General features: G+C 66.8%; 44 protein-coding genes and 3 tRNA genes (2 of these 47 cut by a window edge). 20 read left to right on the forward strand and 27 right to left on the reverse strand.

Features of this window, described 5'->3' with window-relative positions; genetic code table 11:
• From AC1RTA_RS02405 to AC1RTA_RS02415, 3 genes are all read right to left on the reverse strand, one after another.
• Positions 1-1,448, reverse strand: the 5' portion of a protein-coding gene (locus tag AC1RTA_RS02405; protein ID WP_492783860.1) for a TonB-dependent siderophore receptor. Its footprint begins 973 nt before the window's first position; the window shows 1,448 of its 2,421 coding nt (coding positions 1-1,448); the start codon lies at positions 1,446-1,448; its stop codon lies off the left edge, out of view.
• Positions 1,449-1,549: 101 nt separating this feature from the next.
• Positions 1,550-2,485 carry a FecR family protein gene (locus AC1RTA_RS02410; RefSeq protein WP_492783861.1) on the reverse strand — a complete coding sequence of 312 codons (936 nt, stop codon included), beginning with the start codon at positions 2,483-2,485 and terminating at the stop codon, positions 1,550-1,552.
• Positions 2,472-2,987: a sigma-70 family RNA polymerase sigma factor gene (locus tag AC1RTA_RS02415; RefSeq protein WP_130458297.1), complete on the reverse strand. Its 516-nt coding sequence runs from the start codon at positions 2,985-2,987 to the stop codon at positions 2,472-2,474. Before AC1RTA_RS02415 ends, AC1RTA_RS02410 begins: the two co-directional genes overlap by 14 nt.
• 264 nt (positions 2,988-3,251) lie before the next feature.
• Here AC1RTA_RS02415 and AC1RTA_RS02420 point away from each other — a divergent pair, with 264 nt between their 5' ends.
• Positions 3,252-5,300, forward strand: coding sequence for a sensor histidine kinase (locus AC1RTA_RS02420; protein ID WP_130458296.1), 2,049 nt, complete (start codon positions 3,252-3,254; stop codon positions 5,298-5,300).
• Positions 5,301-5,445: 145 nt separating this feature from the next.
• On the opposite strand, the gene AC1RTA_RS02425 is transcribed toward AC1RTA_RS02420, so the two are convergent.
• Positions 5,446-5,862: a YkgJ family cysteine cluster protein gene (locus AC1RTA_RS02425; protein WP_014237223.1), complete on the reverse strand. Its 417-nt coding sequence runs from the start codon at positions 5,860-5,862 to the stop codon at positions 5,446-5,448.
• Between the two features lie 283 nt (positions 5,863-6,145).
• On the opposite strand from AC1RTA_RS02425, the gene AC1RTA_RS02430 reads away from it, so the two are divergent.
• Positions 6,146-6,721, forward strand: coding sequence for a hypothetical protein (locus AC1RTA_RS02430; protein WP_492783862.1), 576 nt, complete (start codon positions 6,146-6,148; stop codon positions 6,719-6,721).
• A gap of 133 nt (positions 6,722-6,854) precedes the next feature.
• Here the strand turns inward: AC1RTA_RS02430 and clpB are convergent, their stop codons facing one another.
• The 5 genes from clpB to AC1RTA_RS02455 all read right to left on the reverse strand — a co-directional run bounded on the left by clpB (position 6,855) and on the right by AC1RTA_RS02455 (position 15,962).
• Positions 6,855-9,440, reverse strand: a complete 2,586-nt coding sequence (gene clpB, locus AC1RTA_RS02435; RefSeq protein WP_492783863.1) for an ATP-dependent chaperone ClpB — start codon at positions 9,438-9,440, stop codon at positions 6,855-6,857.
• A gap of 69 nt (positions 9,441-9,509) precedes the next feature.
• Complete coding sequence (locus AC1RTA_RS02440) at positions 9,510-11,465, reverse strand: putative bifunctional diguanylate cyclase/phosphodiesterase (RefSeq protein ID WP_492783864.1); 1,956 nt, start codon at positions 11,463-11,465, stop codon at positions 9,510-9,512.
• Positions 11,462-12,697 (reverse strand): methyl-accepting chemotaxis protein, encoded by a 1,236-nt coding sequence (locus tag AC1RTA_RS02445; RefSeq protein ID WP_492783865.1) that lies wholly within the window; start codon positions 12,695-12,697, stop codon positions 11,462-11,464. The genes AC1RTA_RS02440 and AC1RTA_RS02445 overlap by 4 nt, the downstream gene beginning before the upstream one ends.
• A gap of 270 nt (positions 12,698-12,967) precedes the next feature.
• Entirely contained in the window at positions 12,968-13,615 is a 648-nt protein-coding gene (locus tag AC1RTA_RS02450) for a response regulator (protein ID WP_492783866.1), read from the reverse strand.
• Complete coding sequence (locus tag AC1RTA_RS02455; RefSeq protein ID WP_492783867.1) at positions 13,596-15,962, reverse strand: PAS domain S-box protein; 2,367 nt, start codon at positions 15,960-15,962, stop codon at positions 13,596-13,598. The genes AC1RTA_RS02450 and AC1RTA_RS02455 overlap by 20 nt, the downstream gene beginning before the upstream one ends.
• Before the next feature lie 580 nt (positions 15,963-16,542).
• Here AC1RTA_RS02455 and AC1RTA_RS02460 point away from each other — a divergent pair.
• Entirely contained in the window at positions 16,543-18,183 is a 1,641-nt protein-coding gene (locus AC1RTA_RS02460) for a methyl-accepting chemotaxis protein (protein ID WP_014237216.1), read from the forward strand.
• Between the two features lie 203 nt (positions 18,184-18,386).
• Here AC1RTA_RS02460 and AC1RTA_RS02465 read toward each other — a convergent pair whose 3' ends face one another.
• The 7 genes from AC1RTA_RS02465 to yoaA all read right to left on the reverse strand — a co-directional run bounded on the left by AC1RTA_RS02465 (position 18,387) and on the right by yoaA (position 25,383).
• Positions 18,387-19,277 (reverse strand): hypothetical protein, encoded by an 891-nt coding sequence (locus AC1RTA_RS02465; RefSeq protein WP_492783868.1) that lies wholly within the window; start codon positions 19,275-19,277, stop codon positions 18,387-18,389.
• 268 nt (positions 19,278-19,545) lie between these two features.
• The gene (moaE, locus tag AC1RTA_RS02470; protein WP_492783869.1) at positions 19,546-20,007 is read right to left on the reverse strand and encodes a molybdopterin synthase catalytic subunit MoaE; all 462 of its coding nucleotides are present in this window, start codon (positions 20,005-20,007) and stop codon (positions 19,546-19,548) included.
• Between the two features lie 27 nt (positions 20,008-20,034).
• Positions 20,035-20,286 carry a molybdopterin converting factor subunit 1 gene (gene moaD / locus AC1RTA_RS02475; protein WP_014237213.1) on the reverse strand — a complete coding sequence of 84 codons (252 nt, stop codon included), beginning with the start codon at positions 20,284-20,286 and terminating at the stop codon, positions 20,035-20,037.
• Between the two features lie 9 nt (positions 20,287-20,295).
• The gene (locus tag AC1RTA_RS02480; protein WP_492783870.1) at positions 20,296-21,522 is read right to left on the reverse strand and encodes a molybdopterin molybdotransferase MoeA; all 1,227 of its coding nucleotides are present in this window, start codon (positions 21,520-21,522) and stop codon (positions 20,296-20,298) included.
• A gap of 30 nt (positions 21,523-21,552) precedes the next feature.
• Positions 21,553-22,074 carry a molybdopterin-guanine dinucleotide biosynthesis protein B gene (gene mobB, locus AC1RTA_RS02485; RefSeq protein ID WP_492783871.1) on the reverse strand — a complete coding sequence of 174 codons (522 nt, stop codon included), beginning with the start codon at positions 22,072-22,074 and terminating at the stop codon, positions 21,553-21,555.
• Positions 22,074-23,426 (reverse strand): hypothetical protein, encoded by a 1,353-nt coding sequence (locus AC1RTA_RS02490; protein ID WP_492783872.1) that lies wholly within the window; start codon positions 23,424-23,426, stop codon positions 22,074-22,076. Before AC1RTA_RS02490 ends, mobB begins: the two co-directional genes overlap by 1 nt.
• Before the next feature lie 4 nt (positions 23,427-23,430).
• Positions 23,431-25,383: a DNA repair helicase YoaA gene (gene yoaA / locus AC1RTA_RS02495; protein ID WP_130458284.1), complete on the reverse strand. Its 1,953-nt coding sequence runs from the start codon at positions 25,381-25,383 to the stop codon at positions 23,431-23,433.
• A 201-nt stretch (positions 25,384-25,584) separates the two neighbouring features.
• Between yoaA and AC1RTA_RS02500 the strand changes: the two genes are divergently transcribed.
• The 3 genes from AC1RTA_RS02500 (at position 25,585) to AC1RTA_RS02510 (ending at position 29,973) form a co-directional block, all read left to right on the forward strand.
• On the forward strand, positions 25,585-28,464 hold the full coding sequence (locus AC1RTA_RS02500; protein ID WP_492783873.1) for a bifunctional diguanylate cyclase/phosphodiesterase: 2,880 nt from the start codon (positions 25,585-25,587) through the stop codon (positions 28,462-28,464).
• 221 nt (positions 28,465-28,685) lie between these two features.
• Positions 28,686-29,588 carry a recombination-associated protein RdgC gene (locus AC1RTA_RS02505; RefSeq protein WP_492783874.1) on the forward strand — a complete coding sequence of 301 codons (903 nt, stop codon included), beginning with the start codon at positions 28,686-28,688 and terminating at the stop codon, positions 29,586-29,588.
• Positions 29,589-29,649: 61 nt separating this feature from the next.
• Complete coding sequence (locus AC1RTA_RS02510; RefSeq protein ID WP_014237206.1) at positions 29,650-29,973, forward strand: integration host factor subunit beta; 324 nt, start codon at positions 29,650-29,652, stop codon at positions 29,971-29,973.
• Positions 29,974-30,083: 110 nt separating this feature from the next.
• Here the strand turns inward: AC1RTA_RS02510 and AC1RTA_RS02515 are convergent, their stop codons facing one another.
• A complete protein-coding gene (locus AC1RTA_RS02515; RefSeq protein WP_152089416.1) occupies positions 30,084-30,776 on the reverse strand; it encodes a Bax inhibitor-1/YccA family protein in 693 nt (230 codons plus the stop codon).
• 213 nt (positions 30,777-30,989) lie between these two features.
• Between AC1RTA_RS02515 and AC1RTA_RS02520 the strand changes: the two genes are divergently transcribed.
• Positions 30,990-31,077, forward strand: a tRNA-Ser gene (locus AC1RTA_RS02520).
• 188 nt (positions 31,078-31,265) lie between these two features.
• Here AC1RTA_RS02520 and AC1RTA_RS02525 read toward each other — a convergent pair.
• The 7 genes from AC1RTA_RS02525 to queD form a co-directional block, all read right to left on the reverse strand.
• Positions 31,266-31,832: a DUF4189 domain-containing protein gene (locus AC1RTA_RS02525; RefSeq protein ID WP_492783875.1), complete on the reverse strand. Its 567-nt coding sequence runs from the start codon at positions 31,830-31,832 to the stop codon at positions 31,266-31,268.
• 203 nt (positions 31,833-32,035) lie between these two features.
• Complete coding sequence (locus tag AC1RTA_RS02530; protein WP_492783876.1) at positions 32,036-32,893, reverse strand: DUF2894 domain-containing protein; 858 nt, start codon at positions 32,891-32,893, stop codon at positions 32,036-32,038.
• Positions 32,886-33,530 carry an OmpA family protein gene (locus AC1RTA_RS02535; RefSeq protein ID WP_014237202.1) on the reverse strand — a complete coding sequence of 215 codons (645 nt, stop codon included), beginning with the start codon at positions 33,528-33,530 and terminating at the stop codon, positions 32,886-32,888. Before AC1RTA_RS02535 ends, AC1RTA_RS02530 begins: the two co-directional genes overlap by 8 nt.
• Positions 33,530-35,620 carry a hypothetical protein gene (locus AC1RTA_RS02540; RefSeq protein WP_492783877.1) on the reverse strand — a complete coding sequence of 697 codons (2,091 nt, stop codon included), beginning with the start codon at positions 35,618-35,620 and terminating at the stop codon, positions 33,530-33,532. The genes AC1RTA_RS02535 and AC1RTA_RS02540 overlap by 1 nt, the downstream gene beginning before the upstream one ends.
• A complete protein-coding gene (locus tag AC1RTA_RS02545; protein WP_492783878.1) occupies positions 35,617-36,378 on the reverse strand; it encodes a DUF3348 domain-containing protein in 762 nt (253 codons plus the stop codon). The genes AC1RTA_RS02540 and AC1RTA_RS02545 overlap by 4 nt, the downstream gene beginning before the upstream one ends.
• 103 nt (positions 36,379-36,481) lie before the next feature.
• Positions 36,482-37,150: an alpha/beta hydrolase gene (locus AC1RTA_RS02550; RefSeq protein WP_492783879.1), complete on the reverse strand. Its 669-nt coding sequence runs from the start codon at positions 37,148-37,150 to the stop codon at positions 36,482-36,484.
• Positions 37,151-37,185: 35 nt separating this feature from the next.
• On the reverse strand, positions 37,186-37,632 hold the full coding sequence (gene queD / locus AC1RTA_RS02555) for a 6-carboxytetrahydropterin synthase QueD (RefSeq protein ID WP_014237198.1): 447 nt from the start codon (positions 37,630-37,632) through the stop codon (positions 37,186-37,188).
• Positions 37,633-37,764: 132 nt separating this feature from the next.
• Here queD and AC1RTA_RS02560 point away from each other — a divergent pair, with 132 nt between their 5' ends.
• Positions 37,765-38,616, forward strand: a complete 852-nt coding sequence (locus AC1RTA_RS02560) for a radical SAM protein (RefSeq protein ID WP_492783880.1) — start codon at positions 37,765-37,767, stop codon at positions 38,614-38,616.
• 77 nt (positions 38,617-38,693) lie between these two features.
• Here AC1RTA_RS02560 and AC1RTA_RS02565 read toward each other — a convergent pair whose 3' ends face one another.
• A complete protein-coding gene (locus AC1RTA_RS02565; RefSeq protein WP_014237196.1) occupies positions 38,694-38,999 on the reverse strand; it encodes a helix-turn-helix domain-containing protein in 306 nt (101 codons plus the stop codon).
• A 273-nt stretch (positions 39,000-39,272) separates the two neighbouring features.
• Between AC1RTA_RS02565 and AC1RTA_RS02570 the strand changes: the two genes are divergently transcribed.
• From AC1RTA_RS02570 to AC1RTA_RS02590, 5 genes are all read left to right on the forward strand, one after another.
• Positions 39,273-40,496 carry an aspartate kinase gene (locus AC1RTA_RS02570; protein WP_014237195.1) on the forward strand — a complete coding sequence of 408 codons (1,224 nt, stop codon included), beginning with the start codon at positions 39,273-39,275 and terminating at the stop codon, positions 40,494-40,496.
• 82 nt (positions 40,497-40,578) lie between these two features.
• Positions 40,579-40,672: transfer RNA gene (locus tag AC1RTA_RS02575), tRNA-Ser, on the forward strand.
• A gap of 105 nt (positions 40,673-40,777) precedes the next feature.
• Positions 40,778-40,854, forward strand: a tRNA-Arg gene (locus tag AC1RTA_RS02580).
• A gap of 356 nt (positions 40,855-41,210) precedes the next feature.
• Positions 41,211-43,460 (forward strand): TonB-dependent receptor plug domain-containing protein, encoded by a 2,250-nt coding sequence (locus AC1RTA_RS02585; RefSeq protein WP_492783881.1) that lies wholly within the window; start codon positions 41,211-41,213, stop codon positions 43,458-43,460.
• Positions 43,461-43,759: 299 nt separating this feature from the next.
• Complete coding sequence (locus AC1RTA_RS02590) at positions 43,760-44,044, forward strand: HU family DNA-binding protein (RefSeq protein WP_014237193.1); 285 nt, start codon at positions 43,760-43,762, stop codon at positions 44,042-44,044.
• An 84-nt stretch (positions 44,045-44,128) separates the two neighbouring features.
• Here AC1RTA_RS02590 and AC1RTA_RS02595 read toward each other — a convergent pair whose 3' ends face one another.
• The gene (locus AC1RTA_RS02595) at positions 44,129-47,350 is read right to left on the reverse strand and encodes a DUF748 domain-containing protein (RefSeq protein WP_492783882.1); all 3,222 of its coding nucleotides are present in this window, start codon (positions 47,348-47,350) and stop codon (positions 44,129-44,131) included.
• A gap of 143 nt (positions 47,351-47,493) precedes the next feature.
• On the opposite strand from AC1RTA_RS02595, the gene AC1RTA_RS02600 reads away from it, so the two are divergent.
• From AC1RTA_RS02600 to AC1RTA_RS02610, 3 genes are all read left to right on the forward strand, one after another.
• On the forward strand, positions 47,494-48,282 hold the full coding sequence (locus AC1RTA_RS02600; protein ID WP_492783883.1) for a ferredoxin--NADP reductase: 789 nt from the start codon (positions 47,494-47,496) through the stop codon (positions 48,280-48,282).
• A gap of 65 nt (positions 48,283-48,347) precedes the next feature.
• A complete protein-coding gene (locus AC1RTA_RS02605) occupies positions 48,348-49,415 on the forward strand; it encodes an FG-GAP repeat domain-containing protein (protein ID WP_492783884.1) in 1,068 nt (355 codons plus the stop codon).
• A gap of 41 nt (positions 49,416-49,456) precedes the next feature.
• Positions 49,457-51,076, forward strand: a complete 1,620-nt coding sequence (locus AC1RTA_RS02610) for a methyl-accepting chemotaxis protein (RefSeq protein ID WP_014238092.1) — start codon at positions 49,457-49,459, stop codon at positions 51,074-51,076.
• A gap of 89 nt (positions 51,077-51,165) precedes the next feature.
• Here the strand turns inward: AC1RTA_RS02610 and AC1RTA_RS02615 are convergent, their stop codons facing one another.
• Positions 51,166-52,563, reverse strand: coding sequence for a protein kinase domain-containing protein (locus AC1RTA_RS02615; protein WP_014238093.1), 1,398 nt, complete (start codon positions 52,561-52,563; stop codon positions 51,166-51,168).
• Positions 52,564-52,708: 145 nt separating this feature from the next.
• Between AC1RTA_RS02615 and grpE the strand changes: the two genes are divergently transcribed.
• The 4 genes from grpE to AC1RTA_RS02635 all read left to right on the forward strand — a co-directional run.
• Positions 52,709-53,266 carry a nucleotide exchange factor GrpE gene (grpE, locus tag AC1RTA_RS02620; protein WP_014238094.1) on the forward strand — a complete coding sequence of 186 codons (558 nt, stop codon included), beginning with the start codon at positions 52,709-52,711 and terminating at the stop codon, positions 53,264-53,266.
• A gap of 142 nt (positions 53,267-53,408) precedes the next feature.
• Positions 53,409-55,340 (forward strand): molecular chaperone DnaK, encoded by a 1,932-nt coding sequence (gene dnaK / locus AC1RTA_RS02625; RefSeq protein ID WP_492783401.1) that lies wholly within the window; start codon positions 53,409-53,411, stop codon positions 55,338-55,340.
• A 98-nt stretch (positions 55,341-55,438) separates the two neighbouring features.
• Complete coding sequence (gene dnaJ, locus AC1RTA_RS02630) at positions 55,439-56,578, forward strand: molecular chaperone DnaJ (protein WP_014238096.1); 1,140 nt, start codon at positions 55,439-55,441, stop codon at positions 56,576-56,578.
• 139 nt (positions 56,579-56,717) lie between these two features.
• Positions 56,718-57,671 carry the 5' portion of an ABC transporter substrate-binding protein gene (locus AC1RTA_RS02635; RefSeq protein ID WP_014238097.1) on the forward strand. The gene runs 192 nt beyond the window's last position, so only the first 954 of its 1,146 coding nucleotides appear in the window; its start codon is at positions 56,718-56,720; the stop codon falls past the right edge of the window.

Genomic DNA, 57,671 nt, shown 5'->3' on the forward strand with positions numbered 1-57,671 from the left:
CCGCTTTCCTGCAGCAGGCCGGAGGTGCTAACCACCACATCGTGGCCCACGTCGCCGGTCTTGAAGCGGCCCTTGAGGCCGATCTCGGAAGCGACGGAATCGCTGAAGCCGTACTGTCCAGTGAGCACCCCGGTGAAATTGCCGTTGGCCTGGATGTTGCGGGCATGGGTGCCGTTGATGAAACCCCAGTAGTCGTAATGCTGGGTGCCCAGGGAGCCGTAGACGGAAAGCTGGTCGTTGATCTCGTAGTCGGCCCGCAGCATCAGGCCCATGTTCTCCAGGGTGCCGTAGGCGCCGGGGAACAGGTTCTGCTTGGCATCGGGCGCACTGAGGGGGGACGGCAGGGAATCGGCGAACCAGTAGGCGGAGGCCGGCGTGCCGCCCTTCATTTCCTCCTTGCTGTAGTAGAAGTCGCCGGACAGCACCAGGGCCTCGCCCCGGTAATCGGCGCCGACGGAGAGGAAATCCCGCTTCTTTTGCTGGCCGTCGGTGGTGGTATCCCCTTCCCGGTGGGCTGCATTGACCCGCAGGCCGATCTGCTTGGTGGGGCCGAAGCGGCGGCCCAGGTCCAGATGGGTGCCGATCTGGGAATCGGAGGTGTAGTCCACGGTCACCCGGGTCAGGGGATCGTCCGCCGCCCGCTTGGTCACCAGGTTCACCACGCCGCCCACACCGCCGCCGGGAGGCATGCCGGTGAACATGGCGCCGGGGCCCTTCAGCACTTCCACCCGCTCCAGGAACTCCACCGGCACGTGGCCCTGGGGCGTCATGCCGAAGAGGCCGTTCACCGACAGGTCGCCGGCGAAAACGTCGAAGCCCCGCAGGCGGAAGTTCTCGTAGAGGTGGCCGGCGGAAACGGTGTAACGGGCGGAGGGCTCGTTGGCCAGCACGTCGGCCACGGTGCGGGCCTGCTGGTTTTCCACCACGTCGGCGGTATAGGCGGTGATGTTGAAGGGCGTGTCCATCACGTCCCGGTTGCCCAGCATGCCCAGGCGGGCGCCCCGGGCCACCTGGCCACCGGCGTAGGGGGTCGGCAGGGAAAGGTAGTCGCCGCTGGCGGTGACCTTCACTTCCGGCAGGGCGGCCTCGCTGCGGGCCGGCAGGCGGCGCAGGGTGTAGGTGCCGTCGCTGCCGGGCACGGCTTCCAGGCCGCTGCCGGCGAGGAGTTTGACCAGGGCCGCATCGGGAGCGAACCAGCCGTCCAGGGCCGGGGCGGTCTTGCCGGCCACCAGGTTGGCATCCACCCCCAGCAGCAGGCCGGTCTTGGCCGCCAGCTGGGACAGGGCCTGGCCCAGGGGCTGGGCCGGCTGTTGCAGGTGGATGCCGGCCTTGCCGGCGGCCGAATCGGCCCACAGGGGCCCGGCACAGCAGAGGGCGAGGGCCAGGGCGGTGAGACGGAAGGCGGGCCGGGCCTGTCGGCGGCCGGGGCGCTGGGCTGGTTGGGACATGCAGACTCCTGAAAAGACGGTCGAAAAAAGTGACTTTCACTTTCCATGACCGGCGAGAAACGGAATCGGGCAGCCCCTGGGCAAAATATTTTGAAAAATTTTCAGGTACGGACCCGGATCAGCCAGCGGGAGTGGCGCTCCACCCGCAGGGGCAGCGCCTCGGCCAGCAGGCGCAGGGCCTTGTCCACATCGTCCGCCGGCAGGGCGCCGGTAAAGCGCAGGCGGGCCAGATCGTCGCCGCTGGCGTGCAGGTGGCCGGGGAAATAGCGGTTGAGCTGGGCCAGGACCTCGTCCAGGGGAGCGTTGTCGAAGATCAGGCGGTGCCGCTCCCAGCTGTCGGCCGCCGGTGCCGCCGCCAGGGGCTCGGCCGTGCCGCCCGGCCCCAGGCGCAGGGCCTGGCCCGGACCGAGGGTGACGCTGGAGCCGCCCCGGGCGGCCCGCACGGCGACGGAGGATTCGATGACGCTGACCAGGGTGCCGTCGCCGCTGCGATCCACCACATAGCGGGTGCCCAGGGCCTGGGCCGTACCCTCCTCGCTCACCACCCGGAAGGGGCGGCCCGCCGGGTCGTGGGCCACCTGGGCCAGGACCCGACCGGCCAGGAGGCGCACCCGGCGCTCCGTGCCGGAAAAATCCAGATCCACGGCGGAACCGCTGTCCAGGGTCAGGCGGGAGCCGTCCGTCAGGGTCAGCTGCCGCACCTCGCCGATGCCGCTGCGCTCGTCCGCCAGCCAGTGCTGGCCGTGCCCCAGGAACAGCAGACAGAGGCCGAGCAGGGAGGCGGCCCCCAGCAGCAGCGGCCGGCGGGCCGGGGCGGCCCGGGGCAGGGGCTGTTCCAGGGCATCCCACATCAGGCGGATCTGGCGGAAGGTCTCCTGGTGGCGGGGGTCGGCCCGCAGCCAGGCCTGGAAGTCCCGCTGCGCCTCGCCGCCAGCATCGCCCTCCCCCGTCTCCTCCAGTTCGTCGGCCAGGCGCACCACCCAGGCGGCCGCGGCCTCCCGGATGGCGGCCAGTTCCTCCCGCTCACAGGTGGCCATAGAGCCTCCCGTGGCAATGGGCCAGGGCCTTGGCCAGATACTGCTTGACGCTGCTTTCGGAGACCTGCAGCTCGGCGGCGATATCGGCGTAGGACAGGCCTTCCAGCCGGGCCAGGAGGAAGGCGCGGCGCGGCTTCTCCTCCAGTTCCTCGGAGAGCATGAGCAGCACCTGGCGCAGCAGCTGGCGCATGGCGACGATGTGTTCGGGACTGGGTTCGCTGTCCGGCTCCAGGAGCAGGACCAGGGCCTGCAGGGTTTCCCGCTCCACCCGGGAGCGCTGGTGCAGGTTGATCAGCAGGCGGTTGGCCGTCACCAGCAGGTAGGCGCGGGGCTCCCGCAGGGCCGGCATTTCCGGCAGGGCCAGCAGCTTGAGGAAGGTGTCCTGGGCCAGGTCGGCGGCGTGGTCGCGGCAGCCCGTCTTCTTTCTCAGCCAGCCAAATAGCCAGCCGTGGTGGGACCGGTAGAGATGGTCGAGGGACTCGGTCGAAGAAGCGACGTGCATGCAGGAACTCCGCGGGAAAGCCAGGTGGACGGAAAACGTGGCTGGCGCGGAGTAAGGCACTCACTGCTGGCTAGATGCGAATTATTCTCAAATATGTAGCAAGATGCAAGCGCCGCCCGGGGGGCCGACTCCCGCCGCCATCGGGGCCGGGGCATCGGCAGCACCTGGCACCGCCCCTCCCCGCCTCTTGTTCGGAAGGCATCCAGGCCCCAGAATAAACCGACGTCATCAGCCACCGCGTCACTCACCGGGACCCCACCAGCCATGAATGCTCCAGCCAAGATTCCCGCCGTCGAGGCCCCGGGCGCCGACATGCCGCGCTGGCTGCCCCATGCCCTGGTGGCCCTGATCATCGCCACCCTGGTGGTGTCCCTGGCCGCCATGGCCATCTGGGAGGAGCGCATCCGCTATCGGGAGCGGGCCGAGGTGGCGACCCAGAACGTCTCCCACATGCTGGACCTGCACCTGAGCAGCGTCTTCGACAAGATCGACGTGGTGCTGCAATCGACGGTGGCCCAGTACCAGGAGCAGCTGGCCGGGGGCAAGGTGCGGCCCCTGGAACTGAAGCTCTATCTGGAACGGCAGCAGGCCCTGGTGCCCGAGATCATCAGCCTGCGCATCATCGACCGGGACGGCGTGGTGCGCTACGGTGCCGGCATTCCCGGCGGCGGCCCGGTCAACCTGGGGGACCGGGAGTACTTCCTGCGGGCCCGGGACGGCAGCGCCAGCGAACTGATCATTGCCGGTCCCCTCATGGGGCGCATTGCCAAGCAATGGGTGGTCACCCTCTCCCGCCGCATCGAGGCCCCGGACGGCACCTTCGCCGGCGTGGTCTATGCCGCCATCCCCACCGTGCATTTCGAGCGCATCCTCGCCTCCGTCAGCCTCGGCCCCCAGGGCGCGGCTTCCATCCGCACCGCCGACCTGGCTCTGGTGCACCGCTATCCGAGCACCCGCAACGCCGTCGGCAGCCGGGAGGTTTCCCAGGAACTGCTGGACATGCTGCGCCGGCACCCGACGGACGGCCAGTACCTGGCCCGCACCAGCCTGGACGGCGTCGAACGCAACAATGCCTACCGCCGCCTGGAGTCCTACCCCTTCTACGTCATCGTCGGCATGGCCAGCCGGGACTACCTGGGCGGCTGGCAGGAGCACAGCCTGATCCTGGGCGGCCTGGCGGCCCTGGCCGTGCTGGCCATCGGCCTGGCCGCCTGGCTCATGTACCGCTCCGCCGAGCGCCTGCGGGCCGACCTGGCGGTGCGCAAACGCATCGGCACCGAGCTGGAGACCCTGCTGGAGGAACGCACCCGTCTGGCCACGGAACTGGCGGAGCGGGCCGACGAGGCGGAGGCGGCGAACCGGGCCAAGAGCACCTTCCTGGCCAAGATGAGCCACGAACTGCGCACTCCCCTCAACCACATCATGGGCTTCACCACCATCCTGCAGCGGGAAGTCCAGGGCCCCCGGGGCCAGGACCATCTGCACAAGGTGGAACAGGCCTCCCAGCGCCTCCTGGAACTGATCAACTCCATCCTCGACGTCTCCAGCATCGAGAGCGGCAAGATCACCCTGGCCCTGCGCGACTTCGGCCTGGCCGAGCTGCTGGAGGAGGCCCGCCAGGGCCTGGCCGAAGCGGCGGCGGCCAAGGGCATCGGCGTCCAGGTGGTGAGCGACCCGGCCCTGCCGGCCCGCCTGCACGGCGACCCGGAGCGCATCCGCCAGGTGCTCAACGGCCTGCTCGACAACGCCATCAAGTTCTCCGAACAGGGGCCGGTGATCCTGCGGGCCCACCGGGTTCCCAGCGACGACGGCAACGTGCGGGTGCGCTTCGAGGTCAGCGACCAGGGCATCGGCGTCGCCCCCGAACTGCGGGACAACCTCTTCCAGATCTTCAACCAAGGCGACAATTCCAGCACCCGCCGCTACGGCGGCGCCGGCCTCGGCCTGGCCCTGTGCAAGCGCCTGGTGGCCCTGATGCTGGGCGAGATCGGCTGCACCTCCGCCCCGGGCGACGGCAGCACCTTCTGGTTCACCCTGCCCCTGGGGGCGGTGGACGAGAACCCGGGGGTTCTCGGCGCCGGCGACTGGCAGCGGGTGCGCCACGTGCTGGCCGAACTCGAAGCCCTCCTTGCCGCCGACAACTTCCAGGCCCAGACCCTGTGGAAGCGCTACACCCCCCTGCTCCACGCCGCCCTCGGCCCCGGCGCCCGGGCCTGCGACGAGGCCATCGACAGCATCGACTTCGACACGGCCCTGCGCTGCCTGCGGGAGGCCCGCCGCGCCGTGCCCGAGCTGCGGGACCCGGCCCACTGAAATACCGCCGGGCCGGTTGCCCTCCGGCACCCTGCCCCAGGATCAAGCAAACACGCCCATCTCCGGCATGGGTCGGCCACAATGGCCGCCCCATCTGCCTCCCCGGGCATGCCCCGGGGGAAAATCCGGCGCAAAAAAAAGCGGGCTAGGCAGCCCGCTGTGTGTCGTCCCCCGCCGGACCCGGCGCTTCCCCGGGAATGGGCAGGCTGAAGAGGCGCTTCAGGCGCACGCATTCCGGATTGAGGCTGCCGTCCTCCAGCAGGGCCGGAAACTCCCGGCACACCGAAGGCCGGTTGTCGTAGATGCCGCAGCGATTGTCCGCCTGCAGGGCGATGCAGCGCCCCTCCCCCGACTCCGTGCCCTTCATGCAGGCGCGGAAAGGCGTCAGGGACGACGTCAGGGCTTCCGGCACATAGCCGCCGGGCTGGGTATCCAGCTCCCCGTGGTAGAAGGAAACACGAAAGAACTTGCAGCAACAGCCGCAGCCGACGCAGGGATGGTCGTTCCCCGCCATGTCGTAGAAAACCCGGTCGTCCTCGGTGCGAATGCTGATCTGGGGCATGTCGTTCTCCCGGCCCGCCCGGGCCGGCACAAGCAAAAAATGGATGGAAATGGCCCCCGCCGCACCACCTCCGTTGCCCACCGTGGGTTGGCAACCGGACAAGAGGGCCGGGGACGGGCAGTTTAAAAAAACTCGGCGCCCTTGATAAGTCCCCCGACATGTCCGCTCCGTTGAACATCACCAATGCCCAGCCCAGCAGGCAGCGGGTCAGTACAATGGCGGCCAGCCGCAATACTGACGATCAACCGCACACGCAGCCAAACTTCACGCCGAAGGACTAGCCATGCATTACCAACGCCTTGCCACCGCCATCATCATTGCCGCCTGTCTGGGAACCTCGGCATGCCAGAAAGCCGCCGACAGCGAAGGAGGCAGTGCCTCTTCCCAGGCCAGCCCCAAAACCATCAAGGCCTTCCAGGATCATGTCGCCAAGTTCTCCATGACGCTCTTCCGGGCTGAGGCCGATGGTGTCTTCAACGGCAAGACCGGACTCACCGATCTCCAGCCCCTGGTCGATGGAGTTTACTTTAGCGGTGGCGTCCCGCTCCCCGTTCCCTCCGGCATCCAGACCGCACCCGCTCCCTGGCAGTATCTGCGCAGCGAATTCAGTGTGGTCATTGCCGGCCCCCAGGGCGAAGAACTGGGTTCGGCAGCAGCCGACGACCTGCTCCTGCTGACCAATATCCGTCCCGAAGTATGCGACGCTCTCAACGCCGGCCTGGGACAGGACAAAGGCAGTACTGGCCGCCTGGAAAAAAAACGCATCACTGCCGCCGTCGGCAGCAAAATCGAGCAGAACGAAGGCTGCGTCGCCACCCCGGACGGATTCGCCTACTTCGTCGTCACCAACCGGCACTGATCCGATACGGCGAACCGGGAGCGTCCCTCATCTAGCGGGTGAAGGGCTCGGATCACACCCTCAAAGAAAAGCGGCGGGCCTGATGTACTCAGGACCCGCCGTTTTGCCCTATTGCCACCGTTAGTGCTGCAACTCAACCCTTGGCAAAGCGCATCACCCCGCCCTCGTCGCAGCTGACCAGGATGGTGTCCTTGGGGCCGAAGTTGCCTTCGAGAATCTGCTTGGCCAGCGGGTTCTCGATGTGCTGCTGGATGGCCCGCTTCAGCGGGCGGGCGCCGAAGATGGGGTCGAAGCCGGCCTTGGCCAGTTCGTCCAGGGCGGAATCGGCCACCTCCAGGCGCATTTCCAGCTGGGCCACCCGCTTTTCCAGATAGCCGAGCTGGATGCGGGCGATGTTGCGGATGTTCTTCTCGTCCAGGCTGTGGAAGACCACGGCCTCGTCGATGCGGTTGATGAACTCGGGGCGGAAGTAGCTCTTCACCTCGCCCATCACCGCCAGCTTGATCAGCTGGTAATCGTCGCCGGCCATCTGCTGGATCATCTGGCTGCCCAGGTTGGAGGTCATGACGATCACGGTGTTCTTGAAGTCCACCGTGCGGCCCTGGCCGTCGGTCATGCGGCCGTCGTCCAGCACCTGCAGCAGCACGTTGAAGACGTCCGGGTGGGCCTTTTCCACCTCGTCCAGCAGGATGACGCTGTAGGGCTTGCGTCGCACCGCTTCGGTCAGGGTGCCGCCTTCCTCGTAGCCGACGTAGCCCGGAGGCGCGCCGATGAGGCGGGCCACGGAGTGCTTCTCCATGAACTCGCTCATGTCGATGCGGATCAGGTGCTCTTCGGAATCGAAGAGGAACTCGGCCAGGGCCTTGCACAGCTCGGTCTTGCCGACGCCGGTGGGGCCGAGGAAGAGGAAGGAGCCGTAGGGCCGGTTGGGGTCGCTCAAACCGGCGCGGGAGCGGCGGATGGCGTCGGACACCAGGCGCACGGCCTCGTCCTGGCCCACCACGCGCTGGTGCAGGCGATCTTCCATTTTCAAGAGCTTGTCCCGCTCGCCCTGCATCATCTTGGAGACGGGGATGCCGGTGGCCCGGCTCACCACTTCAGCGATTTCCTCGGCGCCCACCTGGGTGCGCAGCAGCTTGTTCTGCTGCTGTCCGCCTTCGCTGGCTTTCTCGGCCACCTTGAGCTGGGCTTCGAGTTGGGGCAGTTTGCCGTATTGCAGCTCGGCCACCTTTTCCAACTTGCCTTCGCGCTGCAGCCTGGCGATCTCGGCCTTGATCTTGTCGATCTCTTCCTTGACGTGGGCGGCGCCGTGGACCTGGGCCTTCTCGGCCTTCCACACTTCTTCCAGGTCGGAATATTCCTTCTGCAGCTTGGCGATTTCGTCCTCGATCAGGCCGAAGCGCTTCTTCGAGGCTTCGTCCTTTTCCTTTTTCACCGCTTCCCGCTCGATCTTCAGCTGGATGATGCGGCGGTCCAGCTTGTCCATCACTTCCGGCTTGGAGTCGATTTCCATCTTGATGCGGGCGGCGGCCTCATCGATGAGGTCGATGGCCTTGTCCGGCAGGAAGCGGTCGGTGATGTAGCGGTGGGAGAGTTCTGCCGCGGCGACGATGGCCGGGTCGGTGATGTCCACGCCGTGGTGCAGCTCGTACTTCTCCTGCAGGCCGCGCAGGATGGCGATGGTGGCTTCGACGGAAGGCTCGTCCACCAGCACCTTCTGGAAGCGGCGCTCCAGGGCGGCATCCTTCTCGATGTACTTGCGGTATTCGTCCAGGGTGGTGGCGCCGATGCAGTGCAGCTCGCCCCGGGCCAGGGCGGGCTTCAACATGTTGCCGGCGTCGATGGCGCCCTCGGCCTTGCCGGCCCCAACCATGGTGTGGATTTCGTCGATGAAGAGAATGATGCGGCCTTCATCCTTGGCGATGTCGTTGAGCACGGCCTTGAGGCGCTCCTCGAACTCGCCCCGGTATTTGGCGCCGGCCAGCAGGCCGGCCATATCCAGCACCAGCACCTTCTTGCCCTTGAGGGTCTCGGGCACCTCGTCATTGACGATGCGCTGGGCCAGGCCCTCGACGATGGCGGTCTTGCCCACGCCGGGCTCGCCGATCAGCACCGGGTTGTTCTTGGTACGGCGCTGCAAAATTTGAATGGCGCGACGGATTTCGTCGTCCCGGCCAATGACCGGGTCCAGCTTGCCCTGGGCGGCCCGCTCGGTGAGGTCCACGCAGTATTTCTTCAGGGATTCGCGCTGGCCTTCGGCCTCCTGGCTGTCCACGCCCTGGCCGCCGCGCACGGCGTCGATGGCGGCTTCCAGGGGTTTCTTCTCCAGGCCGTATTGCTTGGCGATGCGGGAGGTTTCACCCTTGTCGCCGGTCAGGGCCACCAGGAACATCTCGGAGGCGATGAACTGGTCGCCCCGCTTCTGGGCTTCCTTGTCGGTGAGGTTGAGCAGGTTGGTCAGGTCGCGGCCGATGGTGACGTCGCCGCCGTGGCCTTCCACCTTGGGCAGGCGGGCGATGGCCTGCTCCAGGGCGGTACGCAGGGGCGGCACGTTGACGCCGGCCCGGGCCAGCAGGGAGGCAGTGCCGCCGTCGTCCTGGTTGAGCAGGGCCAGCAGCAGGTGGGCCGGATCGATGAACTGGTTGTCGGCGCCGATGGCCAGGCTCTGGGCGTCGGCCAGGGCCTGCTGGAATTTGGTGGTGAATTTGTCGAAGCGCATGGGAGCTCCTTTCCGATGGATTGACCTGAAGATGGGGGCACTCCCTTTAATTTCAACTACCTGGCCACCCTAATTGCAGGGCCGCGCTTCATGGCCGGCGGCAGCCCGCAGCCAGCGGGCCTCCAGTTCCTCGGCCGGCAGGGGATGGGAAAACAGATAGCCCTGGCAGGTGCGGCAGCCGTTTTGCAGCAGGATGCCACGCTGCTGGTCGGTCTCCACCCCTTCGGCCAGGATGTCCATATCGAGGTGCTGCCCCAGCTCGATGATGGAGGCAACGATGTTGGAACTGACCGGGTCGTCGGCAATGTCCCGGATGAAGCTGCGGTCCAGCTTCAGGGTGTGCAGGGGGAAGCGCTTGAGGTAGGAAAGGGAGGAATAGCCGGTGCCGAAATCGTCGATGGCAAGCCGGATGCCCATGGCCTCCAGGGCTTCCAGCTTGGCATCCACCTGGGCCGAATTGTCCATGAGCAGGCTTTCGGTGATTTCCAGTTCCAGGTAGCGGGGCGCCAGGCCCGTCTCCGCCAGGATGGCGTTGATGCGCTGCAGCAGGTCGGCCTGGCGGAACTGACGGGAAGAGAGATTCACCGCCACCCGGCGGATCGGCAGGCCCCGCTCCACCCACTGCTGCATCTGGCGGCAGGCCTGGCGCAGCACCCATTCCCCCAGGGGCAGGATCAGGCCGGTTTCTTCCGCCAGGGGAATGAAGCGGGCCGGCGGCACCAGTTCGCCACCGGGAAGGCGCCAGCGCACCAGGGCTTCCACCCCCTCCAGGCTGGCGGTGCGAAGATCCACCTGGGGCTGGTAGTAAAGCAGGAACTCCTCCTTTTCCAGGCCCCGGCGCAGGGCCGCCTCCAGGGCCAGGCGCGCATCCGCCTGCCGGGTCTGGGCTTCGCTGTAGAAACGGAAGGTGTGGCGCCCCGCCGCCTTGGCCTGGTAGAGGGCGGAATCGGCATGCTGGATCAGGGTGGTGGCGTTGTCCCCGTCCGCCGGATAAAGGCAGATGCCGATGCTGGCGCCGACGTAGACCTCGCTCCTGTCGTCGAGACGGAACGGTGCCGCCAGTTGCTCCAGGAGCTTTTCCGCCACCACGGCGGCCCGTTCCGGGGTGGCCGCGGTTTCCAGCAGGAGCAGGAATTCATCGCCGCCCAGGCGGGCCAGGGTGTCGCTCTCCCGCAGGCAGGGCCGCAAGCGCTCGGCCACGGCACAGAGCAGGCGGTCCCCGGTCGGATGGCCGAGGCTGTCATTGACGTCCTTGAAGCGGTCCAGGTCGAGGAAAAGTACGGCACCGCTGCCGCCTTCCCGGGCCGAGAGGCTGAGGGCATGCTCCAGGCGGGCCAGGAACAGGGTGCGGTTGGGCAGGTCGGTCAGGGGATCGTGGTGGGCCAGGTGCAGCAGCTTCTGCTCGGAGCGCCGGATCGGCGACAGGTCGAGAAACACGCCCACATAGCTGACCGGCTGTTGCGCCTCGTCGCGCACCGTACTGATGGTCAGCCATTGGGGATAGGTTTCGCCGTTCTTGCGCCGGTTCCAGATTTCCCCCTGCCAGTGGCCGCTCTCCAGCAGGTCGCGCCACAGCTGGCGATAGAAGGCGTCGTCCTGGCGGCCCGACTTGAGCAGGCGCAGGTTGAAGCCCTGCAGTTCCGCCTCGCCGTAGCCGGTGATCTGGCAGAAGGCCGGATTCACCGCTTCCACCCGGCCCTCCAGGTCGGTCACCACGATGCCCTCCCGGGCGGCGGAGAAGACGGCGGAGGCCAGGTTGAGGCGATGCACGTAATCCCGGCAGGCCGCCAGCTCCCGGGGAGTGCCGCTGCGGTAGAGCAGCAGGTAGAGCACGGCGGCGCTGCTCCCCAGCACCAGCACGGCGGCACCGTCGTCGGAGAGGCCGGCCGCGCCCTGCAGCACGGCCAGCAAGGCGCCGCCGGCGCACAGGTAGAGCAGCACCAGGGGCCAAGCCTGGCGGTGCCCGGGGCGCAGCAGGGGATTGGCGCAGCAGGCCGGCGCCGAGGATTTCGGCGCCGGGCTCAAAAGAGCTCCACCAGGCCGCCGGCCGGCGCCTTGCTGCTGCCGGTGATGCTGGCATAGAGGCCCTGCACCAGCTGGTCCAGGGGTTCCTCCCGGGGGTGGCAGGCCTCCAGGGACTCCAAGGATTCGAGCTGCAGCACCAGGGACTGGACGTAGTCCTCCATGCGCAGCATGCCCTCCTGGATGCGTTCGATCTGCTGCCGGGTGATGTCCTGGAACTGGATGCTGCTCATCACCTGAAGAATGGCCTGGTCCAGCATGGCGGCGCCGTCGCAGATGAGGCGCACCGAATTGGCCTCGCCGCTGATGGCCTGCTGGATGCCCTCGGCCAGCCCTTCCAGCTGGGCGGTGATGGCCTGCAGGGAAGTACGCTCCGCGTCCACGTGGGTGCCGGCCAGCTTGTGCTCGAACTGGGACTGGATGCTCTGGGCCATGGCCGAGATGCCGGCATGGATCTGGGTGGCGGCCTGGTCCACCTCGCCCGACAGCTTGCGCACCTCGGTGGCCACCACGGCGAAGCCGCGCCCCGCCTCCCCGGCCCGGGCCGCCTCGATGGCGGCATTCAGGGCCAGCAGGTTGGTCTGGCCGGAAATGTGCCGGATCACCTCCACCAGGCCGCCCAGGGCCCGGGTTTCGCCGATGACCCGGCTGGTGCGCTGCTGGTCCTCCGCCGATTCGCTGACCCGCTCTTCGATGTACTGCTCGAGACGGGAGATGACGGTGCGGTTGTGGGCCATGCGGGCCTCGGTGTCTTCCGTCAGGCGGGCACTCAGCTCGTCGGCCTGGGACACCATCTGCTTGAGGTCGCCCATGGTGGCGTCCAGGTTCTCGCACTGGACGATGATGTCCCGCGCCGCCCCTTCGGTGATCTGCACCAGCTGGCCCAGCTGCTCCCGCGTCAGCTCGCCGACCCGCCCCACTTCCCGCACCCGTCCGGCCAGTTCGGCGGCGCAGGCCAGGCGCTCCCGGGAGCGCTGCTGCAGATGCTCGGCCGCCACCCGGGAGCCGAGCAGGAAGTCCCGGTAGAACAGGCGGGAGATGGCGTAATGGATGCAGAAGGCAACGACCACGATGCACATCGAACCCAGGGTATCCACCACCCGGTCCGACAGGCCCAGGGAATTTTCGGCAAAGCGGTGAAAGGCTTCATGGCCGCCATAAACGGCGGCCCCCGTGGCGGCGGCGATGGACAAAAAGGCCAGGATGCCGCGCTTGAAGAGGCGTGATGCTTCCAATGATTCCTCCAGGGAGCTGTTGTTGTCCCGCATCCACGGTCGTGGTGATGGTTCCTGGAGTTGCGCGCCGGGATGGGGTGGTTTGCGGCTGCCACGAACATGGCCGGCAGCCCTGCCGGCCGCCACCGATTCCAACCAGGACGAATTTATGACGCTTTGATTCGCCCCGGTATCACCCGGGACCTGATTCCCCTATCACCTTCCTGCCGGAGGTCTGTCGTCGTTGCAACTACAGCCTGCCGGGGAAAGCTCGAGCCGTACGGAATGGCCCTAGAAGGGGGCCGGCGGGCTGGCGATGAGGCGGTTGTTGATGGCGTAGAGGGTCAGTTCGGCATTGTTGCGGATGCCCATCTTGGCCAGGATGCGGGCCCGGTAGGTGCTGATGGTATTGGGGCTGCGGTGCAGGGTTTCGGCGATCTGGGAGACGGAGCGCCCCGCCGCCAGCAGGCACATCACCTGGTACTCCCGGTCGGAGAGGTTCTCGTGGGGCAGGCACTGGCGCCGGCCGCTCACCTCCAGGGCCAGCCACTCCGCCAGGCGGGCGCTGACGTAGGTGCCGCCGGCGGCCAGCTTGCGCACTGCCCGCACCAGTTCCTCCGGTGCGTTTTCCTTGTTGAGAAAGCCGCTGGCACCGTTCTTCAGGGCGCGCATGGCCAGGTGCTCCTCCGAGTGGATGCTGAAAATGAGAATGGGCATGGCCGGCGTGATGCGGTGGATTTCCGGCAGGGCCTCCAGGCCGTTGCGGCCCGGCAGGTTCACATCCAGCACCAGCACGTCGAAGCTGCGCTGTCGCAGCAGCAGCAGGGCCTCGTCGATGGTGCCGGCCTGGGCCGCCACTCGCATGTCGTGTTCCTGGTCGAGGATCTGGCTGATGCCCCGGCTGACGACGGGATGGTCGTCAATGACCAATATTTCCAATATCCGTCTCCCTTGTTATGAGTGGAACGAGAACCCGCACCCGGGTGCCCTCGATTTCCGGGCGGGTGGCGATGTGCACCTCGCCGCCGCATTGGGCCGCCCGCTCCTTGATGCCCAGCAAGCCCAGGGAATGGCCGTGGGCGGGCAGCATCGGCATCCCCCTGCCGTTGTCCCGCACCTCCAGCAGGACCCGGCCGTCGGCCAGGCCCAGGCTCACATCGATGCGGTTGGCCTGGGCATGGCGCGCCACATTGGTCAGCAGTTCCTGGCAGATGCGGAACAGATGGGTGGCCAGGACATCCGGCAGCTCCAGGCGCTCCCGGGGCACCACCACGTTGCAGCGGATGCCCAGGCGGCGGCGGAAATCGTCCACCAGCCACTCGACGCCGGCCCCCAGGCCCAGGGTGTCGAGGATGCCGGGGCGCAAATCCCAGGAGATGGTGCGCACGGCGCGCAGGGTGTCGTCGATGAGGCGGCCGACCTCCTGCAGCCGGGTCTTTTCCTCCGCCTGTCCGCCCAGCAGGCGGGCCCGTAGCCAGGCCATCTCCAGCTTCAGCACGGTCAGGCTCTGCCCCAGCTGGTCGTGGATTTCCAGGGAGATGCGGGAACGCTCCTCCTCCCGCACCCGCTGCAGGCCTTCGTTGAGGGCCCGCAGCTGGTCCCGGGAGCGCATCAGTTCAGCGTCGGCCTGCTTGCGGGCGCTGACGTCGTGGATGTAGCCGTGCCAGATGACGCAACCGTCGTCCTCCAGCCGCGGCACCGCCTTGCTCTCCACCCAGCGCACACCCCCCTGGGGATGATGCACGCGGAACTCGCAGTGCCAGGGGGCCATGGTCCGGGCCGACTCCAGCACCACCGCCAACACCCGTTCCTGGTCGGCGCCGTGGATGCGGCTGAGGACCGGCCCCAGGTCCTCCGTCAGGTCCTCCGGCCGCAGGCCGAAGATGTCCACCGAGCCCTGCATGGCGTAGGGAATGCAGAAAGTGCCGTCGGGCCGCAGCTTGATCGAATAGATGACCCCGGGCACCGAGGCCGCCACCCGGGCCAGCTTGTCCTGCAGCATGAGGCGCTGCCGCAGGCCCTCTTCCGCCTGGCGGCGGGCGGTGATGTCCATGTGGATGGTGACCAGGCCCTGCAGGCCCGAACCCAGGGGCGTCGCCTGCAGCAGGTACCAGCGCTCGCCGGCAGGACCATGGCAGGGATACTCGATGCTGGCCACCGGCAGCCTTTCCTCCAGCACCGCCTGCATGCCGGCCAGGGCTTCCGTCGCCGAAGCCTCGGGAAAGGAGCGGCGGCAGACCTCGAAATAGTTGAGTCCCCCCCCTGCCGCCAGCTCCTCGCCGGCGCCGTTGCCGAGGGCGAACTCGGACCATTTGCGGTTGGTGCGCAGGATGTTGCCCTCCCGGTCCAGCACCGCCACGGCCACGTCGAGGGAATTCATGATGGCGTTGGTGAGAATCTCGTTGCGGCTGGCCAGGGCCTGGCTGCGCCGGTTCTCCGTCACGTCCAGCAGGGTCCACTGCAGGTAGCGCTCGCTGTCTAGAAAGACCAGGTCCACCGAGATCAGCAGGTGGCGCACCTGGCCGTCCGGGCGGCGGATGGAGCGCTCGCTCTGGTAGCCCCGTCCGTCGATGAGGATGGAGGCCAGGGCCACCTCCCGCTGCTGGGGCGAGCCCCACAGATGCAGGGCGAAGGACGTCATGCCGATGACCTCCTGCCGCTCCAGGCCGTAGATATGGAGAAAGGCGGGATTCACGTCCACCAGGGAGCCGTCGGCCACCCGGCAGAGGGCGATGCCCGCCGGGCAGGTGCGGAAGATGGTGGAGAAGCGGGCCTCGCTCTCGCGCAGGGCAATCTCCACCTTCTTGCGCTCGGTCACATCCTGCAGGGTGCCCATGGCCATGGCCCCGCTCCGGCGCCGGCGCTTGCCGCCACGGCCGGGCAGACCCGAGGAGAGGGAGAGATGGCGCAGGCCCCGGTGCGAGTCGCCAACGCGGAATTCCACCGTCCCCGGCGCCGCCGTCGTCGGCGGATGCAGCCAGATGCGGCGGATGCGCTCCCGGTCTTCCGGCACCACGCATTCGAGGAATTCGGCCAGACGCGCCGCCCGGGTCGGCAGGCCCAGCAGCAGGCTGGCGCGGCCGTCGAGGAAGATGCGGTCCTGCTGATGCTCGTAGCACCAGATGCCCAGGTCCGACGATTCGAGGGAGAGGTGCAGCAGCCGCCCCAGGTTGAGGGAGGACAGCAGGCGGGGAATGGTTTCCCGGTCGAGCAGCAGCAGGCTGCAGGACCACCCGATGCCGACCAGAATCAGCGCAGTCAGGAAGTCCGGCCAGATTCCTCCCATGATTCCTTCCTCCAGCATGTCCTAGTCGCTAATGGCGCCCCCCTTGCCGCCCGCCCCGACCGCTCCTCCCGGAGATAGGCTGAGATTCGGCGGCAATGGAACTGAGCCCAGAAAAAGGCCGGTGTATTCTTGTTGTGAACAAACGATGTATTGCGCTACGTCCTGTTCCCCTCCCCCACGCCTTGCTGGGGACCACAGGAGCTTCCATCCGTACGCTGCAACCCATCCGGACCGGATTGAGGCAGAACGTCGAGGCAGCATCGGCCCTGGACCTACCGACCAAACTCACCATTTTAGGGCGCCGGACCTGGCCCACCTATCAGGAGCCGATTCATTTGTGTGTAGCGAAAATCGTTATTGTATATGGCGCTTTTCACTACATCCCCAGCTTTCGCGCCCCTATTCCCACGGCATCCTGTTTTTAGAACATCGGCGTAGGACAGGCGCCTAATCGTCGTTTCCAGACAGCGGCGTTTGTCGGGACGGGCCCAGTTTCGGCTAGAATCTCCGCAGCAGATTTGCTCTGCCTTAAAAAAACAACGAGCAGGCATGCCGTCCGGCGCCTGTGGAGGAAGACACCATGACTACCGGAAAACCCGTTTCCATTCGTACCAAGTTCCTCTGGCTCACCGGCATCACGGTCCTGAGCCTGGTGGTGCTGTTCGCCGTGGTGCTGGCCACGGAAAAATCCCTGCTCATGCAGGATCGCCAGGAAAAGGTGCGCAACCTGGTGGAAGTGGCCCACGGTCTGGTGGCCCACTACGACAAGCAGGTCCAGGCGGGCAAACTGAGCAAGGAAGAAGCCCAGCAGGCCGCCATCGCCGCCATCAAGGACCTGCGCTACGACAAGATCGAGTATTTCTGGATCAACGACCTCAACGACCTGATGGTGATGCACCCCATCAAGCCGGAGATGGACGGCAAGAAGCTGGACCAGCTGAAGGACAAGGCCGGCAAGTACCTCTTCCGCGAATTCAACGAGACGGTGAAGAAACAGGGCGCCGGCTTCGTCGACTACCTGTGGCCCAAGCCCGGCTTCGAGGACCCGGTGCCGAAGATCTCCTACGTCAAGGGCTATGAGCCCTGGGGCTGGGTCATCGGCAGCGGCATCTACACCGACGATGTGAACGCCATCTTCAAGCAGGAAGCCATCAAGTTCCTCATCTGGGGCCTGGCCATCGGCGGCCTCATCAGCGTCTCCCTGTTCCTGGTGCGGCGCAGCCTGCTGCGCATCCTGGGCGGCGAACCCCACGAGGCCACGGTCATCACCAAGCGCATCGCCGCCGGCGACCTGACGGTGGACATCCGCACCGAGGCCGGCGATTCCACCAGCCTCATCGCCAGCATGAAGGAAATGCAGGAAACCCTGCGCAGCATGATCGGCAGCATCGTCGGCGGCGCCGAACAGCTGTCCACCGCCGCCGCCCAACTGATGCGGGCCTCCGAGGAAGTCACCGGTTCGGCCCGGGAGCAGAGCGAATCCGCCGCCTCCATGGCCGCCGCCATGCAGGAGATGACCGTGAGCATCGACCAGGTGGCGGAAAACGCCCGGGAAGCCCACGCCATCAGCACCCAGTCCGGCGATTATTCCCAGCAGGGCACCGTGGTCATCCACAACGCCGCCCAGGAAATGCGCCAGATCGCCGAAGCGGTGCAGGCCTCCTCCTCCATCATCGAAGAGCTGGGCCGCCAGTCCGACCAGATCACCTCCATCGTCAACACCATCAAGGAAATCGCCGACCAGACCAACCTGCTGGCATTGAACGCCGCCATCGAGGCCGCCCGGGCCGGGGAACAGGGCCGGGGCTTTGCCGTGGTGGCCGACGAGGTGCGCAAGCTGGCCGAACGCACCAGCCTGTCCACCCAGGAAATCGCCGACACCATCAGCAAGATCCAGGCGGGCACCCGCAACGCCGTGGCCAGCATGGAACTGGGCGTGAATCAGGTGGACAAGGGGGTGGAACTGGCCAACGAGGCCGGCGAATCCATCAACAACATCCGGGACGGCGCCCAGCGGGTGACCCAGGTGGTGAACGACATCACCAATTCCATCAAGGAACAGAGCACCACTTCCAGCGACATGGCCCAGAGCATCGAGCGCATCGCCCGCATGTCCGAGGACAGCGCCAACGCCATCGCCCACACGGCCGAGGCGGCGCGCCACCTGCAGGAACTGTCCCTGGAACTGCACGGCTCGGTGAGCCGCTTCAAGACCCACTGAGGCGTCACCGCCGACCACGCCAAGGCCGCCTGCGGGCGGCCTTTTTCATGGGGCAGGCCAAAGGCTCCCAATGACTGAAGCACCACCGCACCCCGTACCCGCCATGGTCGTCCGGCGTCGGCCGGAGGCCGGCAATCCCCCATGAAAAAGCCGCCTGACGGCGGCTTGATCAATCCCTGTGACGGTCATGAGCCGCCCGAGCGTTATTGGCCAGTATCTGCAGCAGGCTCTCCAGCAACGGCAGGTGCCCCGGCCTCGGTGGGGGCCGACGACACCACAGCTGGTACCGTACCAGTGGGTTCCTCCGCCATTGCAACCGCCCCGGTTGCCAATCCCAGCTTGCCCTGCAACTCGGCCGCACAACGCTTGGCGATCTCCCGGGAAGCATTCTGCAGGGCGCCGAACTCATCCCGTTCCCATTCTTCCTGGGGCATCTTCTCCCCGTATTCGCCCTGGCAGGACTCCTTGAAGTAGATCGTGTCGCTTTCCTTCTGGTAGAGCTGCACGCTGACGTTGTAGCGCAGGGTGTAGTCGCTCGACAGCATGGAATAGTCGAGTTGCCACTGGGGCTGGGAAACCGTCAGTTGCAGGTCGGCGGCAGAAGCACTGCGCTCAGCGCCGGCGGTGGCGATATTCAACTGCGGCACCTGGGACAAACTGGCCAGGAGTTCTTGGCTGACAGCCAGGACCGGCCCCTCCTTCGCCACCTGAGCCTGGGGCTTGGCGGTCTGGGCCTCGGCGGCGCTGACAATCGCACTATTCACGTTCTGGCTGAAAGTGGTGGCGATCTGGACATTGGCGTCCAGCTGCCGCTGCAACTGCTGAGCACTGGTGCTCGGACCGGAGGACGTCCCCGAGGCCAAGGCGCTGCCAGCTATCATGCCGAGCAGAAAACCGCCGACCTCGCCCCCCTTGGAACGGATATGAAGCAGGTTGCCCCGGACGTTGAGCACCACCGGTGCGGAGCGCAGCTTCTGCATCAGGGCATCGCCCTGCAGGGGCTCGCTGGCAGGACCGAAGAGGCCCGCGGCGGCCGGCTGGCTGAAGGTAACGGCAAAGGCGATGCAGGAAGCGGAAAAAGAAAAACGGTTCATGGCGGAATGGCCGCGGCAGCGAAAGCGGCGGCAGAAAATTGGACCCGCGCATCATATCAACTCATGACATTTGCACAACCCCGGAACAAACGGACTTGCCGGACCCCGGCGATGCCACGCCAGGCAACAACCAAATCCGGGCGGGGAGCCATGAAAAAAACGGCTACAGATTTCGCTCTCCCTGGAGAGGCAGAAGGGACGGGCGCCCCAGGCCTGGCATAGTGGAGAGTGGCGTCGTTCCTGCCTTCCCGACTACCTCGCAGGTGGGCTACTTTCCGCCCTTCTCCCAGCGGGCGGCGGCGGAGTCGTCCGTTTCCCGGGCGTCCACCCAGCGGACGCCGGCGGGGGTCACTTCCCGCTTCCAGAACGGGGCCCGGGTCTTCAGGTAGTCCATGATGAACTCGCAGGCGGCGAAGGCCTCGCCCCGGTGGGCGCTGCTCACCGCCACCAGGACGATCTGGTCGCAGGGCTGCAGGGTGCCGACCCGGTGGATGATGCGGGCGCCGAGGATGTCCCAGCGCGCCCTGGCCTCGGCGACGATGGCCTCCAGGGCCTTTTCCGTCATGCCCGGATAGTGCTCCAGGGCCATCTCGGAGACGCCGCTGCCCTCGTTCATGTCCCGCACCAGGCCGACGAAGGCGGCCACGGCGCCGACGCCGGGCTGGCCGGCGCGCAGGGCCGCCACTTCGGTGGACAGGTCGAAATCCTCTTGCTGCACGCGGACGCTCATGTTCGCTCCTTCAGGGAATCAGCCGCATCAGCCGCCGGTGACCGGCGGGAAGAAGGCCACTTCGTCGCCGTCGTGCACCGGGGTGTCGGCCCGGGCCATGTCCTGGTTCACCGCGAAGCGCAGGTTCTTGGTGGTCAGCAGTTTTTCCCAGTCGCCGCCCCGGGCCGCCAGGTGGGCCCGCAGGGCGCCCACGTCGAGCAGGTCGAGCGGCGGCGAGACTTCCTCGGCGGCCGTGCCCAGGGCTTCCCGCAGGCCGGCGAAATAGAGCACCTTGATCATGACGGAACCTTAGCCCAGGAGTTCGGAGAAGGAGAGGAAGCGCACGGTGTCGCCGGCCTGGATCACCTGCCCCGGAGGATTGTCGATGAGGCCCGTGGCTTCCACCAGGGAGGCCATGACCCCGGCGCCCTGGTGGCGGTAGAGGGCCACGCTGCCTTCGGCGGTGAGGCTGGCACGGAGGAATTCCCGGCGTTTGTCGGCCTTCTTCCACTCGCCGGCAGCCGGGAGGGAGTAGGCCCGGGGGGCCACCTCGGTAGCGCCCTGGCTGCGCAGGATGAAGGGCCGCACCAGCATGAGGAAGGTGACGAAGGCGGAGACCGGGTTGCCCGGCAGGCCGATGAAGGCGGCGCTGCCCTGCCCCGCGCTTTCGCCTTCGCTGCGGCGCACTTCGCCGAAGGCCAGGGGCTTGCCCGGCTTGATGGCGATGCTCCACAGGTTGAGGCTGCCTTCGGCTTCCACCGCCGGCTTGACGTGATCTTCTTCGCCCACGGAGACGCCGCCGCAGGTCACCACCAGATCGGCGGCGTCGGCGGCTTCGCGCAGGGCTGCCCGGGTGGCTTCCAGGCTGTCGGGCACCTGGCCCAGGTCTTTCACTTCGCAACCCAGGCGTTCCAGCAGGGCGACGATGGCGAAGCGGTTGGAGTTGTAGATGGCCCCTGCCGGCAGGGGCTGGCCCGGCATCACCAGCTCGTCGCCGGTGAAGAAGGTGGCCACCCGCAGGCGGCGATACACGGGCACTTCGGCCAGGCCGACGGAGGCGGCGAAGGCCAGTTGGGCCGGCCCCAGGCGGGTGCCGGCGGCGAGGATGCGGGCGTCCTTGGCCACATCTTCCCCGGCCCGGCGGATGTTCTCCCCGGCCTTGGGCACGTGCTGGAAATTGATCCGGCCTTCGCCGGCATGCTCGCAGCGCTCCTGCATGATGACGGCGTCGGCGCCGGGAGGCACCGGGGCGCCGGTGAAGATGCGGGCGGCGGTACCCGGTTCCAGGGTGGTGCCGACGGAACCGGCGGGAATGCGTTGCGAGACCGGCAGCACGGTGCCGGGCACGGAAATGTCGGCGGCGCGCACGGCGTAGCCATCCATGGCGGAGTTATCCAGGGGCGGCACATTGACCGTGGAGGTCAGGTCCTGGGCCAGCACCCGGCCGGCGGCGGCCTGGGTGGGCAGCCAGCGCACTTCGCTGACGGGCTTGGCGGCGGCCAGCAACTGGGCCAGGGCGTCTTCAAAACTGAGCATGGGCGTCATCCTTGGAGTCTTGGCTTTGCATCATCGCTGTGGGTGCTTGAAATAGTCCATGACGAAAGCGGCCACCGCTTCCGGGTCATTCACATCGAGTACCGGCAATGCGGTGTGCACCGGGCTGTCGGTGGCCACGGCGACGATGTGGGGATTTTCAGGATACAGGGGCGCCTTGCCATTGGCGGCCCGATACACCTCGATTTTCGGTATCGCTTCCTGCTTGAAGCCTTCCACCAGCACCAGGTCGCAGGGGGCGAAGCGGGCCAGGTGTTGGGCCAGGGTCGGCTCCGCCTCTTCCCGCAGTTCGTGCATGAGGGCCCAGCGGCTGCCGCAGGTGACCATCACTTCGCCGCAGCCGGCCTGCCGGTGGCGGTAGGAATCCTTGCCCGGAGTGTCCAGGTCGAAACCGTGGTGGGCGTGCTTGATCAGGGAGACTTTCCAGCCCCGGGCGATGAGCCGGGGAATGACCTGCTCCACCAGGGTGGTCTTGCCGGAGCCGCTGGTGCCGGTGAAGCCGAAAACCCGGGGGGGACGCACTTCCTCCGCCATCACTTTTCCTCCCGGCAGGGCACGGCGAAGACGGCGGCAAAACCGCCGCCGGCGGTGCGGAAATTGGTGGTCTGGCCCTGGTAGAGGCGGGCCGCGGCCAGCTGCACCTGGCCCTGGTAGGCATAGGCGCGGATGTCCAGCTTCAGGTGGGCGTGGCTGTCACCGGCGGCGGGGCCGGAGAAGACGCGGCGCTCCGAGGGCGGCACCAGGGCCTGGGCCACGTAGGCGGTGCCGTCGTCCTGGCCGGCGGCGAGGATTTCCTCGAACACCCGCTTGGTCAGCTTGTCGCCCCGGTAGGCGGCGCGGCTGCCGAAACCCGCGGCGGGCTTGAAGAACCACTGCTTGCGCTGGCTCCACCACTGTTCCCCCTCCGCCGCCCGCACCAGGCGGGTGGTGGGAATGGTGGCGGCGAAGATGCGGCGGCAAGTCTCGGGCACGCCCAGCTCGGCCAGCCGCTGCGGGTCGGAGAGCAGCACCAGATTGCGCTTGTCGGCAAAGAGGGCGTGGGCCCGGGGATGGGGCGTAACCACCGCGGCACCGGCCAGGTAGGCCTGCTGCAACGGCGCACTGGCCGGCTCTTCCAGGGCGAAGTCGGTGAGGCGGTTATAGACCAGGTCCACCGGCTGGCCGCCGTGCCACAACACGCCGTCCCGGTAGGTGAATTCGCCGGGGTCGGCCACCACGGCGGCGATGCCGGCGGCTTCGAAGAGACGGCGGAACAGTTCGAATTCGGGGGCCAGGTACTGCTCCGCCGGCGCCGTATCGACGATGGCGATGCGGCGCAGGGGCTCCTCGCCCCGGGCCAGGCGCCATTCCTCGCGGAACATGGCGAGGAAGGCGGCTTCCACCCCGCCGGCCTCCGGCAGGAAGTGGCTGACGGTGGCGCAGCAGGCGCGCTGGGCCAGGGCCAGCTTGGCGTTGAGCAGGCCGCCGCCGGCGTTGGTGTTGATCTCGATGAGGCGGGGGCCGTCCACGCTGAGGTGGAAGTCGTAGCCGAGGAAGACGCCGGCGTTGGGCGGGGCGAAGCAGGCACTTTGGGGCGCCCAGGCCAGCACCGCTGCCTGGTAGGCCGGCAGGCGCGCCGCCTCGTCCACCGCGGCGGCCAGTTCGGCCATGGCTTCCAGGTGGGCCTCGCCGACGAAGACCATGGTGTCGGAAAAGAGGTGGGGCCGGCTCTCGCGCAGCGCCCGGTAGAAATCGCCGTTGCCCCCCTCCCCTTCCAGCTGGGCCTCCAGGGCGGCGTGGTCCAGGGCCAGGCAGGCGCAGTCCCGGTTGAGGTGGGCGGCGGCCTCCCGGCAATCCGGGGAAAGCTCGTCGAGGCGGGGAACGGGAGGCAGGATGGCGGCCGTCATGGGGTCAATTGGGCTGGAGGGCGGCATAGAAATCCAGGACTTCGATCAAATCCCGGGTCCGCTTCATGGGCGGCAGGCTGCGCCAGACGCGCTTGCCGTAGGGTTTGGTGATGAGCCGGGGGTCGCAGATCATCAGCACGCCCCGGTCCGTCTCGTCGCGGATGAGGCGGCCGGCGCCCTGCTTGACGTTGATCACGGCCCGGGGCAGCTGGTATTCCATGAAGGCGCTGCGGCCTTCCTTTTCCATCTGTTCCACCCGGGCTTTGAGCACCGGGTCGTCCGGCGGGGCGAAGGGCAGCTTGTCGATGACCACCAGGGAAAGGGCCTCGCCGCGCACGTCCACGCCCTCCCAGAAGCTCTGGCTGCCCACCAGGACGGCGTTGCCGAGGCGGCGGAAGCGTTCCAGCAGCTCGGTCTTGCTGCCTTCGCCCTGGAGCAGCAGGGGCATTTCCAGGCCCTCGTCCTCCAGCTTGGCGGCCAGCAGTTCGTGGGTGCGGCGCATGGCCCTGAGCGAGGTGCACAGGAAGAAGGCGCCGCCGCCGCAGGCCTTGAGGGCGGGCCAGGCGGCCTCCACCACGGCTTCGGTGAAGCCGGGCAGGTTGGGATCGGGAATGTCCCGGGGGGCGTAGAGCACGGCCTGCTGGCCGTAGTCGAAGGGGCTTTCCCAGCGGGCCGATTCGGCGTCCCACAGGCCCAGTTCGTTGCAGTAGTGGGAGAAGTCGGCCTGCACCGCCAGGGTGGCGGAGGTGAAGATCCAGGCCCGGGGATGGCCGTCCAGCTGCTTGCGGAAGAGGCGGGCCACATCCAGGGGGGTGGCGTTGAGCTGCAGGGAATGGTTGAAGGCCTCGCCCCAGCGCACCACCCCGGGCTGCTCCTGGCGCCATTGGACGAGGCGCTGCAGCAGTTCGCCATTGCGCCGCCAGCAGTTCTCCAGGCCCTCGCTGCGCTCAGCCTGGTTTTCCAGGATGGCGTTGAGCAGCTCCAGTTCCTTTTCCAGGTTGGCAAGGCCGTCGAGGAACTGGGCGTTGCCCTCGAGCTGGCCCCAGGCGTAGCGGGCCGGCTCCACGGCGACGGTGAGGCGCAGGTCCTTGGCGGCCTTGTCCACGATGCGGGTGGCCTCCTGCAGGTCGAGGCAGTCCCGGGCGCTGGCCAGGCCCTCGCTGCGGGCGTCCCGGGCCAGGTCCAGGACCTGGGAGGTGGAGAAGCTGTCGCCGAAGAAGAGGCTGGCGGTTTCCGGCAACTGGTGCGCTTCGTCGAAGATCACCGCGTTGCAGGCCGGCAGCAGTTCGGCCATGCCTTCGTCCTTGAGCATGACGTCGGCGAAGAAGAGGTGGTGGTTCACCACCACCACGTCCGCCGAAAGGGCTTCCTTGCGCGCCTGCAGGACGAAGCATTCCTTGTGGTGGGGGCACTCCTGGCCCAGGCAGTTCTCCCGGGTGGAGGTGGCCATGATCCAGGCCGTGGCGTTTTCCGGCACGTCCAGGCACTCGGCCTTGTCGCCGCTGCGGGTTTCCTTGGCGAAGCGGGCGATCTTCTGGATGTAGGCCACGTCCTCCCGGTTCTGGAAGCGGCCGTCGAGCAGGGAGCGGTCCAGGTGGTAGGGGCAGACGTAGTTGGCCCGGCCCTTGAGCAGGGCCACCTTGACCGGGGCCTTGAGGGCGGCGCGGACGGTGGGGATGTCCTTGTTGAAGAGCTGGTCCTGCAGGGTCTTGGTGCCGGTGGAGACGATCACCTTGCCGCCGGAAAGCAGGGCCGGCACCAGATAGGCGTAGGTTTTGCCGGTGCCGGTACCGGCCTCGGCCACCAGCATGCGGTTGTCGGCGATGGCGGCGGCGATCTTCTCGGCCATCTCCACCTGCTGGCTGCGGGTGCGGTAGCCGGGGATGTTGGCGGACAGGGGGCCGCCCGGCTCGAAAACGGCAGCGGTATCAGCGACGAGATGGGGAGAGGCGAGCATGGAGGCGGGACCGAAACAGGGTGCCAATGCTACCAGAAAGCCGGCCCGCCGCCTGCGCCGGCCGCAGGGCCGCACCCGGCGCCGGCCTTGCTCCCCGGGCTGCCGGGCAAAGCGCCGGAGGCCGGCGCCGTCCAGGTTCCCCCACGACTGCCGCATATAACTATAGTAATATTCGCGCTCGAAATTCCGCCGCCGTTCCCCGTGTCTCTGGTCATCAACGAAAAATCCCTCCCCCGCCTGCAGCTCATCGGCATGCTGACCCTGGTCCTGGTGTTCACCCTGGGCCTGGGCATCCACTTCACCCTGCAGCACGAACGGGATTTCGAGGCCAGCCTGGCGGCCCTGGAGGCGGAAACCCTGGCCCAGCAGCAATCCCTGCTGGAGGCCGAGGTGGATTCCAAGCGCAACTACCTGGAGTTCGTCCGCTCCCGTACCGAATCGGTGCTCAAGACCAGCCTCAAGGTCCAGGTGGACCAGGCCCTGCGCCTGGCCGAGGCCATCTATGCCCAGGAAAAGGGCAGGCGCCCGGAAAAGGAAATCCGCCGCCTGGTGGTGGAGGCCCTGCGCCCCTTGCGCTTCTTCGACGGCCGGGGCTATTTCTTCATCGACGACCTGGCCGGCAACTGCGTCCTGCTGCCCACGGCCCCGGGCCGGGAAGGCAGCTCCCTGCTCGACAACCGGGACGACAGCGGCCACTACATCATGCGCGGCCTGATCGAGGCGGGCACCCGGGGCGACGGCTATTCCCGCTACCGCTGGTACGCCCCCGGCAACGAGAAGGAAATGGCCGACAAGATCGCCTACGTGCGCCGCTTCGAGCCCTTCGGCTGGCTCATCGGTGCCGGCGACTACCTGTACCAGATGGAGGCGGACCTGCAGCGGGAGGCCCTGGAGCGCCTGCGTTCGGTGCGCTTCGCCCACGACGGCTACCTGGCGGTGCTGCACGAGAACGGCAATATCCTCATCACCCCCGCCAACCCGGGCATCGAAGGGCGCCGCCTGGACAGCCTGGGGGGCAGCGACGAACAGCGCACCATCGCCCGCATTCTCGACCTGGCGCGGCAGGGCGGCGGCCCCATCCGCTACGACTGGATCAATCCGGCCACCGGCAAACTGTCGCCCAAGCTCTCCGTGGTGCGGCCGGTGGAATCCTGGGGCTGGGTGCTGATCGCCGGGGTCTACCTGGACGACCTGCAGGAAGACCTGGCGCGCCGCCGCAGCTCCCTGGAATCGGGGGTGCGCCAGCACATCAGCACCACGGCCCTGGTGCTGGCCGTCGCCGCCGGCGCCACCCTGCTCTTCTCCTTCTTCTTCTCCGGCTGGCTGGCCCGCCTCTTCCGCCAGTACCGGGAAGACCTGGACAGCCGCAATGCCCAATTGCTGGAGAACGCCCGGGAACTGAAGCTGGCGGCCCAGGTGTTCGAGAGCGGCAACGAGGGCATGGTCATCACCGACGGCGACAACCGCATCATCACCGTGAACCAGGCCTTCACCCGCATCACCGGCTACCGGCCGGAAGAGGTGGTGGGGCAGAACCCGGCCATCTTCTCCTCCGGCCGCCACGACGCCGACTTCTACCGGCAGATGTGGCACCAGCTGCGGGACACCGGCGCCTGGTCCGGCGAGATCTGGAACCGGCGCAAGGACGGCTCCCTCTACCCGGAGTGGCTCAACATCAGCAGCGTGCGGGACGAGGGCGGCCAGGCCAGCCACTACATCGCCGCCTTCTCCGACATCACCGAGCGCAAGGCGGCCGAGGCCCAGGTGCGCCACCTGGCGGAGTACGACGCCCTCACCAACCTGCCCAACCGGGTGCTGCTGCAGGACCGTCTGGGCCAGGCCATCGCCGCCGCGCGGCGGGCCGGCAGCTGCCTGGCCCTGCTCTTCCTCGACCTGGACCGCTTCAAGAACATCAACGACTCCCTCGGCCACACCGTCGGCGACCAGGTGCTGTGCCAGGTGGGCGAGCGGCTGCTGACGTCGGTGCGGGCCAGCGACACGGTGAGCCGCCTGGGCGGCGACGAATTCGTGCTGCTGCTGCCCCTGCTGGAAAGCCCGGCCCAGGCCGCCAGCGTGGCGGAAAAGCTGCTGCACACCCTGGCCACGCCCCTGGCCATCGACGACTACGAGCTGGCGGTGACGCCCAGCATCGGCATCGCCGTCTTCCCCGAGGACGGCGAGGACGGCGACACCCTGCTGAAGAACGCCGACGCCGCCATGTACGTGGCCAAGGAAAGCGGCCGCAACAACTACCAGTACTTCACCGCGGCCATGAACGCCCGGGTGTCCCAGCGGCTGCTGCTGGAAAACAACCTGCGCCAGGCCCTGGCGCGCCAGGAGCTGGCCCTGCACTACCAGCCCCAGTACGACCTGCACAGCGGCACCCTGGTGGGCTGCGAGGCCCTGCTGCGCTGGCGGCAGCCGGAGCAGGGCCTGATCCCGCCGGACCGCTTCATCCCGGTGGCGGAGGAGACGGGCCTGATCCTGCCCATCGGCCAGTGGGTGCTGCGGGAAGCCTGCCGCCAGGCCCAGGCCTGGCAGGACGCGGGCCTGCCGCCCCTGGTGGTGGCGGTGAACATTTCCGCTGTGCAGTTCCGCCAGGCCAACCTGGCCGCCCTGGTGCAGGAAGCCCTGGCCGCCAGCGGCCTGTCGCCCTGCTGGCTGGAACTGGAACTGACCGAATCCATGCTCATGGAAGACGGCGAGCGCCACACCCAGACCCTGGCCCAGCTCAAGGCCATGGGCATCCGCCTGGCCCTAGACGACTTCGGCACCGGCTATTCCAGCCTGGCCTACCTGAAGCGCTTCTCCCTGGACAAGCTGAAGATCGACCGCTCCTTCATCCGCGACCTGCCCCAGGATGCGGAGGACGCCGCCATCACCACCGCCATCATCGGCATGGCCCGGGACCTGGGCCTGGAAACCCTGGCCGAAGGGGTGGAGACGGAACAGCAATGGTCCTTCCTCGCCGAGCGGGGCTGCGCCCAGATGCAGGGTTTCCTCCGGGCCCGGCCCATGCCGGCGGACGAGATCACCGCCCTCCTGGGCCGCCACGGCAGCGCCACGCCCGCGAACGGCTGAGGACCCCGCAGCGGCACCTGCCCCGGGAGGCAGGCAGGACGGACCTGGGCACCGCCCCATGCCGAACAAGCCCGTCCCTGCTGGGTTTCAGGCAGGTCGTTGGTGGCGCGCCGCTTTCCGCGACGTCCCGCCATGGACGAAATCAAAGCCCCAAGCCGGGGCGTTTGTGAGCGGATTGCGCGTAGAATGGCGGGTCCATTTTCAGACCCATCCCATTGCCCATGTGGTTCAAGAACCTGCAAATCTACCGTCTGCCCGCAGGCTGGAAACCCAGCCCCGAAGCCCTGGAAACCCAGCTGGGCCGCAACCGTTTCAACCCCTGCGGTCCCATGGACCCGCAAACCAAGGGCTGGCTGCCCCCCACCGACGAGCCCGCCCTGGCCCACGCCCAGGGCCCCTATATGCTGCTCTCCCTGGCCGTTGAACACAAGCTCCTGCCCTCCTCCGTGGTCAACCAGACCGCCCAGGAACGGGCCGAGGAACTGGCCGTGCAGCAGGGCTATCCGGTGGGCCGCAAACAGCTCAAGGAACTGCGCGAACGGGTGCGCGACGAACTGATGCCCCGGGCCTTCACCCGCCGCCGCCGCACCAGCGTCTGGATCGACACCGCCGGCGGCTGGCTGGTGGTGGACGCCAGCAACGCCTCCAAGGCCGAGGAAGTGCTGGAGATGCTGGGCAAGTCCCTTGACGAATTCCCCCTCACCCGCCTCAACACCGCCATGTCCCCGGTGGCGGCCATGACCGACTGGCTGGCCGGCGGCGACGCCCCCGGCGCCTTCACCATCGACCGGGACTGCGAACTGAAATCCCCGGTGGAGGAAAAGGCCGCCGTGCGCTACGTGCGCCACACCCTGGAAGGGGATGACGTGCGCCAGCACATCGCCGCCGGCAAGCTGCCCACCCGCCTGGCCCTGACCTGGAACGACCGCATTTCCCTGATCCTCACCGAGAAGCTGGAAGTGAAGCGGGTCGCCTTCCTCGACGTGGTCAAGGAAGAGGCGGAAAAGCAGGCCGAGAACGCCGCCGAGCAGTTCGAGGCCGACCTGGCCCTGATGAGCGGCGAATTCTCCCGCCTGCTGCCGGCCATCGTGGAGGCCCTGGGCGGCGAGCAGCCCCTGCAATAAGTCATTGAATTCAACGGCCCCCTTGAAAAGGAGGGGGCCTGTCGGGTTAGAATCGCCCCCTATGACCAAATCCGAACTCGTTGCCGATCTGACGGGCAAGCTTCCCCATCTGACCACCCGGGATGTGGACTTTGCCGTCAATCTGATGCTCGACGCCATTGCCGAAGCGCTGACCCGGGGCGACCGGGTGGAAATCCGCGGTTTCGGCAGTTTCTCCCTCAACTACCGTCCGGCCCGCCAGGGCCGCAATCCCAAGACCGGTGAACAGGTGGAAGTCCCGGCCAAGCACGTGCCCCACTTCAAGGCCGGCAAGGAACTGCGGGAACGGGTCCAGGAAGCCGCCGAAGCGGCCGCCCGGGACCAGCGCCTGCGCCAGGCCGCCTGAACGCCGCAGCACCCCGCCACACCGATCCACACACCCATAACACTCGAGACAGACCATAAAAAAAGGGGCGGCCCACGGGCCGCCCCTTTTGCATGCTGCTAGCGCAACGTTCAGTCGCGCTCGCCGGTGAAGGCCATCAGCAGGTTCAGCAGGCTGACGAAGACGTTGTAGATGTCCAGGTACACCGACAGGGTGGCGACGATGTAGTTGGTCTCGCCGCCGGTGACGATGCGGCTGATGTCGTAGAGGATGTAGGCGGAGAAGAGCATCACCGCGGCGGCGGAGATGGTCAGGGCCAGGGCCGGGATCTGGAAGAAGATGTTGGCCACGGCCGCCAGCAGGATCACCACCATGCCGATGAAGAGGAACTTGCCCATGAAGGAAAAGTCCTTCTTCGTCACGGTGGCCACGGTGGCCAGGGTGAAGAAGATGGCACCGGTGCCGCCGGCCGCCATGGCGATCAGGGAACCGCCGTTGGAGAAGCCCAGGGCCACCTGCAGGATGCGGGACAGCATCAGGCCCATGAAGAAGGTGAAGCCCAGCAGCAGGACCACGCCCATGCCGCTGTTCTTGGTACGCTCGATGCCCCACATGAAGCCGAAGGCGATGCCGAGGAACAGCAGGAAGGAAATCATCGGGCTGCCGGCGAAGAAGGAGAAGCCCATCTGCACGCCGACCATGGCCCCGATGACGGTGGGGATCATGGAGAGGGCCAGCAACAGGTAAGTGTTGCGCAGCACCTTGTTCTGGGTGGCAAGGCCGGCCTGGGTGCCGGCACCGGTCATTTGATACTGGGGAAGCATGGAGTCCTCCAAAAGAACGAGTTGGTTTTTGTTAACGGCTAAGACTAACCGGGCCCCGGCAAAGTTGCAAACCTGGGAGCCCCCCTTACACACCGTTACAGAAAGGCATTCCGGGCGGTCACGCCGGCGCCGCCAAAAGGGCCGCCGGCCTGTGCTATGATGGCGCCCCACATCGCCCTCCGGCCCGCTGTCCTGCAGGCTCCCGGCGACTGCGGAGGCTTGGGTGAGTGGTTTAAACCAGCAGTCTTGAAAACTGCCGATGGGCAACCATCCGTGAGTTCGAATCTCACAGCCTCCGCCACTTTTTCCTCCCCCTGCCGTCACGATCCAGCAGCCCGCGCAAAAAGGGCTCGGACGACGTCATTGCATCAATCAAGCAGCAACATCCCGCCAGACGCTCTACCGACCAAGCCGACCCCAAATCTGCCCCAAATCTGCCCCAAATTTTCCCTGCCACCCCGTACACCGTGAAGGCGGGAATGACCTGACTCAGGGCGCGGAACGGACTGCCTGCAGGCCGGCGATGGCGCCGCTCCAGACGACGCTGCAGCGCCGCTCCGACGCCTCTTCGCAATGGCGAACCGCCTGGCGCTGGGCCTCGTTGAGGTCGGCGAAACCGAAGGTGAGGAAGGAACGCCGGTCGCCGGCGTGATCCGGCTCGGAGCGGGCCAGGACATAGAAGCCGGCCTGGGTCACGGCCAGCGTCACCTGGCAGTTGGCGGCGCCGCAGTTGGCCAGGGCCCGCCTGCGGGCGTCCGGCAGGCCGGCGCTGCTGCGGGAGAAGGCAGCCTGCACCTGGTTCTCCGCCCGCACCACGGCCTTGGTGGTATCCAGCACGCAATCGCGACGGGGGGCCTGGCGGTTGCACAACTCCAGGGCCGCCAGATTGGCTTCCAGTTGGCTGTCGCGGGTGGCCCAGCCGCTGGCCCAGCCGCTGGCCCAGCCACTGGCCTCGCCGCTGCCGACCGCATAGGCCGAGGCGCCGGCCAGGGCCCCGGGGGAAGCCAGAAGAATCATCATCGCCGGCACCAGCCGGGCCGCCACGCTGCCTGTCACTGCCCATCTCCCAAGAGAAATCCGCACCGCTGCCAGCTTACCCCTGCCAGCTTACCCGTTTCCCCCAACTCGGAACCAGCAGCCGACCCGTACGCACCTGCGCCGGGGCAAAAAGGTGCAATGCGGAGCGCGCCAGTCCTAGCGAAAAAACCGTCGCCACGTATCCGTTCCCGGCCACAGGGCGACTGCCCGGCGGGTCCGGGCTAGTCGCTGCTGCCGGAACGGGTGCCCTTCCTGCCGGCGGGGGCGGCGGTCTCGTTGCGCCGTTTGACGGCGCCGCTGAGATCGTCCATCTGTTCCAGCCAGAGCAGGGTGTCCGCATAGGACATGAAGCGCTGCAGATAGTCCGGTGACACCTCCTGCATCAGTTGCAGGGCCCGCAGCACCAGCAGGTGGGAATTGAGGGGACCGGCGTTTTCCGGCGCCTGGGCCAGGGCCTGGGCCAGCTGCTGCTCGGCGCTGAGGCGGGACCAGGTGCTGCGGAAATAGCGCAGGGACTTGAGTTCCCGGGCCGGGGAGACCGTGCCGGAAGGGGCCTCGCCGGTGCCGGTCGCCACGGCCGGTGCGGCGACAGGAGTTGCCGGCGTCCCATCGGGAGCCGCAGGCGGCGGTTCCGCCGCGCCTCCCTGCCCTGCCCCATCCCCCAGGCCGGCCATGTACGCCAGCAGGCCGGCCAGGGGGCCCGGCCCGGCGCAGGCATCCAGGGCCCCAATGCGGCGGGTAAGGCCGGCCAGGTCGCCGGCGGCGAACAGGGCCTGCAACTCGTCGGCTGCCTGAGGATGCCGCGCCGCGGCCTGAGCCAGGGCCTCGGCGGCGGACTGGCGGGCGGCGGCAAGGCGCCGGCCGTAGGCGTCCATGGCTGCCTGCAGCCGGGAGGCCAGCCCTTCGGCAACGCCCCCCCGGTACGTCCGGCTGCGGCGGGCCAGGGCTTCCAGGTAACGCAGGCCGACCGGGTCGAAGCCGGCGGCGCCCTGCTGCCGCAAGTATTCCAGGGCCGCGTCGCCGGCCGTGGGCGGCAACGGCACTGTGCCGGCCGGCGCGCCCGGGGCGGCCTCAGTCATGGGGCTTGCTGCCGCCATTGGTGGTCCTGGGCACCGGCGCCATTTCGACGCGCCGGTTGCGGGCCCGGTTCTTGGCGTCCACATTGGGCGCCACCGGCTGCTCGGAGCCGAAGGCGGCGGCGAAAACGGCGGACGAGGGCACGCCTTCGTCAATCAGGGCCCGGGTCACGGTCAGGGCGCGCTGGGCCGACAGCTCCCAGTTGTCGTCAAACTGGCGGTTGCTGCCCTTGACCGGCATGTCGTCGGTGAAGCCGCTGACCATGAGCATCTCTTCCCTCGCCCCCAGGTAGGCGGCCAGGGGCGCGGCCAGGCTTTTCAGCACCTGCCGCCCCTCGGGCTGCAGCTGGTCGGAGTTGAGGGAGAACAGCACGCTGCCGCTGATGCCGATGCGCCCGTTGTTGAGGGTCACCCGGCCCGAGGCCAGGGGAATGGCCAGGGCCTTTTCCAGGGCCATGCGCCGCTGTTCCTCGACCTGGCGCTTTTTCACCTCGGCCTCCAGGGTGCTGACCAGCTCCAGCTGGACGCCCAGCACCCCCACCAGGATCAGCACGAAGGCGCCCAGCAGACCGGCCATGAGATCGCCGAAAACGGCCCACACGGGGGCCGTCTGTTCGACGCTGGCGTCCACCTCCTCCATCAGCCCACCTCGCCGGCAACGGCGGCCGGCCGGGCGGAGAGGCCCTGCAGGTCATCGACGATGCGCTTCTGGGACATGATGCTGAGGTCGATGATTTCCCGGGCCTGGGCCACGTAGTAGGCCAGCTGCTCGTCGCTGCGGGCCATGCTCTTGTCGAGGGAGCCTTCGAGGCGCTGCAGGTTGGCCACCAGCTTGTCGTTGTATTCGGCGAAGCACTGCACGGCATGGCCGAAGGCCTCGCCGAGGCTGGCCACTTCCACGGCGCTGGTGGTCATCTGGGAGGCCACGTCGATCATCCGGGCCGACTCGCCCCCCACCTTGTCGGTGAATTCGGCGCCGACCCGCTCCAGCATGGCGGCGGAGGAGGAAACCAGGGCGTCGATGGCGCTGCGCTGTTCCACCGAGGCGTGATTGATGGCGTCGAGCAGGCCGTTGAGGGTTTCCATGAGACGGCGGCGCTCTTCCAGCAGTTCGTTGTCCCGCACCATGCTGCCGGAGAGTTGCTGGCGCAGTTCGCCGATGACCTCGGCGGCCACCCGGGGCGCCTCGGCGGCGGTCTGCATGAGCCGGGCGATTTCGTTGATGGTGTCGCTGGCGTGGGCCTGGGCGTTTTCGCCGATCTGCCGGGCGGTCTGCTCCAGGGTGGCGCAGATCTGCTGCTGCTGGGCCAGGGTCCGGGCCCCCGCTTGCTGCCACTCGCCCTGGAGGGAGGCGGCCATGGCCTGCAGGGACTGGGCCAGGGCCTGCTGCCGCTGGGCATCCTGGGCCGCCAGGTCGGCCTGCAGGCTGCGCAGTTCGCCGATCACCTGGGTCACCACCCGGGGCGTCTCCGCCGCGGCCTGCATCAGCCGGGCCACTTCGTCGATGGTGCGGCGGGCGTGCTCTTCCGCATTGGCGTTGAGGCTTTGGGCGCTGGCCTCCAGGGTCCGGCAGATCTGCTGCTGCTGTTCCAGGCTGCGTTCGCCCGCCTGACGCCATTCCTGCTGCAGGCTGGCGGCCATGCCTTCCAGGGACTGCTGCAGCGCCGCCTGGCGCTGGGCTTCCCGGGTCGCCAGATCGGCCTGCAGGCTGGCGTTGTCCTCACGGACACCGGACAGCAGGGTCGCCGTCCCCTGCTCGAAGGCTGCTGCTAGGGCGGCCACCTGGGAGGTGACGCCGGCGGCCACCCGCTCGTGCAGGGAGGTGGTTTCCCGGGCGATGCCGGCCATGGTGGCTTCCACCACCGGCTGGATGGCGGCGCCGGCGGCCCGGGCGCTGTCGCTGAGGCTGGCCTTGAGGGAGGCATCGACGGACTGGGCCAGGTTGCCATAGACCTCCCGCACGTCCCGGTGGAAGGCTTCCTGGCTGGCGGCCAGACGCTGGTGCAGTTCCAGGCTGTGGCGCTCCATCTGGGCCATCATGGCCTGCAGCTTGTCGGCCACCTCGGGCAGGGACTGGGACTGGGCCTGCAGGGCCTTGAAGGTTTCCTGGCGCTGATGCACCAGGGAAAAGCCGCGCAGGCTGGTGGCGATGCGGCTGTCCAGCCCCTGGGCGGTGAGCAGGCGCTGGCGCCGGCACAGGGAGGAGATGAGGCCCAGCATGGCGGAGGCGGCAACGCCGGCGACGGAGGTGCCGAAGGCCAGGCCCAGGCCCTTCACCGGCGCCGCCAGGGAGGCGCGGATGGTCTGCAGGTCGGTGGTGCTCTCCAGGGCCAGGACGGCGCCGTTGAGGGTCACCACCATGCCGAGGAAGGTGCCGAGCATGCCGAGCATGACCAGGAGGCCCACCAGATAGGGCGTCACCGTGGGGCCGGGCAGGCCGGGCCGCTCCCCCTCGATGCGCAGGCGCACGGCGCTCTGCAGGGAGGGATGGACCTGCACCAGCCAGTCCGCCAGGTGTTCCAGGTTTTCGGGAATGCGCTCCAGGGCCCGGGCCAGGCTCTCCGTGGCCTGGTGGAAGCGCAGCAGTTCCAGGGCGCCGGCGCAGTACACCACGCCGATGATCAGGGTCATGCTGAATGCCAGGGGATGGGAGGCCATATAGCCCACACCCACCCAGCAGACGGCGATCAGTCCCACCGCAAAGGCGGCCAAGCAGAAATTTCGGTTCATTGCGACTTGCTTACCTCATTGCCAAAAGCCTCCACCAGTCCCAGGACCGGTTGCAGGCGAATCTCCAGTTCCGCCAGCAGCACGCTCTGCAGATCCTTGCAGAACACCGCCAGCCAGCCTCCCGGCTGCATCCAGCGCGCCACCCCGTCGGCCTGGGAGGAAGCCTCCAGGGCCGAGGCGTAGGCGTCGCGCAATTGTTCGAAGCGTTTTTCCAGCAACAGGGGCACGTTGAGGAACAGGTTGCGCTCCCGTTCCGCCAGGGCCTTTTCCAGGACCCCGTCCAGGCCCGCCAGCTGGCGCAGGGACGGGGAGCCGCCTTTGAGCGCCTCCCGCACCTGGGCCCGCAGCTGCACCAGGGCCGCCTCCATCTCCCGCTGCTGGGCCAGGTAGTAACGCCGGTAAGGCAGGTACTTGCCGCCGCTTTCCAGGGTGGCACCGGCTTCCGGCACGGGCAGCTTGATGCGGGCCTTGCCGCCGCCCTCCTGGGTGATGGCATCGCGCAGGGCCGCCTGGACCCGGGCCACCAGGGCAGCCACCGCGTCCGCCGCCCCCGCCGCCGTCCCCCCCGGTCCCTGGCGCAGGGAAGGATGGAGGGCGCCGGAAAGGGCGATGGCGTGGTTGAGGTCCAGCCACTGCCCCAGCCGTTCGGCGAAGGACGGCTTGCCACGGCTCTCCGCCCTGGCATCGCCCCGCTCCCCGGCGTTGAAATCGGCGAGCAGGCGCACGAGCCGTGAACTGTTGAAATTGGTACGCGACAAATACGTCTTCACTACGGCGATGGGTTGTACCAACGGATTGCCGGAAGCGGTGCCCGCCGGGGGCCCGGCCCTTCCTCGATCCACCAAGTTGCCGGCGGCGCCCCTAGGCCGCCAGGCGCCGGGCAAGCCAGGCGCCGATGTCCGCCACCTCTTCCAGGCAGACGGAATGTTCCATGGGATAGAGGCGCCATTCCGGCGCCAGACCCCATTGTTCCAGCCAGTCCCGGGCCTGCAGGCCCAGGGCCGGCGCCACCACGCCGTCGTCGCTGCCGTGGGCGGCGAACACCGGCAGTTCCCGGTTGGCCGGGCTCAGCTCCCGGCGCACCAGTTCCGGCGCCGGCAGGTAGGTGGACAGGGCGATCAGTCCGCCCAGGGGCTCGGCCTGGGTCAGGGCCGTGGTGTAGGCCACGGCGCCGCCCTGGGAAAAGCCGGCAAGGAAAATGCGCCGGCTGGGAATGCCCGCCGCCACCTGTTCGCCGATCAGCTGCCGCACCGTTTCCCGGGAGCGCTGGAGGCTGGCCTCATCCACCTCCCGGCTGCCCGGGGCCAGGGACAGGATGTCGTACCAGGCGCGCATCTCGTAACCACCGTTGCAGGTGACGGGCATGTAGGGCGCGTGGGGAAAGATGAAGCGGCCGGGCAGTTCGGGCGGCAGCCCCAGTTCGGGGATGACGGGCACGAAATCGCTGCCGTCGGCACCCAGGCCGTGCAGCCAGATGAGGGCGAAGGTCGGCGCGGAACCGGTATCGATCTGGATCGGGGCGTCGTTCACGGGCACACGGAGGGAAAGAAAACGGGGACGCCGGGTCAGTCCCGGCGCACCGCGTCGGCCCAGCAGTTGGGCGTTTCGTAGAGGCGCACCTGCTGCAGGCGCAGATGGTTGCCGTAGCTGTCCTGATAGACAGCATCGAGAATGCGGAAAGCCGTTTCCGACAGGTTTTCCGCCGTGGGAATGCAGTCCAGCACCACGGTCTTGTGGTCCGGCAGGGTCTGCAGGAATTCCACCACCGCCTTGTCCCCGGCATAGACCAGGAAGGCGTGGTCCCACACATCCACCACATGGGCCTTGGCCAGGGCCTTGACGTCGGAGAAGTCCATCACCATGCCGTTGGCCGGATCGCCGTCCTTGCTGATGATGTCGCCGGCCAGGGTGATTTCCAGGACGTAGCGGTGCCCGTGCAGATGGCGGCACTGGCTGCGGTGATCGGGAATGCGATGGCCGGCATCGAATTCCAGGCGGCGGGTGATTAGCATGCTGGGGAGGTGTTTTTGTAAGCCGCTGATTATATCATTGGCCACCAGCCCGCCCCGCCGCCGCTGCCGGGCGCCTCTCCGGCCCGGCCCCAGCCCCGCTCCAGCCACTCTTCAGCCACTGTCCGACCGCCCATGGAATCCCCTGCCCAGCCCCTCAGCGTCACCGACCATCGCCGCGACAGCGCCGGTCTGACCTACGTCTATCCGGTGGTATCGCGCCGGGCGGGCGGCGTTTCCGTCGGCATCAACCTCAATCCCAACAACGCCTGCAACTGGGCCTGCGTCTATTGCCAGGTGCCGGATCTCACCCGGGGCGGCCCGCCGCCCATCGACCTGGCCCAGCTGGAGCGGGAACTGGATGCCATGCTGACGGACCTCCTGCAGGGCGATTTCATGCAGCGGGCCGTGCCACCGGAAGCGCGCCGGCTCATGGACATCGCCTTTTCCGGCAACGGCGAACCCACCAGCGCTCCAGAATTCCCGGCGGCGGTGGAAGCAGTGCGGCGCCAGGTCGAACGGCACCAGCTACAGGGCCGCATCGCCCTGCGCCTGATCACCAACGGCAGCCTGCTGCACCGGCCCGAGGTCCAGGCCGGCATCGGCCGCCTGGGCGAAGCCGGCGGCGAGGTCTGGTTCAAGGTGGACCGGGCCACGGTGCCGGGCATGGAGGAGGTCAACGGTACCCGGGGCGATCCGGGCAAGGTCCTGGCCAATCTGCGCCGCTGCGGCGAGCTGGCCCCCACCTGGGTCCAGACCTGCCTCTTCCGCCGCGACGGCGCCGCACCAGCGGAGGCCGAACTGACGGCCTACCTGGAGCTGCTGGCCCAGGCAGGGGAACGGGTACGCGGCGTCCATCTCTACGGGCTGGCCCGCCCGTCCCTGCAACCCGGGGCCGAGCGTCTCGAGCGCCTCAGCCCGGCGGAACTGGAGGCGGTGGCCGAGCGCATCCGCGCCCTGGGCCTGCCGGTCACGGTCAGTCCCTGAAAAGCGGCACGGCAGACCCCAAAAGAAAAAGCCCCTGCAAGCAGGGGCTTTTTTTTACAGCAGGGGACCGATATGAATCAGGCGGCCTTCTTCTGCTTGGCCTTGGCGGCCTTCTTCAGGTTCTTCAGGGTTTCGGGTTCGAAAGCCTTCAGGTACTCGACCACTTCGATGTCCTCGCGCTTGATGCGCTGGATGTCCACCTGCTCCACGTGCACCAGGCGCAGCAGTTCGCGCACGGGCTTGGGCATGTTGCGGCCGCTCTCGTAGCGGGAACCGCCGCTCTGGGTGACGCCGATCTTGGACCAGAATTGCTGCTGGTTCAGGCCCAGCTTGCGGCGGATTTCGCGGGGGTCGATCTTTTCAACCAGTTTGACATTGCTCATGGTGTGTTCCTCTCGAATATTGGGGTGTCAATCTGCTCTGGCAGAGCCGTTTCGGCGCCAAACCGCTTGCCGAAGGCCATGTTCTGGGACACCCAAAACATATCACCAAAGTCATAGTACGTAAGTATAGGCCATTCACATATATTTGCAAGTGGCATGAATCAAAAAATCACTAAGGGATTTCACTTAGTTGACCTAACCGAACACCCTACTGTTAGGCACGCGGTTCAGATAGAATCACGGGTTTTCTTACTCCGCTCAATTGGATAACGAATGGCGCTGATAGTTCAGAAGTACGGCGGCACGTCGGTGGGCTCGACGGAGCGCATCAAGAATGTGGCCAAGCGCGTGGCCCGCTGGAAGGCAATGGGCCACGATGTGGTGGTGGTGCCCTCGGCCATGTCCGGCGAAACCAATCGCCTGATCGGCCTGGCCAAGGAAATCTCCGCCACCCCCTCCCCCCGGGAACTGGATGTGATCGCCTCCACCGGCGAACAGGTGACCATCGGCCTGCTGGCCATGGCCATCCAGGAAGAAGGCCTCAAGGCCAAGAGCTACACCGGCTCCCAGGTGCGCGTGCTGACCGACAGCACCTTCACCAAGGCCCGCATCCTGCAGATCGACGACGAGCGCATGCGCAAGGACCTGGCCGAAGGCAACGTGGTCGTGGTCGCCGGTTTCCAGGGCGCCGATGAGAACGGCAACATCACCACCCTGGGCCGCGGCGGCTCCGATACTTCCGCCGTCGCCCTGGCCGCCGCCCTCAAGGCCGACGAATGCCAGATCTATACCGACGTGGACGGCGTGTACACCACCGACCCCCGCGTCGTGCCGGAAGCCCGCAAGCTGGACACCATCACCTTCGAGGAAATGCTGGAAATGGCCAGCCTCGGCTCCAAGGTGCTGCAGATCCGCTCCGTCGAGTTCGCCGGCAAGTACAAGGTAAAACTGCGCGTCCTCTCCAGCTTCCAGGATGAAGGGGAAGGTACGCTGATCACTGTTGAGGATGACAAGAACATGGAACAACCGATCATTTCCGGCATCGCCTTCAATCGCGACGAAGCCAAGCTGACCGTGCTGGGCGTGCCTGACCGTCCCGGCATCGCCTACCAGATCCTCGGCCCCATCGCCGACGCCAACATCGACGTGGACATGATCATCCAGAACGTCGGCGTGGACGGCACCACCGATTTCTCCTTCACCGTCAATCGCAGCGAATACACCAAGGCCATGGCCGTGCTGGAGCAGGTCAAGCAGCACGTCGGCGCCCGCGAGATCGTCGGCGACAACAAGACCTGCAAGGTTTCCGCTGTCGGCGTCGGCATGCGCTCCCACCCGGGCGTGGCCAGCCAGATGTTCCGCACCCTGGCCGAGGAAGGCATCAACATCCAGATGATCTCCACCTCCGAGATCAAGATTTCCGTCGTCATCGACGAAAAATATCTGGAACTGGCCGTGCGCATCCTGCACAAGACCTTCGGTCTGGACCAGGCGTAAACGGCGCCGCGCAGTTATTTGCAGCCCCGGCTGCAAAGTAGTTTGACCCGGGCCGGCTAACCCGTTAATATGCCGGCCTTCCGGAGACGTGGCCGAGAGGTCGAAGGCACTCCCCTGCTAAGGGAGCATACGGGCTAAAACTCGTATCGAGGGTTCGAATCCCTCCGTCTCCGCCAGCCTTTCCTGCAGTAAAAAAGGCTTGGCAAACGAAGCGTGTTTTTATACAATCTCGCTTCTTTGCGGAAAGCAGCAAAGAAAGTAGTAAAAAGTTGCAAGACAGCGCGCCCGTAGCTCAGCTGGATAGAGTACTTGGCTACGAACCAAGGGGTCGGGCGTTCGAATCGCTCCGGGCGCGCCATTCAGATAAGCAGGAAAGCCAAGGGTTCAGACGTCAGCGCGTCTGGGCCCTTTTGCTTTTCCGGGTACCCCCGGCGCCACTTCTGCACGACCGGCGGCGCCCTCACCACCCTGCCCGGCGGAGCGGGCTCCGCTGCCGCAGCCAAGCCGCCGACGGCGGCGATCACAGGCCCTCCCGCACCGCCGCCGCCGTCAGGCGAAATATTTCCTTACAAAGTGCTCCTGCAGGGCGGCGCCAGGCTCCGTATACTTCGCCCCGCCAGGTAGCCAGGATTGCCGCCATCCCAGCCCCCCAGCCCATAACAAGACTCGGCCGATACATCGGCCTTCACTTTCCCCATCGAGAGTCCTGCCGCCATGGTGCTGTCACCTAACGCCCTGCCCTTGCCCCGCCTGCGCCCCCTCCTGCCGCTCCTGCTCGCCGCCCTGCCTCTGGCCGCCGCAGCTGCGGAAGCAGAGTCCCCCACAACCAAACCCGCCAGCAGCCAGAAGGATGGCCGCACCCTGGGGGAAATCGTGGTTTCCTCCACCCGCCTCGACGACACCGAGCAACGCCGTTTCGCCACGGCCGCCAAGATGGTTTTCGGCCGGGAGGAACTGGACCGCTACGGCGACTCGTCCGTGGGCGACGTCCTGAAGCGTCTGCCGGGCGTCACCATGTCCGGCACCCCGGGCCGGGGCGGCGACATCCGCATGCGGGGCCTGGGCAACGGCTACACCATGATCCTGCTCAACGGCGAGCCAGCGCCCCGGGGCTTTTCCCTGGACAGCATCCCGCCCGAACAGGTGGAGCGCATCGAGGTGATGCGGGCCCCGGTGGCGGAGCACAGCGCCCGGGCCATCGCCGGCACCATCAACATCGTCCTGCGGGAGGACTTCGCCCGCAAGCAGAACGACTTCCGTCCCAGCCTCAACCTGGAGAACGGCCGCCTGCAGCCCTTCGTCTCCCTGCAGCGCAGCGACGCCATCGGCAACTTCGGTTACAACCTCAATGCCAACCTGATGCACCGGGACCAGGACAGCGAAGTGGCCACCACCACCAGCGCCCGCAACCTGGCCACCGGCATCCCCATCCTGCAGCGCCTGGAGGAAAGCCGCAGCCATACCGTGGCCGACGGACTGCACCTCTCCTCCCGCCTCAACTGGAAGCTGGACGGCGGCGACAGCCTGAGCCTCAATCCCTTCCTGGCCCAGAACCAGAGCGCCACCACCGGCAACACCCAACTCACCCAGAGCGTCGGCGCGGCCCCCTATGCCAATGCCAGTTGGCGCACCGAGAACGAGAGCACCATGCTGCGTCTCATGGGCAACTGGAAGCATCGCCTGGACGGCGGCAGCAAGCTCGACATCCGCTTCAACGGCGGCCTGGCCAACAGCGACAGCACCACCGACCGGCGCGAATACGATGCCGGCGGCGCCGTGGCCCACACCCACTGGAACAGCACCAGCATCCGCGACAGCAGCTTCAGCACCGCCGGCAAGCTCTCCCATCCCCTCAACCGGGAGCACAACCTGGCCTTCGGCTGGGAACTGGAACGGGGTCAGCGCAAGGAGAGCGCCACCACCGTGCAGGACGGCGCCCTGCAACTGGCCCAGTTCGGCAGTGACCTGCAGGCCAGCACCAGCCGCCTGGCGGCCTTCGGCCAGGACGAGTGGGAAGTCTCGCCCCTGTGGTCCCTCTACGGCGGCCTGCGCTGGGAAACCATCCGCACCCGCAGCGAGTGGGCCGCCGGCTCCGCCAGCAACGACAGCAGCGTGGCCAGCCCCCTCTTCCACAGCGTCTGGCGTTTCACCGAGGAGAGCAAGGACCAGATCCGCCTGGGCCTGACCCGCAGCTACAAGGCGCCGACCCTGAACCAGCTGGTGCCCCGGCCCAGCCTCTCCAGCACCTATCCCACCAGCGGCGCCAACACGGTGGACAAGGCGGACAGCGCCGGCAACCCCAACCTCAAGCCGGAACTGGCCTGGGGCCTGGACCTGGCCTTCGAGCATTACCTGACGGAAGGCGGCATCCTCAGCGCCAGCCTGTTCCAGCGCAACATCGACAACCTCATCCGCAACGTCACCTCCCTGCAGAGCGTCAGCTGGTCCCCGGTGCAGCGCTGGGTCACCACGCCCCAGAACATCGGCAGCGCCACCACCCGGGGCATCGAGCTGGAAGCCAAGTTCCGCCTGCCAGAACTGCTGGCCGAGGCCCCGCCCGTGGACATCCGGGCCAACCTCAGCCGCTTCTGGTCCGAGGTGGAGGGCATCGTCGGCCCCAACAACCGGCTCGACCAGCAACCCACCTACAGTGCCAACCTGGGGGCCGACTACCGCCTGCGCAGCCTGCCCCTCACCATCGGCGGCAACCTCAACTGGACCCCCGCCTACACCGTGCAGCAGAGCAACACCCAGACCTACACCCAGCAGCTGAAGCGGGTTTACGACGTCTATGCCCTGTGGCAGGTGCAGCCGGACACCCGCATCCGCTTTTCCGCCGCCAACCTGCTGCAGGCGGATTACGACACCGGCGCCACCTACCTGACCGGCAGCACGGAGCAGTCGGTGCAGAGCAGCACCCGCACCTACCGCATCTTCTCGGCCCGGCTGGAGATCAAGTTCTGACGCGGCCCGCAGCCCGGCGATCGACCTAAGTCATTGATCGTATTGGCCAAGCGGGAAACCCCCGGACTGCCGGCAAGGGCCGGGGTCCGCTTCCCGCCGCCGGCACGGTGCCTCCGCCCCCGTTTTTTTGCACCAGATCGGGGCAGGAAAAGTCCATCCCGCAGTCATCCCAATCCGGGGGAAAGCCCCATCCCTGCTGAATTTCCAGCAAATCAGGCTAGGCAGCTTCGTCCCGTTATGCCAGAATCCCTGCCGAGCGCGGAATCCCGCGTCACCTTCGAAACCAAGGAGATTTCTGAATGAACAAGAGCGATCTGATTGACGCTATGGCGGCTGGTGCCGACCTGAGCAAAGCTGCTGCCGGCCGTGCCCTGGACGCAGCCATCGAAGCCATCACCAAGGCCGTCGCCACCGGCGACAGCGTGACCCTGGTCGGTTTCGGTTCCTTCAAGGCCGTCAAGCGCGCTGCCCGTACCGGCAAGAACCCCAAGACCGGTGCCACCATCCAGATCCCGGCTTCCACCAGCCCCAAGTTCTCCGCCGGCGCCGCCTTCAAGGCTGCCGTCGCTCCCAAGAAGAAGTAATCCTTCTTCTCCGGAAAGAAAAGGCCGCCCAAGGGCGGCCTTTTTGTTTGACCGGGGCCGGCAGCGACGGCCCCTGGCCTGCCCCTACTGCAGGCTGAAGTCCACGCGCCCGCCCACCGGCGCCCCCTTGGGTGCTTCGCCGCCCACCTTGGGCGACAGCAGGAACAGGCGCTCGGCCGCAATGCCGCCCTTCTCCACCAGCCAGGTCTGCACCGCCGTGCCGCGACGCTGGGCCAGCTGACGCATCTCTTCCTCTTCGGCGGGGATGTTGGCGATCATCAGGGCCTCCATCTCCGCCACCGGCAGGCTCTTGGTGAGGCCGATGAAATTGCGGGGCTTCTTGAAGGATTCCTCCTTGTAGGCCTTTTCCAGGTAGCGCGGATATTCCTCGGCGCTCACCGTGACCGCGGCGATGCTGCCGGAGGCCTTGCCGCCCTTGGCCTGCTCGGCCAGCTTCTGGGCCCGCACCTTGCGCTCCAGGATGGCGCGCTTGAGGCCTTCCTGCTCCGCCGCCGGATCGGCCGTGCCGGTGATTTCCAGTTCCAGGGCCGGACGTTCGCGCAGGGCCTTGGCGATGGTTTCCAGGCGCTTTTCCACCTCCGGGGTGATGCGGGCATGGCCGGCATCGAAAGCCACGTAGGACAGTTCCTCACCGCCGCCGAAGAGGGAGGACAGCAGGGTGAAGGGCGAAGTCACCGCCTTGGTCAGCAGGTTGAGGATCATCTTGCCGACGATGCCGCCGATGGAAAACTGGGGATCGTTGAGGGAGCCCTGCACCGGCAGGTTGAGGTCGATCTCGCCCCGGGAGTTTTTCAGCAGCGCCACCACCAGGCCGATGGGAATGCCCAGGGCGTTGGGACTTTCCACCTTGTCGCCGAAGGTCAGCTGGTCGATGAAGATCTTGTTCTGGGCCTGCAGCTCGCCCTTCTCCACCTTGTACTGCACATCCACCGAGAGCTTGCCCTTCTCGATGGTGTAGCCCAGGTAACGGCCCGAATAGGGCGTGAAGGAGGACATCTCGATGCCCCGGGCCTTGGCCTGCACATCCAGGGCAATGGGCGAGCCCAGGGGATCGATCTTGCCGGAGATATCCAGGGGTGCGGTACGGTCCACCTTGCCCCGGATCAGCAGCTCCGCCGGCTTGCCCGCCGCCAGGGTGCCGATGCGGCCCGACAGGTCGGTCAGGTTGGCGCTGTAGTTGGGCTTGATGAAACGGTCGGTGAAGTTGATGTTGCCACCGGCCAGCACCACCTTGCCGATGCGGATCTGGGGTGCAGGCCCGGCGGGCTTGGCCGGGGCTGCGACGGGGGCAGGAGCTGCAGCCGGCGTCGCCGGCACGGCGGCGGCGGAAGCGGCAGGCGCAGCGGCGGCGGGCTTGGCGCCTTCGTCCTGGCGCACGATGTCCTGCAGGTTGAGGCGGCCTTCGGGCGACAGGATGGCCCGGGCGTAGAAGCTGGTGATGGCGATCTCGCCCACGGCAAAGCGGGGCGGCACGCTGCCGGTCTCGACCCCGGTCAGGCGCAGGCTGCGCCAGCGCAACAGGTCGGTGGCATTGAGCTTGTCCAGCACGTTGAAGTCGGTGAGATTGACGTCGCCGTCGAAGGCCACGCCGGGAGCGGCTCCAGCGGCCCCAGCCGCCACCTTAAGCTTGCCCTTCACCGTCAGGTCGCCCTTGGTCAGCAGGGCATTCAGCTGCTCCGCCGCCAGGCCCTGCAGGGCCACCAGATTGACCTGTTCCAGATCCAGCTGCAGATCGGCGGCCAGGGGGGCGAGGGCGGCCGCCCCCTCCACCTTGAAGCGTCCCTGTTCGTTGATGCGGGCCTCGATGCCGATCTGGCTGCGACTACCGGCGGCGGAGGAAAGGCCGGCCACATGGAGGTCCAGGCCGTCCACGCTGAGGGGCGGCACCTTCTCCAGATTGTCGTCCGTGTAGCGCAGCTTGCCGCCACCGACCCGCAGCTGGGCCACCTGCCAGCCCCAGGGCGCCGGCGCCTTGGCGGCCCCGGCCGTACCACCTGTCTTGGCCGGGACTTTGGCGGGAGCCGCCTTGGCCGGGGCCGCCGGCGTGGGCGCCAGGGCGGCCAGGGACTGCAGCAGATCCACCTCGCCGCCCTTGAGGCGACGTACCCCGGCCTGGGGATTTTCCAGGGTGATGCCGGCCACCTTGGCCTGACGGCTGACCAGATTGACCGACACCCCATCCAGGGTCAGGGCGGAAAAGCCGAGGAAGGGCTGCTTCTCGCCGTCCCGGGAGAAGGCCAGATCCCGCACTGCCAGCTTCAGGTCCACGCCCTTGGCATCGTCCAGGGTGGCCCGCTGGATGCCCAGCTGGATGGCTCCCACCTGCAGCCCCACCTTGTTGCCCTTGGCTGCAACGCCCTTGATGCCCAGGTCGCCGCTGACGCCGACGCTGGGGGCCTGGCCCTCGGCCTGGCTGAAGGTCACCGCCAGATCGCCTTCCAGCTTGGCGGCCGTGACGGTCAGGGGAATATTGGCGGGAATGTAGGCATCCACCCCGGCCAGGTCGAAGTCCCGGATTTCCACATCCACCACCGCATCCTTGCCCGGGGCGAAGGGACGCAGCTTGCCGCCGAGGGACAGGGGCGCGCCGTTGAGTTTGGCGGCGAAATGGGGTTCAACGAAGGATTCCACGGTGCCCGGCGTGTTGGCCAGGAAAGGAATGCCCAGGGCCAGGTCGGTGATGTGGTGGCTGACCTTCACCGGCCGGTCGTCGAAGTCGATGCGGCCGCCCTCGACGGCGATGTTGGCCACGGAGAATTTCGGTGGCGGCCCCTCGGAGGGCTTTTCCGTCCATTTCTCGATCAGGTCCGAGATGTTGTAGCGGTTGCCCTCCTCCCGCACCAGGTGCACATAGGGCCCCACCAGCTTGACTTCGCTCACCACCGGGATGCCCCGGGCCAGGCTCATGGAGGAGACATTCACGTGCAGGCTGTCGAAGCCCAGCAGACGCTGTTCCGCCGGCACGCTGGCATCGGCGCCGCGCTGCCCCACGGCAAAGCCGCTGATGGTGGCCGACAGGGTGTAGGGGGAAACCTGGATGCGCTCGATGCGCACCGGCCGCTCGAATTCCTCGGCCAGCAGGGATTCCAGCTTGGCCTTGGCGAAACCCGGCAGCCAGAAATAGCCAAGAAGGCCGAACAGCACCAGGAAGATGCCCAGGCCCCAGGCTCCCTGGCGCACCCGCCGGTGGCGGGCGAAGGCTTGCAGGCGGGGTTGCAGGTGTTGCAGGCCGGCCTGGAGCCGGGTGGAGAGATCGTTGTTCTGTCGGGGTGCGGAGGCAGTCATGGCAATGCTCTTTTCTTATGGTGTGACGCCAGTTTATTACGACGAATGGGAAATCCGGTACGACCTTGGTCACGTCCGGGAACTGCCCGGCCAAATTCCCGACTAATTTACTAGGAAATAAACCAGCTCAAGGGAGGCCGCCCATGGACGCCGGCGACAAGTATTCGGTGGAACGCATCACCTGGTTCAAACGCTGGACGGACAAGCTCTTCTCCTTCCGTCTGACCCGCCAGCCGTCCTTCCGTTTCGTCCCCGGCCAGTTCGTGCGCCTCGGCCTGCCCCTCACCACAGCCCCCGACAGCCCCCTGGCCTGGCGCCCCTACTCCATGGTTTCCGCCGCCTACGACGAGCATCTGGAGTTCTATTCCATCGCCGTGCCCGACGGCGAATTCACCTCCCGCCTGGCCCGCCTCGGGATCGGCGACCGGGTGGCGGTGGACCGCCAGGCCTGGGGCCACCTCACCACGGATCGCTTCCAGGGCGGCCGGGACCTGTGGCTGCTGGCCACCGGCACCGGCCTGGCGCCCTTCCTCTCCATCCTCAACGACCCGGCGGTGTGGCAGCAGTACCAGCACATCGCCCTGGTGCACAGCGTGCGCGACGGCGCCGAACTGACCTACCGGGACTGGCTCGCCGCCCTGCCCGGCCACCCCCTGGTGGGAGAGCTGGCCGACCGCCTGCGCTACCAGCCGGTGGTGACCCGGGATGGGGCTGCCCCGCCCGGCACCCTGAGCCGGCGCATCCCGGCCCTGCTGGCCGACGGCAGCCTGGAAGCGGCCCTCGGCCTGGAGATCGACCCGGCCCACAGCCGCCTCATGGTGTGCGGCAATCCGGCCATGGTGGAGGACACCCGCCTAGCCCTGGAGGCCAAGGACTGCCGCCTCTCCAAGCGGGGCCAGCCGGGTCAGGTGGCCCTGGAAAACTCCTTTTAGAAACGCCTCAACCTTTGCTCCGGGAGGCCGTAGACGAGGTAGCCACCCGCCACCCGGAGCCTCCCATGAAAATTGCCTCTGCCGACGTCCAGATGGCCGCCAGCCATGCCAGCCTGCAACACCATGAAGTCAGCGAAAGCCTGCGCGTCTGGGTCGGCGACCGGCGACCCGACTTCGAAGGCAACGGCGACTTGGCGACAGCCTCCCCGACATCGCCGGCCACCAGTGTCAGCCTGTCCCCTGAAGCCCTGGCGGCCCAGGCCCAGGACGGGGTGGAGGCTGCCGGCGCCAAGGCCGAAGAGACGCTGGACCCCAAGCTGGCCCTGCTCAAGACCCTGATCGAGTACTTCACCGGCCGCAAGATCGAGCTCCTCAGCCAGACCGATCTCAGCGCCGAAACGGGCACGCTTGCGGCCGGCAAGGCAGCGGGCGGCGTACCGGCCGACACAGCACCGGCCAAGGCCGGCTACGGGGTGGAATACGACCACCACGAGTCCTACACGGAAATGGAGCAGACCACCTTCTCCGCCCAGGGGGTGGTGCGCACCAGCGACGGCAAGGAAATCAGCTTCGACCTCAACCTGGCCATGAGCCGGCTCTACCACGAGGAAAGCAGCGTCAGCCTCCGCGCCGGCGACGCGGTGAAGAAGGACCCCCTGGTGCTCAATTTCGCCGGCACCGCCGCCCAGCTGACCGACCAGCGCTTCGCCTTCGACATCGACAGCGACGGCAAGGACGACATGATCAACTTCACCAGCGGCGGCAGCGGCTTCCTGGTTTTCGACAAGGACGGCAACGGCAGCGCCACGGACGGCGGCGAGCTGTTCGGCACCCGCAGCGGCGACGGCTTTGCCGAACTGGCCGCCTACGACACCGACCGCAACGGCTGGATCGACGAGAACGACCCCATTTTCGAACAGTTAAGAATCTGGATCAAAGACGGGGCTGGCCGGGACCAGCTACTTTCCCTGGCAGACAAGGGCGTGGGCGCCATCGGCCTGCAACATCTGGCCACCCCCTTCGAGGTGAAGACGGCGCAGAACCGGCTACAGGCTTCAGTGCTGGCTTCCGGCGTGTTTTTACAGCAGAATGGAGGCGTTGGCTCGATCCAACAACTGGACTTGACTGTATAGCGGCAGGACCGACAAATTAAAGCCGAGGACCAAGGGAGATTATGGCTCGTATCGCCGATTTGAAAATCTGGGTGCGCCTCACCGCAGCCATCTGGTTCATGCTCATTGCCGTATGGACAGGCATGATCGTCTGGGAATCCGAAGTCAATCGGGAAACAGCCATCGGCCAAGCCAAGGATTTTGCCGGCAGCATCCACGAAATGACCATGGCCGGCCTCACCGGCATGATGATCACCGGCACCGTCGGCCAGCGCGAAGTCTTCCTCGACCAGATCAAGCAGCTCTCCGTCATCAAGGACCTGCACGTGGTCCGCGGCGAAGCCGTGAGCAAGATTTTCGGCCCCGACACCAAGGACAAACGTCCCATGGACAGCATCGAGCAACAGGCGATGCAGAGCGGCAAGGCCTATACCGCCGTGCATGAAGAAAACGGCGCCACCTACCTGCGGGTGGTCACCCCCACCCTGGCTTCCACCAACTACCTGGGCAAGAACTGCATCATGTGCCACCAGGTGCCGGAAGGTTCCGTCCTCGGCCTGGTCAGCATGAAGGTTTCCCTCGACAAGGTGGACGCCGAGGTCAACGCCTTCCGCCTGAAGATCGCTGCCGCCGCCTTCGGTGCCAGCCTGCTGCTGCTGGCGGTGATCTACCTGTTCATCCGCCACTTCGTCACCATTCCCATCGAGCATCTGACCCACGGCCTGCAGGACATCGCCACCGGCGAAGGGGATCTCACCCGCCGCCTGGAAGTGAAGGGCCGGGACGAAGTGGGTCTGGCCGCCACCGTCTTCAATCAGGTGATGGAGAACTTCTCCACCCTGGTGCGCCAGGTCAGCCAGTCCGCCACCGAGGTTTCCGCCAAGGCCCATGCCCTGGCCCAGAGCGCCTCCCAGGTGGCCGACGGCTCCCACCAGCAGAACGAGAAATCCGTCACTGCCGCCTCCGCCGTGGAACAGATGGTGTCTTCCATCGCCGCCATTTCCCAGAGCGCCGAGCACGTGCAACAGCAGTCCCAGGAAAGCCTGAAGCGCTCCGAGGAAGGCAACAAGAGCCTGGGCCACCTGCTCGAGGAAATGAACAACGTGGAACAGACGGTCAAGGAAATGGCCGAGTCGGTGAATGAGTTCGTGCGCAACACCGACGCCATCAACAAGATGACCCAGGAAGTGAAGGACATCGCCGAGCAAACCAATCTGCTGGCCCTCAACGCCGCCATCGAGGCCGCCCGGGCCGGCGAGCAGGGCCGGGGCTTCGCCGTGGTGGCCGACGAGGTGCGCAAACTGGCCGAGAAGTCCTCCCGCTCCGCCAGCGAGATCGATGCCATCACCGAAACCCTCTCGGCCCAGTCGGTCAATGTGCGGCGGGCCATCGAAGAGGGCCTGGGCCACCTGTCCTCCAGCCAGGCTTCGGTCACCAACGTGGCCGACATCCTGCAGGCCGCCAACGGCTCCGTCACCGAAGTGGGCCACGGCCTGGATGCCATCGCTGGCGCCACCGACGAGCAGCGCCGGGTCAGCGGCGAAGTGGCGGACAGCATCGAGGCCATCGCCGCCATGGCCCGGGAAAACAACGAATCCGTGGAGCAGACGGCTGCCGCCGCCCAGTCCCTGGAAGCCCTGGCCGATTCCCTGCAGAACACGGTGGGTCGCTTCAAGGTCTGATCCCGGACCGCCCACAATAAAACGCCCGGCAGGCACCAAGCCTCCGGGCGTTTTCTTTTGTTGCGGCGCTGCCGGCGGCGGTCAGTCCGCTATTCGATGGGCGGCAGCAACTCCAGGTCGCAGTCGAGCTCGGCGTAATCAACGCCGCCGCTGCGGGCACCGCCCCCCTCCACCGCCTTGTCGCCGAAACGGGCCAGGATCTTGTCCGCCTCCCGCAGCCGCTCCACCACCCGCGCCATGAGAGCGCGGCGCATGCGCTCGATCAGCTCTTCCGAGGCCAGTTCCAGGGCCGGGCCGCTGACCTCGAGGAAGACGGTGGGCTCCAGGGTGACCACGCTGGCACTGCGCTCCGGGCTTTCCGGATGCAGGTAGGCCATTTCCCCCAGCACCTCGCCGGCCCCCAGGCGGCAGATGGCGCGCCCGTCCCGGGAAACCTCGGCATAGCCGCTGACGATGATGCCGAAGCGCCGGTCCTCGTCCCCTTCCCGCATCAACTCCACCTTGGGCGCAATCTCGCGCCAGATGCTGATGCGCAGCACCTCCCACAGTTCCACATCCTCGAAGCTGGCGAAGAAGGGCAGCTGCCGCAGCCGGTCGAAGCGGACCATGTCCCGGGCCGTGTCGTCCTCGTCCAGGATCTGGTAGCGGACGGTGGACAGGTCCTTGGCGAAATCGGCCCCGTTGCGGTAGCGGCTGTAAAGGTCCTTCTCCAGGGCCCGGCGGATGATGCCGTCCATGGCCTCCGGAATGGCCGGATTGAGGGCGCAGACCGAGGGCGTATCCATGTTCACGATCTTGTACATGAGGGCTGCCGACGTGGGGGCCCGGAAAGGCGTGCGGCCGGTGAGCAGCTGGAACAGCACCACCCCGAGGGAATAGAGGTCGGTCTTGTGGTTGAGGGGATAACCCTTGACCTGCTCCGGCGACATGTAGGCCGGCGAACCCACTCCCATGACGAAGGTGGAATCCTTGCCCACGTCCTTCTGCAGATTCAGGGCCAGGCCGAAATCGGTGATCTTGGGATTGTCGTCGGCATCGATGAGGATGTTGGCCGGCTTGATGTCCCGGTGCACCACCCCCTGGCGGAAGGCGTAGTCCAGGGCCAGACAGCACTTGAAGATGATGCCCACCACCCGGTGCATGGGCAGCAGGCGGTCGATGGCGCAGAACTGGTCCAGGGGCGTGCCATTCACGTACTCCATGACCATGTAGGTGCGCTGCTCCCCATTTACCTCTTCCATCACCGCGTCGAAGACCCGGGTGATGTGGGGATGGTCCAGGCGCCGGGCAATGCTGCCCTCGGTCTGGAACAGCTTCAGCAGGCGCCGCGAGAGGGCCGCATTCTCCCCCCCCAGGCGCATCAGCTTGAGCGCCACCTGACGGCGTGACTCGTCCACAGCCTGCGGGTCCCGGGCCAGATAGACGATGGAGGTGGCTCCCCGTCCCAGTTCCCGGACGACTTCATAGCGGCCGATGCGTTCCGGCATGGTTCAGTCCCCGCGAGGCGTTTTGGTCTGCATCGGCAGATGCTAGCAAAGCCCCGGCGGAGGCCGGCGGAAATTAATCACGCCCCGGGGCTTGAAATCCCCGAGAGCGCCCCCACGTGGAGAAAAGTTTTTCCGGAGAATCCCCATGCAAGATCAAAACAAGCCTCAGGAACCCCTGGAACTGGGCGGCGATGCCAATGCCCCCGAATCCGTGGCCCAGCCCGCTGCAGGCCAGACCGATACCACCCCGAGCCTGGAAGAGCTGCTGCGCCAGGCCGAACTGAATGCCCAGGAACACCACGACGCCTGGCTGCGAGCCAAGGCCGAGACCGAGAACATGCGTCGCCGGGCCCAGGAAGACATTGCCAAGGCCTCCAAGTTCGCCATCGAGAAATTCGCCGAGAGCCTGCTGCCGGTGAAGGACACCCTGGAAATGGCCCTGGCCGACACCAACCCCGACTCCCTGCGGGTCGGCGTGGACATGACCCTGAAGAATCTCCTCTCCGCCTTCGAGAAATCCGGCGTCAAGGAAGAGAACCCCGTTGGCCAGAAGTTCGACCCCAACAAGCACCAGGCCATCGGCATGGTGGAGTCCGAGCAGGAACCCAACACCGTGGTGAATGTGCTGCAAAAGGGCTACCTCATCGCCGACCGGGTGCTGCGCCCGGCCATGGTCATGGTCGCCAAGGGCAAGGACGCCTGATTTTCGGAAAAAAAGGGCTGGAAACAGCCTTGAAATAGCCGCCCCCACCCCCATTTGGGGTGCAGAAAGCAATTCGTATTGATTCCGGCGGGTGCGCCGGGCCGAAGGCCCCCACCGCCGCCACTCTGAAAGGACACGAAACATGGGCAAGATCATCGGTATCGACCTGGGCACCACCAACTCCTGCGTCGCCATCATGGAAGGCGGCCAGCCCAAGGTCATCGAAAACTCTGAAGGCACCCGCACCACCCCCTCCATCGTCGCCTATGCCGAAGACGGTGAAGTGCTGTGCGGCGCCCCCGCCAAGCGCCAGGCCGTGACCAACCCGCGCAACACCCTGTTCGCGGTGAAGCGCCTGATCGGTCGCCGCTTCGAGGAAAAGGAAGTGCAGAAGGACATCGCCCTGATGCCCTACAAGATCGTCAAGGCCGACAACGGTGATGCCTGGGTGGACGTGCGCGACAAGAAGATCGCCCCGCCCCAGGTTTCCGCCGAAGTGCTGCGCAAGATGAAGAAGACCGCCGAGGACTACCTGGGCGAGGAAGTGACCGAGGCCGTCATCACCGTGCCCGCCTACTTCAACGACAGCCAGCGCCAGGCCACCAAGGACGCCGGCCGTATCGCCGGTCTGGAAGTGAAGCGCATCATCAACGAACCCACCGCCGCGGCCCTGGCCTTCGGCATGGACAAGAAGCAGGGCGACAAGAAAATCGCCGTGTATGACCTGGGTGGCGGCACTTTCGACATCTCCATAATCGAAATCGCCGAAATCGACGGCGAGCACCAGTTCGAAGTGCTGTCCACCAACGGCGACACCTTCCTCGGCGGCGAAGACTTCGACCAGCGCCTGATCGACTACATCGTCACCGAATTCAAGAAGGAACAGGGCGCCGACCTGTCCAAGGACGTGCTGGCCCTGCAGCGTCTGAAGGAAGCCGCCGAAAAGGCCAAGATCGAGCTGTCCTCCTCCCAGCAGACCGAAATCAACCTGCCCTACATCACCGCCGATGCTTCCGGTCCCAAGCACCTGACCCAGAAGATCACCCGGGCCAAGTTCGAATCCCTGGTGGACGACCTGGTGGAACGCACCATCGCCCCCTGCGCCACCGCGCTGAAGGATGCCGGCGTCAAGGTCAGCGATATCGACGACGTGATCCTGGTGGGCGGCCAGTCCCGCATGCCCAAGGTGCAGGACAAGGTGAAGGAGTTCTTCGGCAAGGATCCCCGCAAGGACGTGAACCCGGACGAAGCCGTGGCCGTCGGCGCTGCCATCCAGGGCGGCGTGCTGCAGGGTGAAGTGAAGGACGTGCTGCTGCTGGACGTGACTCCCCTGTCCCTGGGTATCGAAACCCTGGGCGGCATCATGACCAAGCTGATCCAGAAGAACACCACCATCCCGACCAAGGCCAGCCAGGTCTTCTCCACCGCCGACGACAACCAGAACGCCGTGACCATCCACGTGCTGCAGGGTGAGCGGGAAGTGGCTTCCGGCAACAAGAGCCTGGGCCAGTTCAACCTGTCCGACATCCCGCCGGCCCCCCGCGGCATGCCCCAGATCGAAGTCACCTTCGACATCGACGCCAACGGCATCCTGCACGTCTCCGCCAAGGACAAGGCCACCGGCAAGGAAAACAAGATCAAGATCCAGGCCTCCTCCGGCCTCTCCGAGGAAGAAGTGCAACGCATGGTGCGCGATGCCGAGCTGCACGCCGAAGAGGACAAGAAGGTCCATGAGCTGGCCGACGCCCGCAACCAGGCCGACGGCATGGTGCACATGACCAAGAAGTCCCTGACCGAGTACGGCAAGGAACTGTCCGACGAGGAAAAGGCCGCCATCGAAGCCGCCATCAAGGAAGTGGAAGACGCCGTGCGCGGCACCGACAAGGCCGAGATCGAAGCCAAGACCCAGGCCCTGGCCGCCGCCGCCCAGAAGCTGGGCGAGAAGATGTACGCCCAGCAGCAGGCTGCCGGCGGCGCCCCCGGTGCCGAAGCCGGTGCAGCTTCCGGCGGCGAGAAGACCGTGGAAGGCGACGTGGTGGATGCCGAGTTCACCGAGGTGAAGGACAAGAAGTAATCTCCTCTTCCGGTCCGACCATGGGTCGCAAGGACGTGCAAAGCCAGGCCGGAAGGCCCCTTTGCACGCTTTGCGGCCATGCCTTTTAGAGAGCTGAAATGGCAAAAAAAGATTTTTACGAAGTCCTCGGCGTCAATCGGGATGCCAGCGACGACGAGATCAAGAAGGCCTACCGCAAGCTGGCCATGAAATTCCATCCGGACCGCAATCCGGATAACCCCAAGGCCGAAGAGCAGTTCAAGGAAGCCAAGGAAGCCTACGAGATCCTCTCCGACGGCCAGAAGCGGGCCGCCTACGACCAGTACGGCCACGCCGGGGTCGATCCCCAGGCCGGCGGCTTCGGCGGGGGCGGTGGCTTTGGCGGCGGCGGTTTCGGCGATGCCTTCGCCGACATCTTCGGCGACATCTTCGGCGGCCGTGCCGGCGGTGGCGGCGGCGGCCGTTCCAACATCTACCGCGGCGCCGATCTGCGCTACAACCTGGAAATCAGCCTGGAGCAGGCGGCCAAGGGGACGGAAACCAAGATCCGCATCCCCACCATGGAAGTCTGCGACACCTGCAGCGGCTCCGGCGCCAAGAGCGGCACCCAGCCCAAGACCTGTCCCACCTGCCAGGGCAGCGGCCAGGTACGGCTGCAGCAGGGCTTCTTCTCCATCCAGCAGACCTGTCCCAAGTGCCACGGCACCGGCCGCATCATTCCCGACCCCTGCGGCACCTGCCACGGCGCCGGCCGGGTCAAGCAGCACAAGACCCTGTCGGTGAAGATTCCGGCCGGGGTGGACGAAGGCGATCGCATCCGGCTTGCCGGCGAAGGGGAACACGGCGTCAATGGCGGCCCCCCGGGCGACCTCTACGTGCAGATCCACCTCAAGGCCCACTCCGTCTTCCAGCGGGACCACAACGACCTGCATTGCGAGATGCCCATCAGCTTCACCACCGCCGCCCTGGGCGGGGAAATCGAAATCCCCACCCTGGACGGTGCCGCCAAGATCAAGATCCCGGCGGAAACCCAGTCGGGCAAGGTCTTCCGCCTGCGCGGCAAGGGCATCAAGGGCGTGCGCAGCCATGTGCACGGCGACCTGCTGTGCCACGTGGTGGTGGAAACCCCGGTCAATCTCACCGAGCGCCAGAAGGAACTGCTGCGGGAACTGGAGGAGATCAGCCAGGGCGATTCCGCCAACCACAATCCGAAAGCCCAGAGCTGGATGGACAAGGTGAAGGATTTCTTCGGGCAGTAGTCCCGGAGACAAACCAGGGCGGCCTCCGGGCCGCCTTTTTTTCGGGCCGCAAAGCCAGGCGGCGTCTTGCAATCCGGCCCGACCAATGCCATAGTCCTCCCCCACAACACACCACAAAATGACGCTCAAGGAGGGAAAAATGAAGCGCTTTCGTCACCGTCTGGCATCCCTGTTAATGGCCTCCTGCGCCCTGCTGTCCGGCGCCGCCATGGCAGAGAACGGGGTCACCGACAGCACCATCACCCTCGGCATGTCCGCCCCCTTCTCCGGCCCCAACGGCATCTACGGCACGGAAATGCGGGAAAGCATCACCGCCTACTTCGAGCAGATCAACAAGGGCGGCGGCATCAACGGCCGCAAGCTGGAACTGGTTTCCCTGGACGACGGCTACGAGACCGACCGGGCCGTGGCCAATACCAAGAAGCTGATCCACGACGAAAAGGCCTTCGCCCTGCTGGCCTTCTACGGCTCCTCCCCCACCACTGCCGCCATGGAAGTGTTCTCCGGCGCCAAGGTACCCCTGGTGGGCACCATCTCCGGCGCCGAAACCCTGCGCAACCCGGTGAACCGCTACATGTTCAACGTGCGCGCCAGCTATGCCAACGAAACCGATGCCATCGTCAGCCAGCTGGCCTCCCTCGGCCTGAAGAACATCGCCGTCTTCTACCAGAACGACGGCTTCGGCAAGTCCGGCCTGGACGGCGTCACCGCCGCCCTGAAGAAGCACGGCCTGGCCCCCTCCGCCGTCGGCACCGTGGAACGCAATTCCCTGGACGTGGCCAAGGCGGTGGAAGCCATTTCCAAGGTCACGCCCCAGGCCGTGATCATGGTCACCCTGTACAAGCCCACCGCCGAGTTCGTGCGCCAGATGCGCAAGCACGGCCAGAACCCCCAGTTCATGACCCTCTCCCCGGTGGGCGCCGACCTGCTGGTGAAGGAACTGGGTAACGACGCCCGGGGCATCGGCATCTCCCAGGTCATGCCCTATCCCTGGAACGACTCCAACCCCCTGGTGCGGGAATACCGCAAGCTGATGACCACCATGGGCAAGCAGAGCCAGTCTCCCTACTACGGCGTCGAGGGCTATGCCATG

The sequence above is a fragment of the Azospira sp. MPR-E4 genome, assembly GCF_058809645.1.

Coding starts and splice junctions, on each gene's coding strand:
- AC1RTA_RS02410 (WP_492783861.1), bottom strand. CDS start 2,485: ATGGCCACCTGTGAGCGGGAGGAACTGGCCGCCATCCGGGAGGCCGCG.
- AC1RTA_RS02415 (WP_130458297.1), bottom strand. CDS start 2,987: ATGCACGTCGCTTCTTCGACCGAGTCCCTCGACCATCTCTACCGGTCC.
- AC1RTA_RS02420 (WP_130458296.1), top strand. CDS start 3,252: ATGAATGCTCCAGCCAAGATTCCCGCCGTCGAGGCCCCGGGCGCCGAC.
- AC1RTA_RS02425 (WP_014237223.1), bottom strand. CDS start 5,862: ATGCCCCAGATCAGCATTCGCACCGAGGACGACCGGGTTTTCTACGAC.
- AC1RTA_RS02430 (WP_492783862.1), top strand. CDS start 6,146: ATGCATTACCAACGCCTTGCCACCGCCATCATCATTGCCGCCTGTCTG.
- clpB (WP_492783863.1), bottom strand. CDS start 9,440: ATGCGCTTCGACAAATTCACCACCAAATTCCAGCAGGCCCTGGCCGAC.
- AC1RTA_RS02455 (WP_492783867.1), bottom strand. CDS start 15,962: ATGGGAGGAATCTGGCCGGACTTCCTGACTGCGCTGATTCTGGTCGGC.
- AC1RTA_RS02460 (WP_014237216.1), top strand. CDS start 16,543: ATGACTACCGGAAAACCCGTTTCCATTCGTACCAAGTTCCTCTGGCTC.
- AC1RTA_RS02465 (WP_492783868.1), bottom strand. CDS start 19,277: ATGAACCGTTTTTCTTTTTCCGCTTCCTGCATCGCCTTTGCCGTTACC.
- moaE (WP_492783869.1), bottom strand. CDS start 20,007: ATGAGCGTCCGCGTGCAGCAAGAGGATTTCGACCTGTCCACCGAAGTG.
- moaD (WP_014237213.1), bottom strand. CDS start 20,286: ATGATCAAGGTGCTCTATTTCGCCGGCCTGCGGGAAGCCCTGGGCACG.
- AC1RTA_RS02480 (WP_492783870.1), bottom strand. CDS start 21,522: ATGCTCAGTTTTGAAGACGCCCTGGCCCAGTTGCTGGCCGCCGCCAAG.
- mobB (WP_492783871.1), bottom strand. CDS start 22,074: ATGGCGGAGGAAGTGCGTCCCCCCCGGGTTTTCGGCTTCACCGGCACC.
- AC1RTA_RS02490 (WP_492783872.1), bottom strand. CDS start 23,426: ATGACGGCCGCCATCCTGCCTCCCGTTCCCCGCCTCGACGAGCTTTCC.
- yoaA (WP_130458284.1), bottom strand. CDS start 25,383: ATGCTCGCCTCTCCCCATCTCGTCGCTGATACCGCTGCCGTTTTCGAG.
- AC1RTA_RS02505 (WP_492783874.1), top strand. CDS start 28,686: ATGTGGTTCAAGAACCTGCAAATCTACCGTCTGCCCGCAGGCTGGAAA.
- AC1RTA_RS02510 (WP_014237206.1), top strand. CDS start 29,650: ATGACCAAATCCGAACTCGTTGCCGATCTGACGGGCAAGCTTCCCCAT.
- AC1RTA_RS02515 (WP_152089416.1), bottom strand. CDS start 30,776: ATGCTTCCCCAGTATCAAATGACCGGTGCCGGCACCCAGGCCGGCCTT.
- AC1RTA_RS02530 (WP_492783876.1), bottom strand. CDS start 32,893: ATGACTGAGGCCGCCCCGGGCGCGCCGGCCGGCACAGTGCCGTTGCCG.
- AC1RTA_RS02535 (WP_014237202.1), bottom strand. CDS start 33,530: ATGGAGGAGGTGGACGCCAGCGTCGAACAGACGGCCCCCGTGTGGGCC.
- AC1RTA_RS02540 (WP_492783877.1), bottom strand. CDS start 35,620: ATGAACCGAAATTTCTGCTTGGCCGCCTTTGCGGTGGGACTGATCGCC.
- queD (WP_014237198.1), bottom strand. CDS start 37,632: ATGCTAATCACCCGCCGCCTGGAATTCGATGCCGGCCATCGCATTCCC.
- AC1RTA_RS02560 (WP_492783880.1), top strand. CDS start 37,765: ATGGAATCCCCTGCCCAGCCCCTCAGCGTCACCGACCATCGCCGCGAC.
- AC1RTA_RS02565 (WP_014237196.1), bottom strand. CDS start 38,999: ATGAGCAATGTCAAACTGGTTGAAAAGATCGACCCCCGCGAAATCCGC.
- AC1RTA_RS02570 (WP_014237195.1), top strand. CDS start 39,273: ATGGCGCTGATAGTTCAGAAGTACGGCGGCACGTCGGTGGGCTCGACG.
- AC1RTA_RS02585 (WP_492783881.1), top strand. CDS start 41,211: ATGGTGCTGTCACCTAACGCCCTGCCCTTGCCCCGCCTGCGCCCCCTC.
- AC1RTA_RS02590 (WP_014237193.1), top strand. CDS start 43,760: ATGAACAAGAGCGATCTGATTGACGCTATGGCGGCTGGTGCCGACCTG.
- AC1RTA_RS02595 (WP_492783882.1), bottom strand. CDS start 47,350: ATGACTGCCTCCGCACCCCGACAGAACAACGATCTCTCCACCCGGCTC.
- AC1RTA_RS02600 (WP_492783883.1), top strand. CDS start 47,494: ATGGACGCCGGCGACAAGTATTCGGTGGAACGCATCACCTGGTTCAAA.
- AC1RTA_RS02605 (WP_492783884.1), top strand. CDS start 48,348: ATGAAAATTGCCTCTGCCGACGTCCAGATGGCCGCCAGCCATGCCAGC.
- AC1RTA_RS02610 (WP_014238092.1), top strand. CDS start 49,457: ATGGCTCGTATCGCCGATTTGAAAATCTGGGTGCGCCTCACCGCAGCC.
- AC1RTA_RS02615 (WP_014238093.1), bottom strand. CDS start 52,563: ATGCCGGAACGCATCGGCCGCTATGAAGTCGTCCGGGAACTGGGACGG.
- grpE (WP_014238094.1), top strand. CDS start 52,709: ATGCAAGATCAAAACAAGCCTCAGGAACCCCTGGAACTGGGCGGCGAT.
- dnaK (WP_492783401.1), top strand. CDS start 53,409: ATGGGCAAGATCATCGGTATCGACCTGGGCACCACCAACTCCTGCGTC.
- dnaJ (WP_014238096.1), top strand. CDS start 55,439: ATGGCAAAAAAAGATTTTTACGAAGTCCTCGGCGTCAATCGGGATGCC.